Source organism: Marinicrinis sediminis (assembly GCF_042685085.1).
Taxonomy (GTDB): domain Bacteria; phylum Bacillota; class Bacilli; order Paenibacillales; family KCTC-33676; genus Marinicrinis; species Marinicrinis sediminis.
This window is the reverse complement of the sequence record NZ_JBHUMM010000010.1, coordinates 229842-287512: the sequence shown is the minus strand read 5'-3', so window position 1 is coordinate 287512 and position 57671 is coordinate 229842. Positions and strand designations below refer to the sequence as shown.

The window sequence follows — 57671 nt, the reverse complement described above, 5'->3', positions numbered from 1 at the left end:
GAGGTGAAGAGCGGCCTGGTTGCAATCTCTGACTCTACCTTCTGTATCCAGGATGACCATTACGTCGGGATGCAGAAGATACAAGCTTTCGTTCGCACGATACTGCTCAATCCATCGGGTTAGCGTGTTGGGTGTGTCTGTCATATCCTCGACTTCCCTTCCATTTATTGATGCTATTATATCAGAGAATTGAGCACCATCCTATTAAAAAGTGATCCCCGTCACGCCCATCTGCCCGCCCCATTTTATTCCACCTGATCCAGCTTGTTACGGCCTGCAAGGCTTGTCTTGTCCGTATATTCATTATAAAACACCTCCCTTTCTAATCCTTTCAGAAAGGGAGGTGTTTGTGGAACCGATAAAACTCGCAAGTGAATGAAGTCTGGCCAATCCTGACTTGCGATAGGTTCATTATCCGTCAACCGAATTCATCAGCTATGGCGCAGAGGTTTCATTCAGCTTGATGTACGGCTGATTGTCTGGATGTTCCGAGCTGTTGATCTGGACGCCAATATTTCTCGTATTCGGGTCCATAATCCGGAAGGTAACTTGCTGATCGGTCATCATCTGGTTCTGTACGAAAGTTGTCACATCTATGGCATGCCAGCCCGATGAATGGACATGGACGGTTCCTTCTATCGTGGAACCTGCACCGAGGCGGTTATGCCAGTTCATCGTTTCATCCCAGTTGTCCGTGTCATAGCTGTATACCGTCAAATTTAATGAGCTGGAAGGCGCTGCATTCACATGAAAATAAAGTTTGGCGGACTGGACCGATTCTGTAAACGCAGACAGATCAAACTTCATATAGGTGAGCCGATCTCCGCCACCAATTGCATTAGGAATATCCACGACCTCCAGCAGCTGTGCCTGTCCAAACGAGGTACTCGGGGCATTCTGATCTACATGCGTATCTGCAACCGCCACAAATTCATGGCTCGCTGCGAATAAACGCGTCACGGTCAGCTTGTACCTGTCTCGTTCCCCTTTCTTGCCATAAACATCGACATGGATGATGTTCTCACCTTCAGCCAGTAGAATGGGAGCAGAGGGGCTGCCGCTTGCCGTGGGCTGTCCGTTTACTTCTACCACCTGATCATTTGCAGATGAGGTTGGTGTCACCTGCACGGAAGCGGTCTGCTGATCCACCGTGACTTGATACCCCATCGTATTCTTATCGAAGGACGGGCTGAGTGTTCCACTGCTGATTTCAAGATGTTGAAGACCAGCAGTCGCATACAACGCAGCCTTATGCGGCTCGTCATAAGCTTGCGCCCAGTAATAGCCTGCGGCAGGGACACTTCTCGGTTCAAAGCCAACCTGGTAACCGGTTGGGATGGTTTCAGACACGAAGGACACCTGCCCGGCTGAATCCGTCATCCCGTTGTGATAAGTGCCGCCTGCATAGTTGAATCTGCCGCCTACCTCAGCACCCGAAACTGGCTGTCCGGAAAGCACATCCACTACCTGCATCTGAACGGTTGCCGTACCGTTCCCATCCGATACGGTCATCCCTTGCAGCATCAGAGGTTGCAAGGTCGTCCCGGCTGTTGTAGCCGAGGTCTCCAATGTAGGCGGTCCGATATTGCCCTGCAAATCGACAGCAGCAACTTTATAATAATAGGTCGTATCAGGCAACAGTCCCGGGTCCGTAAAGGCATGCGTGCGAGCCAATCCGGCGACGTGGGGGGCATCCGGCGTGAAGCCACTCTGTGTACTGCGATATACGATATACCGATCCACTTCCATATTGTCCTGCGCCACGCCGAAGGTCACCCGGATCTGTTCATGATCTAGCGCCGTAGCTGTCGGATTCATATCCAGTGCTCCTGGCGATTGTGAATCTGCGGGAGGTTCCCAGTATACACCGCCCGTGCCCCAATAACTCGGAAGCGCGCGCAACGAATCATAGTGGTGCATCGCCACACCACCGAAGGATGATTGGCTGTCAAATGCCGTATAGACCTTGTCCAGTTCACTTTCCATATAGGTTCGTCCTTCTTCACTAAACGTAATCACTTCAGGATCCCCGCTATTGGCAATATCCTTTGTTTCCACACCAACCACAACGGACAGCGGCTTTCCGAGAGAAATTGCATAATTCATCTCTCCCTGTGCGCCGGCAATGATACCCGCGGAGCCATCAGCCTGATCACGATAATCCATGATGGCAATGTAGTCACTGATATCCTGAATATGCTCTGACAGCCATTTCGTACTGCCGTTCCAGGTGATGTTCGCCGCATAAGGCGAGGTGTCATACCATTTTGGAATGGCAGGTCCAAACGGCAAATGGATACCCGCCACCTGAATCCGATCGATCATCTTCTGCAACCCATCCAGATACTGGAGTTGCAAAGCAGGATACTGCGATTTAAAATCTTGGGAAATGTAAGGCTCAATGTCTACATTCACCCCGTCGAACTTCTCATTCACGCCTGCCGCAAGATGATAATTGATGATTCCCTCTATCTCCTCGATGGCTTCGTCATGATACTGTGCATAGGCCCCCATATAAGGAGGTGAGGTTCCGCCGGCAATGGTCGCATGAACTTCATACCCTTGTTGATGCGCCCAGGAAATGAAATCTTCGAGCTTCCCCGGATCGTCCTCCAGGATATTCATCCCGTTGAACGGACCAACTGCCAGATAAAGCGTGGTGATGGGATCAGATCCAAACGTCGTCGTATCGCTGGCGAATGCATCGAGCACGGTTCTTGCATTCGGATTCAGCAGCAGTTTGTACGTTTCTGGCTCCCATATCCACATCGCCCGGTCCTGGGAAGGCATGGAGAACGGTTCATTCGTTCCCGTTCCAATCTTGGCATATGTCGTCAGGCTGATACCTGTATTCCCCAGTGTATCCGTTGCTCTCGCCTGGATGCTGAAAGTCTGATCCTGAAGACCTGTCGTATCCCATTGCACAACGTAATGGTTCCCGTTGAAGACAGCGGTCTGCCAGCTTCCGTTGCCGATTCGCACCTGCACTTCGCTCAGTGAATTCGGAGAAGCAACCGAAACTTCTACATCCACAACTCCTTGCACGGTCTGTCCGTCACCCGGACTAGCAATCGTGACGTCAGGTTGACTGGCACCTGGATTCTGGACATGAACGTCAATTGCTGGACTCCACACCCCGTAACGAGTCCGGATATTCAGTCCCCTGGCGACCAGTTGAATCGGTCCGCTATACATCGTGGTATCCAGTTCATACTGCCACGTTCCACTGTGATCCGCATCAGGGTCTGTCATCATGACACTGGCCTGGGTACGCCCGTCGATGAGCAGATTGATGTCATACGTATCGACATACGTACCCGAGATCACAACCGTACCCGCAGACAGCACCGCGTCGTCCGCAGGCGAATCGAGGGTGATCATGGCATTGGTGCTCGCCACCACCTCTCCCTGGTTCGGTTGCCATCCGACAGCAAGCATCAGGCTTGTCAACAAACAGAGCCAGACAGATACGTATCTCTTCCTTCTTCTCATCATTTGACCATTCTCCTCTCATTCTCATCCATCGTAATCGCCTTTTGCCTCTTCTGTGTCACTCCACTCCTAACCACCGAATCTGGTTGTGCACCCATTTCGTCTGTTTTTTTGAAATCGCTTACAAATTAGCCGGAAACAAAAGATACGGCTGTGACCTAAATGGGCTATTGACCGTATCTTTTCCTTGGTGACATCCAGGCTGGCAAAATCAACATCCTCTCCAACTGTTGTCAGGGCGATGGTGAATCTTTCCAGTTTACTTTCATCTGATCAGATGGACAGACGGTCTGACTGATAGACGATCTGACCGGATTTCATCGTCTGCACAATATGAATCCCCGTCTCCTCCCGGACAAACCAGACCGCATCAGCCGCGGCACCGGCTGCGAGACCATGCATGCCGGGCAGCTTCATGACCCGGGCTGGATGAAGAGAAGCCATATCCCACGCTTCATCCAGGGTGGTCAAGCCTTTGCTAGTGACATGTTCAATTCCCCATTTCAGCATCTGGGCAGAACCGGCTAGCAAATCTGGATTTTCTGCCAGATGCAGCCGTCCACACGCTGTCAGCACCACCTCCCCACCCACATGGGTCTGATAACGGCCAGGTGCGAGACCACATAGCGACACCGCATCACTGACCAGAATCGCGCGCTCTTTCTTCACTTTCATAATCACCTTCAGCAGAGAATCAGGCAGATGGAAGCCATCGGCAATGCAACAGGTCCACAGCGCATCCTGAGCCAGCTGTTCCCATAAATAGTTGGGATGGCGAGGCAGCATGAGATGTGCCCCGTTGCCTAAATGCGTGGACATGACCGCCCCGCATTGTACGGCCTGCTGGATCTGCTCAGGGGTTGCAGCGGTATGTCCAATGGATACCTGGATGCCATGGACGGTACAAGTTCGAATGAATGCCGCTGCTTCCTCCCATTCCGGAGACAAGGTTATAAGCCTGATTCGCCCTTTGGCTGCGGTTTGCCACCTGTTCATCAACTTCCACGAAGGCGGCTGAATATAGGAACGGTCGTGGGCGCCCCTCGGCCCATCCTCCGGTGAAATAAAAGGCCCCTCCAGATGAATGCCCACTATGCTCGCCTCCACTAGCGCATCCTGCTCACACGCTGAAGCAATAGCCGACACAGCCTGCTCAATGGCATCGGCATGATGGGTAATGACGGTCGGCATATAGGCGGTCACCCCTTCGCTCCACAAGGCACGGGTCATACGGACGACAGTAGACACCTGCAAAGGGAGCGTATTGAAGTCGTCCCCCTGGTAGCCGTTGATTTGCAAATCCACCAATCCAGGCGCCACAAAGGGCAGATTTGGTTGCGCTGGTTCACCTGTGACCGCGACGTTCTGCCATCTCGCCCCGTCTACTTGCAACTGAATGGACTGACCCGTACGGTAGTGCAATCCGTTGAATCCGCTATACATCCGCTATCCCACTGTAGGCCGCCTGATCAGCATACAAGGTGCAGTTGGGGTGACGGCGCAAGATCGTAGCCGGACAGGCTGTAGAGATGGCTCTGGTCAGCATACGGCGAACAGCGGCATGCTTGCGCTCCCCGGGAACGATACAAAACAGCCTGCCACCGGACATCATGGTCGGAACGGTAAGGGTTAGGGCATAGCGGGGCACCTCATCCAGCTTGTCAAAACAGCCATCATTCACTTGCTGTTGACGGCAGGCTTCATCCAGCTCTACTTTCTTCATGATCATCGGGTCTTTGAAATCTGCTACAGGCGGATCATTGAAGGCAATATGACCATTTTCCCCAATGCCCAGACAAATCAGATCAATGGGCGCAGCGTTAATCAAGCGGCTGTAACGGGCACATTCCTCATCCGGATCGTTGCAGCCATCGATGACATGAACCTCTCCGGGCCGAACATCCTCCCAAATCTGCTCCTGCAAGAACTGGCTGAAGGACGAGGATGCGGTTGCAGGCAATCCGACGTATTCATCCATATGAAAGACCGTAACCCGGCTCCAGTCTATGTGAGGCTCCCTCTTCAGGGCTTGCAGGAAAGCAAGCTGGGAAGGAGCAGCGGCAAACACAACCCGTACCCGTTCCTGTTCGCGGAGCAGTTGACGCAGTACATCCGCTGCTTCCCGTGCTGCTGACAACCCCATCTCCTCCCGGGTCGGATAAACCTGAATCCGCAAGTGATCTGCCGCTGTCTGCACAATCGGCTTGTCTGAAGCCAGTCTGATTTCCTGTCCCGTTCTGGATGATTGATAGGTACGCAGAATAATCTCCAGCGAATGTCTGCCATCCTCACCTGTTACGATCGGAGGCCGCTGCTCCAGCACAGCGCGGGCCATATCCTGGATCTGCATGCGATGGCCGTCCGGTATGACGCGAAATGCCGCAAATTTCGGGCATTCAACTTCTTCCCCTTCAATGTGAAGACTGATAATATCATCTTCTTCGATGACGAGTGTGCCTTTTTCACCATGAATCTCCAGCCGTTGTCCCTTTCCCTGATAGGCAGTGGTGGTGATCTCCAGCATGCCCAGTGCTCCGCTCTCATATTGCAGGGAAGAGAGCACCGTATCCTCCACTTCGATATCCCTCAGCACTGCCCGCGCCTTGCCCGTAACCGTCGTCACATTGCCCGCGAGCCACTGCAACAGGTCTACGGTATGAATCCCCTGGTTCATCATGGCTCCGCCGCCGTCCATTTCCCAAGTTCCTCTCCAGCCGGCACTGTCGTAGTACACCTGGTCCCGATACAATTTGACGTAGGCTGAACAGAGACTCAGCTTGCCCAAACGGCCGGATTGAATCACTTCTCTGGCAAACTGGGCCTGCGGAGACATTCGCCTCGGAAAAACCGTAGACAGCCAGACTCCTGCTCGTTTACAGCTTTCAATCATACGCTCCACATCGGGCAGATGAATCGCCATGGGCTTTTCCACCAGCACATGCTTGCCCGCCCGGGCCGACTGTATGGTCTGTTCCGGGTGTTGACCGCTCGGGGTACAAATACAGACGACATCGATATCCTCTGCAGCCAGCAGATCCTCCATCGTGTGATAGACTTTGCCCCCGTACTCCTCGGCAAAGCGGATCGCCTTCTCTGGCTGCTTGTCATATAATGCCGTCAGTTCAGCCTCGGCGGTCTCCTGGATGCCCTTTGCATGAATATCTGCAATAATCCCACAGCCGATGATCGCAAATCGAACGATCGATGGTTTCCCCTTCATAGGTTTCCACTCCCTCTGTTTCCTCTATTTCCTCTGTTTTTATATCCTGTCTGGCCATTTATGATCTGGCTGATACACCTGTCGAATGGATCACAATCGCACCCTCATCCGCCTCGACCGTTGCTTTGGACGCCAGGTAAATATCCGCTGCTGTAATCGTATGTGAACACACACGACCGTCCAGACGCGCCAGATAATCCTTTGTCAGGGTAGAGGGTTCTGCCTCAATCTCAACCTGATGCCATGACTTTGTATGGGTCATCTCGAACATCGCTTCCTGTCCCAGGGTGGTGGACGCCTCCACGGGAGCCCCCAGGGGAGCCCTCAGGGGATCACCAGAAAGGCGCAGCTCAGCCGTCCCTTCTGTGCCTGTGACAAAGATGCGTCCGTCACCGTACGTCCAGCAGCTTTCGGGTGTATGCCAGTCCGCATACAGTTGGGCGGTGCCGCCTCCTTGCATCTTGATTTGCAAGCCTGCTGCATCATAGAAATCAGGATACTCAGGCAGAATGCGCTTGGATCTAAATGCCTGCATCTCGCAAATCTCATCTGCCAGCAGCCATCGCAGCAAATCGATGTCATGCACAAATAAATCGTTGATAATGCCGCCAGACTGCTCTTTCGAGAAATGCCAGTCCGGACGGTCTTCCGGTCTCAGCATGTGTGGCTTTCGCATCGAAATATGAACGATCGTTCCGTACCTGCCTTCCGCTATGCGTCGTTTCAATGTTGAAACAGATGGGCGGTAGCGCTCCGTAAGCAGCATCCCGATCTCTAGCTGATTGCGGCTAATGAGCGCAGACAACCGCTTCAGACCGTCCCGATTCGTGACAGCCGGCTTGTCAATCATGATCGGTTTTCCGAATTGCTCACACCACTCCATGATGTCAATCTTCTCATTGTTAATGGCGGCACAGCCAATCAGATCGATCGACTCCTGCTCCAATTCCTCCAGTGAAGCGACGATGGGAAGATCGTATTTCCTGGCTATCTGCTCAGCGAGACGATGGTTTTCTCTTTCATATATGCCCTTGCACACATGACCCAGCGCCAGCATTTCTTCAATAAAAATAGAAATATGCGCATGCTGGCAGCCGATGATCGCAAAGGTGCGTTTATTCATCCTGCAAACCTCCTGACGAATGGTGACGTGCTGATAAGACGAGATTGTACGGACTACTTGATACATATAGACTGTTCAGGTGGACGTGGCGGCCAGCAGCTTCCTCACGACCTGAAGATCATGACGAAGGCGTTCTTCCGGCGGCTCTGCTGAAAAGCACTCCAGTGTAATCCAACCGTCGTATCCAATCTTCTGAAGCGCATGGAAAATCGGTTGATGATTGACCTCACCGTCTCCAAGCAGACATTGTCTAAACGCTTCCTCTCCGTGTTTGGTGCGATTTGTAAAGGTAGATGGACCTCCTACTTCGTCAATCCGCCGCTCATCCTTGACATGCACATGGAACAGATGCTCCTGCAACGCATAGATGGAATCGGCCCCGTAATCCGAATCGGAAACGTACATGTTTCCGGCATCATGAATCAGGCCGATGCGCGGATGATCCACGAGCTGAATCAGCTTTAAGGCACTCTCCACATCCTCGATCAGACTTTGATTATGAATTTCCAGCGCAATCTTCTTGTCGAGCTTGTCAGCTTCTTCCGCACAGCGTCGAAGCCAATGCGCTGCTTTCTCGTAATGATAGGGGGCGGCTAAAAAAGCATTGGGACCTCCCTGAAAGACGCGAATGAGGTTTGTTCCCAGTATGTCGGCTCTTTCCATCATTCGCTTGCATTCGTCGAAAGCGCGCTCACAATCGTCATCACTCGACGTCGAAAACCAGCCCATATACCCTGCCAACGCCGAAATACCAAGCTGATGCTCGTCGGCCAGCCTTCTGATCTCCTTCACTCGCTGCAGGGACGTGTCTGCTGATAAATGTGGCTCCCTGCAGGCAATTTCGATCCCGTCCAGACCCATACGACGGGTGATGTCCATGGCCTCATGCATACTATAATCCATCAGTAAGCCGCTAAATGCCGCAATTTTCATCGTTGTATTCACTCCCTTTCTTTCTTATCCTTTCGCTCGTTGGATTCACAGGAACCCTACAGAACATTCGCCGTGACGATGTGCCGATATTGGTTGCACCGCACATAACGGGCATCCGCGTTCGATGCAGAGGGATATCGGAGTCGTTTCTCATCCAGCTCTGGCAGGCTGTCCACCTTGCCCTGCAACCATGCATTGACGCGTTTCCCTGTTGTCTCCAGACGGGCACGCAGGCCGCCATACCGAAGATCCAGCACTTCCCAGCCAAATGGCTTATTGCAGTGCATCCACTCCGTATAGTGATGCTCTCTCAATTGATCCAGCAGGTCGATGAGCAGGGGCAAGGTCTCATTCGCCAATCGATTCAGCTGTTCACGTTCCAGCTTCATGTACGCCGTTCGCAGTCTCACACCGAATTCACTTTTTACACTCAGTACCCGGCATATCGATTCCGGGACCTTCAACAGAAAGGACCAATCTCCGGCCCTGGTGCCTGCTGCATGAAGACGGTCTGCCAGTCCGGCATAATATGTGTCCAGTCCCGATTCCTCTACATGCTTGTCGAACAGGCCCAGCAGCGGGTCTTGCCATAACGCATACTTGGACGGATTCTCCGGCTCCAGCCAGCCTCCATGATCCGGGTCTGGCACATGCACGCCTGGCGGCACATCCAGCGTACCGAGCTCCATGAACGATTGCATCTCTGCACCTGTACACCATTGAAATCTCGCTTCCAATCGGTCCCTCGCTACCTGATTCGCATAACCATGCTCGGCATACAGCTGCAAGCCCAGCAAACCTTGCAGCAGGTTCGTCTCGGCCCCGTCATCCCCCCACAACGTAACAAACGCTTCGCGGATTCCCTGCTGCTTACATGCCTGCATCGCCGCTTCCGTTGTGCGAAAGGTCTTCGGATAATGGACGCCGATACCATTAAAGGTCCAAATGCCGCCCGCAAAAATCGGCTCACTGCCTAATTGGGCATGCTGCTGCAAATAATGGATATAGCACGCCGGATTCTCATGATAGTAGTCCCAATATACGAGTCTCACTTTGCTTGGTACATTCGCAGCATTCGCGGAGGTCATCGCTACCGACCGGTCATAATAGTCGCCAGTGGGCGAGGCCATGCGAAAATACATATCGCTCCACATCATGGGCTCCATTCCGTATGATTCCGTCAAGTCCAGCACGCGCTGCAGGTGTCGTGTCATCAGCTCAGAGCTGGGAGCGAATCCATGCTGATCCAAATACCGGCCGCGTCCGATCCAGTGCGCTTCATCCATGCCGATATGAATGCGTCGGCTGCTGAACATCTCGGCGCATGCAGCCAGTCGCTTCTCGATCCACGCATACGTCTGCTCTGCTCCAACCATTAAGATATCTGCTGTATCCTTCACCTCTTGCGCGGTATCCCATCTCAAATACGTCGCCAGATGAGCCAGTGTCTGTATACACGGGATCAGCTCAATGCCGAGCGACTGTGCGAAACGGTCCAGCTCCCGAATCTCTTCTCTGCTGTAGCGACCACGCATATAGCCAAAATACGGGTCCTCCTGGATCTCATACGTATCCTCGGTATAGAGCATTAGCGTATTCAATCCCATGGCAGCCATCGTCACCAGTACGGTTTGCACCCTGTCCGTTCGAATCACAGCGTTGCGCGAACAATCCAGCATCACGCCGATCCTGTCCAAATAAATCGTCTCGTGAAGTTGAAAAGAATCTCGGGAACGCGCTTGCTCCACGAACAGGCCCAACGCCCGGTAGAAATGGACAGGCTGCTGATACTGAATGAAACCTGTTCCGCTTTGCAGGGATACGACAATCTTTGCCTGTTCGGATTGCTGCACCCTGATGTGCCAGAATGACGCCATGTCACACACGGCACCCGTTTCAATGTTCAAACCGTAATAATGGGCAAAAGGCCTGATTCCCTCAGAGACTGCTTCGAGATCTCCTTTCAGATGAATGTCCATTCACTGTTGCCTCCATCGTTCTGTCATTTCACGGCTTCTTACTTGATGCCGGATGAGGAGTGATTTTGAACAAAATATTTCTCAGCGAACATAAATACGATCATGATCGGCACCAGACTCATCAAGGCCGCTGCAACCATATACTGCTCATTGCCGAACCATTGTCCGCCCAGCGACAGGATACCGATTGGCAGGGTAAATTTATCTTCCGAGGTCAAATAAATAACCGGGGCCAAGATTTCGTTCCACTTGGTCATAAAGGTAAAGATAGCCAGTGTGGCTAGCGTTGGCTTTGCCATGGGCATATAAATTCTCAAATAAATCTGGAACGGATTGCAGCCTTCCATCTTGGCAGACTCTTCATACTCACCCGGTATGCTCAGAAATGCCTGACGCATCAGGAAGATACCGAACGGCTGAGCGAGCCATTCCATCACCCAAAGCGGTGTTAGCGTATCCAGCATATGCAGTTTGTCGAAGATAATAAAGTGCGGGATGATAATGACGATGGGCGGAATCATCATCGTGCCGAGCACCATGACAAATAGTGCATGTTTAAACGGAAAGCGCAGTCTGGCAAAAGCAAACCCCACCATGGATGACGAGAGCAGAGCACCTACCACAGAGAGAATCGTCACGGTAAAACTGTTCATGGTGAAAATACTGAAGTTCCCCAGCTTGAACACTTCGGAATAATTGCTCCACTGAAACACGTCTGGTATCCACACGGGAGGTACAGCCGTGTATTCCTTGTATGTTTTGAGTGAATTCATCAAGGCCGATACGAAGGGCACGATCATGATCAGGGAACTGATGATAATCGTGACGTATCCGAGTATTTTAAATATGATTTTCGATTTCATGGCGGTCTCCTTTCCAACTGTCCCGGCGTCTAGACGAATCGAGTCTTACTCATAATGCACCCATCTTTTCTGAATGGTCAGTTGTATGAGCGTGAGGGTGAACAAAATCATGAACAGCACCCAGGCAATTGCGGATGCATAGCCCATATGCATGAAGGAGAAACCTTCCCGATACAGATACAGCATCAGCACGAGACTCGCATTGTCAGGACCTCCAGCTGCCGTCACACCGGCCGTTCCACCCGTAAGCACATAAATCTGCTCAAAGGCCTGGAAGGTCGTAATCGTACTCAGCACCAGAACGAGAAAGGTCGTCGGAGAGATCAATGGAAGGGTAATCGATCGAAATTTGCGAAGGACGCCCGCGCCATCAATCTCTGCGGCCTCATACAAATCACTTGGGACATTTTGCAGGCCAGCCAGGTAAATAATCATGATGTAACCGATCCCTTTCCATACGGCAATCAGTACCAGTAAAGGGATCACGAGATTTTCGTCATTCAGCCACAGCTGGGGACTGAAGCCCAGCTTGTTCAGCAGTGAATTCGCCATGCCAAATCGCGGATTGAAAATGGCATCTGCGACAAACAAGATTACCGTCCACGATGAAATCACCGGGATAAAATGCGCCATTCGAATGAGCTTCAGCGCCTTGAGCTTTTGATTGAGCGCTACCGCCAGGATAAGCGCGAGAAACGCCTGTGTCGGTACAAACAAGATCGCGAAATAGATCGTATTCCAGAGTGACTTCCAGAAGAGAGGCTCCGAGAACATCGTCTGATAATTATCCAGTCCCGTCCATTCGGGGGGATTGAGCATATCGTACTTCGTAAAACTGAAATAGAGAGAGGCGATCAAGGGTCCGACCAAAAACACAATAAAGTGGATCAAGTAAGGGGAGACCAGCAACAGCCCCCATCTCCCCTCACTGTTGAGCCATTTTTGTTTTCGGATCGGCATGTTCCCTCTCGTCGCACGTTTATGTGGAACGGAGTGATTCATAGACAATCCCGCCTTTACCGGTTGCTTGATAGATGTTGTCGTCAGTTCTTGTAGAAGTTATCCAGCACTTTTTGTACTTCCTGATCGGCATTTTCCAGCATTTCATCGATGCTTACATCATTCAAAAAAGCCCGATTGGCGTTCTCATTGAATTTGGAGACCCATTCTTCCCAGACCGCATTCGCATCGAGCGTGCCGGCAAACTCGAAGCTGTCCAGAAACGCCTGGCGATTGGCCGGCTTTTCACTTGCACCCAGGAAAACCTCGGAGTTGGCAACAGATTTCTTCACAGGTACCGCTTCACCCAGCGTAGCCCATTCTCGTTGAACCTCATCCTCGGTCGCCCAGTATTTGATCCACTCCCAAGCCGCCTCTGCCTGGGCTCCGTCAACCTTGTTGTTGATAACCCAGGAATTCGCAATAACCGGTGCGAATCGCTTGCCATCCGGTCCTTTTGGCAGCACCGTCACGTCATAATCCAGCCCCGCTTCATTCGCGGCAAGTACACGGGCATAGATGCCAATACGCATGGCAGCCGAACCACTCGGGAATACGGCCATCGAACTTTGGAAGCCTTTCAGATCCAAGGGATCGGTTAATACGCCCCGGTTCATGCCATCCACAATCCATTCCATCGCCTGCTTGTTCTCTGGGGAGTTGACGACTGATTTCATGCCACTCTCATCGAGTACACCGCCCCCGTAAGACTTCAGGACCGAGAACCATCCCTCTGTAATACTGAAGAAGGTCAAGCCAAACTGCTGCACGTTCTTCGCATCAAATCCTGATGCATCCGCTGTGTTCCCGCTCGAATCCAGTGTAAGCTTCGCCGCGGTTTCCTTCAGGTCTTCCCAGGTCATATTCTCATCGGGATAAGCAACGCCAGCCTGGTCGAACAGCTCCTTGTTATAGAAGAGCACGCCGATCTGAATCCCTTGCGGGATTGCCCAGTAGCGGCCATCCGCGTCTTTATTAAAATCAAGGCCATAATATTCATCCTTGTTCAAGTCTTTCTCAATCCAGTCCGTCAAGTCCTTGACTGCCCCGCGCTGGGCATACTTCATCACGAAAACGCCGTCAGACAGCCAAACATCAGGTGCATTGTTGGCAGCGATCTGCGTATCCAGCTTCTGAAAGAACTGGCCATACGGCGCGCTCTGTGTTTCGACCGTAATATGAGGATGCTTTTCCATGAATTTATCAATGAGTTCCTTCATCTTCTCGTCAGATTTGCCTCCGGAATAAAACCCAAGCTTAATCGTGACGTCCTCCTGCGGCTTTTCCGTCTCTGTGCCATTCTCGCCAGAGGTTGTTTCGTTGTTGCTTGCTTGCTGGTTTCCATTGTTGGCCTGGTTCGTGCAGCCTGTAACCACTAGCGTAAAACTGAGCAATACCCATGTTAAAAACGTGAGCCACTTTCTTGATCTCATGTGTTGCTTCCCCCTTCAAGTCATATGTATAAGCGCTTATGAGTCTATTGTAAAGGTTTTCATTTTGATTGGAATGTGGTTTTCCTCCCTGGTTGTGTTTTTTTGATTTGAATCGTTCCAGGCATAGGATTTCGAATGGAATCATCATTTACAATTCCGGTTTTTTCTATAATAATAGGGACTACACAGGATAACCTTTCATACGAAAAGGAGAAAAAGGCATGCATCGTTTGAAAGCGCTTACGATTCAGAGACAGCTGTTCACGATCATCATTTTATTTGTGTTTATTCCCAGTCTGCTCGTCGGATGGTTCTGGTACCAGGCATCTACCGAAACCATCAAGCAAAATGCCATTGACTCCAATATGAAGCTCGTGGATCAGACTAGCAAGGCGCTCGATATGTATATGGAAAATGTCGAGGTATCCACGTATCCGTTCATCGACAATTTGAATATACAGCGTTTTATCAGGCCTTCTTCCCTGTCTCCCTATGCCCTGTTTATGCTGACCGAGCGTATCGAGGATGACCTGTTTGACCAGATGATTGAGGGCAGACCAGATATCGCCGGTATTTCACTCGTCACGGAAACCGGTCGGCAGGTGACGGATTACCACCGTATGAAGGAAATGCTTCAGATGGAGGATATTCATGCTCGCAATATTGCGTTGATGGAACGGGTAGACGAGTTGGAGAACTTCCATATTATCGGAGTGAACCGCCTGGGCGCTACCCCTGTCCTGACGGTGATCCGTAAGCTGCACAGTGCTTCCACCTACTGGATTGAAGGAATGCTGGTCGTCGATATTCATCTCAAGCATATGGCCCATATTACAGAAAACATTTCACTCGGCGGGTTTCATGTGCGTATCGTCGACGAGAAGGGGGAAGTCATCTATGATCCCGCGCCCGATCAGCTGGGACGAAAGCTCTCGAAGGAACAGATGACGTATTTCCAGCCACTGCATGACAGCAGCAATCCGCTTGACGTGCAGACGCGGGAAGAGAATATTGTTATATTCCATCGCTCCGAGATGACGAACTGGATATTGGCAGCCCAAATTCCGCTGCAGACGATTATGGCCGATATGATTGACCTGCGCAATCTGACTATGCTGGTTGGGACGATTATCATTATTCTCGGCATGGTGGCAATCGGAGGATTTTCCCTTTCCATTACCCGTGCCCTGACCTACCTCCAGAAGCTGATGAAACGGGTGGAATCCGGTGACTTCTCCGTCCGGTCCTCGAAAATCCGCTTCAAAAATAAAGAAATTGGCCGTTTGTTCGAGAGCTTCTATGTCATGGTGACAGAGCTGAAGCGACTGGTTCAGGAAGTGCATTTGTCTCGGTTCAAGGAACAGGAGATGAAGATTAAGCAGAAGGAATCGGCCCTGCAAGCGATGCAATCTCATATCAATCCGCACTTTTTGTACAATACGCTGGAAATCATTAATTCACATGCCATCCTGGAAAACAATATGGCCATCAGTAAGATGACCACTTCACTGGCGCATATGTTCCGCTACAACATCGGCAACGCCAAACAGATCGTTCAGTTGACGGAAGAAATGGCGCATATTCGCTCCTATATGGAAATTCAAAAAGCAAGATATCGAAAGCTGGAGGTGGACATAGACGTCGATCTTGAAGAGGCAGAGCAGGTGTCCACCATTCGCCTCACGTTGCAGCCTTTGCTGGAGAACGCATTCTTGCACGGCTATCAGCAGCACAAGAAAAAACCGACCTATATGGGACTTAGCGGCAAAGCGTACGCTGACTATTATGAAATTCGCATGGTGGACCATGGTGGCGGGATGGAGGAGGAGATCATGCAAAAATACAATTTGGCCTTCTCCCATAAAAGCGATGATCTCTCTGCCATTAGTAAAACCTTCACCAGCATTGGACTCATTAACGTGCATGAACGAATCCGACTTGCATTCGGCTATCCATACGGCCTTCATCTGGAACGTTCGGATTCGAATGGAACCGTCATCCTGATCCGACTCCCGTACGCTGACAACGGATTACGCTATAAAGGCCATCAGGACTGAACAAGCAAACAAAGGGGGCACGACCATGTATCGTGTATTGATTGTCGACGATGAGCAGATGATTCATTTCAGCTTAAAAAAACTGATCGAGCAGTCTGATCTCGGCTTCGAACTGGTCGGTGAGGCAGAGGATGGCCGTGAGGCACTGGAACTGATTCAGCAAACGGCACCGGATCTGGTCATCACCGACATTTACATGCCTGAGCTGGACGGTCTTGAACTGATCGAGCAAGCAAAATCCGCTCATCCCAAAGTGACCTTTATGATTTTATCCGGCTATAATGACTTCAGCTTTGCGCAGAAGGCGATTCGATTCGGCGTTTCTGACTTTCTGTTGAAGCCGATTGATCCGCAAGCCTTTCTGGATACACTTAAACGTATTCACCACAAGCTCACACAGGACAAGGAACGGTTCTCTACCTTGAACGAATGGCTGACCGCTTACCACCAGATGCAAAAACAGCTGTTCGAAGAGATGTGGTCACTGAAAGGGGCACAGGCATCCGCCACCCTGGAAGCCATATTGCACCACTTGCAACAGCGGCAAACAGAGGAAGTACCCCTCACCCATTTAACCCATGACCTGTTGCTCTGGCTGGAAAACGAGCTGCGCAAGAAAGGCATTTCATTGGAGGAGCAGGCAGGCAGTCCCCCTTCATCCCATCCCATTGCATCGACACTGACGCGGACACGCATACAGGTACAGCAATGGATGCAGATTCTGAAGGAATGGCGCAACCTGGGATCACGCATGAATATGAAAAGGGCACTGGATTACATGAAGACGCATTACATGCGGGAGGACCTCTCATTAAATGAAGTGGCCGGCTATATTGGCATTTCCCCAGCCTACTTCAGCCGTTCCTTCCGGGAAGAATGGCAGGTCACGTTTATCAAGTACTTAATTAACCTCCGTATGGAAAAGGCGAGAGAATTGCTGGAGATTACCGACCTCAGTACCTGCCAGGTGGCACTTGAGGTGGGTTTCTCGGACTACCCGCACTTCAGCAAAACATTCAAAAAACTGACGGGTGTCACCCCATCCGAATACCGCAAGCAGCGGACGCTTGCTCACGGATAGACACGTATCGCTCCACCAATCAGCCTGATCGGGACGTGTATTTTTTATCTCGCGTTCACATACCATTGTCTTTGTTGAATATATTGATAAAACAAAGCTTTTCGATCCTGCTTGTGGAGCTAGACATTCCGGGAGGTGGCTCACATGGAGAAGCCCTTGTTTATTGTGTCAGAGGAGGACTGGTCCCTTCACCGCAAGGGATATCAGGATCAGTCCAGACATCAAAAAAAAGTCAAGGAAGCCATCAAACAAAATCTGTCGGATTTGATCGCCAATGAGAATATCATTCTGTCCAAGGGAAAACAGATCGTCAAGATTCCGATTCGCAGTCTGGATGAATATCGTTTTCGATACAATTACAATAAAGGCAAGCATGTTGGTCAGGGAGATGGAGAGAGCGAGGTCGGAGATGTATTGGGAAGGGACCCTGAATCCGCGCAAAAGAGCGGCAAGGGACCTGGAGCCGGAGACCAGCCCGGCGAGGATTATTATGAAGCAGAGGTACCGTTGGAGGAAGTGGAATCAATGCTGTTTGAAGAACTGGAACTGCCTCATCTTCAACAGAAGGAGAAGCAAAACATCACCACCGACCAGCCCGTCTTCCACGACATACGCAAGAAAGGCATCTTCTCTAATCTGGACAAGAAGAAAACCATCTTGGAAAACCTGAAGCGAAACGCTCGCAGCGGCAAGCCTGTCATTGAAAATATTACACCGGACGATCTGCGGTTTAAAACCTGGCAAATTGTAGAGAAACCGCAATCCAACGCAGTCATCATCGCGATGATGGATACATCTGGCTCGATGGGGCAATTCGAAAAATACATCGCACGCAGTTTTTTCTTCTGGATGACCCGGTTTCTGAGACACAAATACGAGTCGGTCGAGATCGCCTATATCGCCCATCATACCGAGGCAAAGGAAGTGAGTGAAGAACATTTCTTCACGAAAGGTGAAAGCGGCGGAACCATTTGCTCCTCCGCTTATATCAAGGCGCTGCAACTGATTGAAGAACGCTATCCTGCGAAGTTTTACAACATCTATCCGATTCATTTCTCAGACGGAGACAACCTGACCTCTGACAATGAAAAATGCGTGAAATATATTCATGAACTTCTCCATCATACCAACCTGTTTGGCTATGGAGAGGTCAACCAATACAACCGCAGCAGCACGCTGATGTCCGCCTATCGCAACCTGAACCACCCGAAGTTCCAGCACTGTATTATTCGTGAAAAAGGCGAGGTACTGAAAGCGCTGCGCGCCTTTTTCCATCATCCCGAATCCGCTGGACAGCATGCGTAAGGAATGGAACAAATAAAAATGGCCTTGAGGATGGGCGTCTCTTCCCATTTCTCAAGGCCATTTTTATATAAAACCATTTCATTACCTATCATGTTCATTGATCAAAGTCATGCAGCTAAAGGTTTGGCCTTCGTCCCATGATCAGGGAAATCAGGAACAGAATCAGGAATACGAAGAACAACACTTTTGCGATTCCTGCAGCTGCACTTACGATACCAGCGAATCCGAAGATCGCGGCTACAATCGCGATGATGAAGAAAATCAGTGCCCATTTTAACATGGTTATTCCCTCCTTTTCATATCTACTCTTTTTCATATCTTCTCTTGTTCTCTCTTTTTTGCTCTCTCATTTTCGCTCTTTTCATTTGTGTTAACGCTCTGTTAGCACATTTCAAGCTACCTATTCTGCTTGCCTATTTTGGTTTTGCTCGCGCTTCTTTTTTGGTTACATTCAGATTACGTTTAAATCTTTGCAACGACACGTTGTTTCTCGCTTTATCTGGTTTTACCTGTAAGAGCGGGATGGCGTTCAGCTTCGCTATACCCTCGGCCTACGTCCCAGAATGAGCATAATGACGAAGATGACCAGAAAGACAACGAACAAGATTTTAGCGATGCCTGCTGCTGCACCTGCAATTCCGCCGAAACCTAATACTGCGGCAACCAGTGCGATGATAAAGAACATCAATGCCCATCTCAACATAAGAATGTCTCCTTTCTCTTAGCGAAGTGTAGAATTTTTTTGGACTTGCTGAAGCTTCATGTCTCCTAATTACCCCCGCTTTTCGAGGTCGAAACACTTTGATCCCATCCATGTATTTCTTTTCATTTCTTTTCGTTTGCCTGCCCCCGTCATTTCTCTGAAACCCTGCCGATATCGCCACCTATAGATACAGCCCGTTGCCCCTTCAGCTTTCTGTGCAGCGCTATGCACACCGTTATCATCCCAATGTTCACCAGTCCCTGTGCTCGATTTCCCGTAATTCGGATAGGTGCAAATGCGACAGCCAACAGTCAGCGTATTAAGCTGAGAACAAAAAAAAGGAAGGATGCCTTTCTCCTTCCTTCTTTCCGATTTATCCAATTGTCACCAGACTGGCATACACAACCAGCCGATGCGAATGGTTGCCCGTTTCACGGCTGAATTGTCCGGTACAGGTAATCAAATTGAGCATGCTCTGGTCGGCTTCTCCGAAGATGTCCTGAATGGGTGCCTGATCATACGGATAGCTTTCCAGCTTGTTCACCTCATAATGAAGAGACTGTCCCTGTGCGTCCACAACTGTAATCCGGTCCCCTTTCTCCAGTTGATCGAGATCATAAAAGACAGCGGGACCATTCGACCAATCGACGTGTCCGGCCAAAACCGCACTCCCCTGTTCGCCCGGCTGGTAGCCTAATGAATACCATCCAACCTGCTCTGGAGCATCAGGCACACCCATCTGTCCATTCGGCTCCAGACCTACGGAGGTGATCTCCGCATTCAGGTCGATAGCCGGAATGCTTAAGCGGGCGGGCTGTATTCCCTTGCCGTCAAGATTGACCTTTTCGATAACCGAATTCGAATCAGCTGAAACATGGGAAGACGTGCTGGAATTTGCGTTGGTATTTGATTCCGGCTCTTGCTCCTTCAAGACAGAAGGCGATTCCACCTCGGAAGATGTTCGGGTGACGGATTGGAGACTCGATTCGGATACGGGTGCGGACGAGGTATGTCCAGCTGATGATTCGGTCTGATCCATTCTTTCTGCCAGGTACGCAACTGCGCCGATGATCAATACGATCAACAGCGCAGCCGCGATGCCTTGCAGGCTTTGTTTGCGATAGCTCTTTCCTGGATCAGAACCTTCCCGGAAATCTCGATTATGCCTCATGCTTTTGAGCACGTAGCCGGTATACGTACAAGCTTGCGCCTGCTACAGCAAGCAGGGAAATCAATACCTTCCACAAGCCGATTGACGCAGATTGTTCGCTGGCAACCGCATCAGCTGTTCCGCCCATACCGGTTTGCGGCATGGCTGTTGGCATGATCACACCTTCACTGGAAGCATTGCGCACCCCGTAGTTGGATTGCTCCATCACCCTTGGCTGCTCCGTTTCAGTCCATGTATTTCCACTGTTGTTGTTATTGCTGGTATTGCCAGTATTCGAAGATGGTGGCGTTTGCTCATCATCCTGCTCGACGACCGTGTCCGTTTTCGCCTCAAGCTCTACATCAATACCATCTTGAACACCCTTGATAACCGCTGTCATTTCTTTCTTGTCTGCTGTATTCTTCAGATCGATTTTCTTTTCCAGCAGCACCTGGTCTTTGCCATTCGCATCGATGGTAAAGATCACGATGTCATGCTCGCCTTCTTCCAGCTCAAGCTCTTCAGAAAGCTCGCCATACGCCAATCCCTTCACCCACAGCTTGCCATCAATCTTGATCATGACAGTCGGTGCACCCTTCACATCATGCATCAGGCGAAGCCATGCTTTCGCAACTGCTTCCTTCTCCTGCTCTTCCTTGTCATCCAAATCCGCGTCTACTTCCGCATCCGCTTTTAGCCCTTTCTTCCACTCTAGATCGAGCCCGCTCATTAACTTCTTGATGGTAGCGGTTACCTCTTCATGGTCGACACAGTCAAAAGATTTCTTCAGCAATACTTCGCCTTTCATTTTTCCATCCGCTGCGACGATCTTGATCTCATGGGTTCCTGCTTCCACATCCAGCGTCTTGGAAATATCTCCGTATTTCAGACCATCCACAAGCAGCTTGCCATTCAGATAGATCTTTACTGCTGGCGCTCCTTCTACATGATGCACCAGACGCAGCTTGGCAGCTTTGTCCCATTTGCCGTTATGCTCTTTGTCTTTATCTTTGTCTTCTTGTTCCTTGTCGTCGTCATTCTCTTTTCCTTCTTCATCCTCATCTTCATCATCATCGGATTCCATCGCAGAGATGACTTCAGATTTCAGATCGAGCTTCAGCTCGCTTCCAATCGCCATAACGACGGCTTCAACGTTCTGTTTGTTGCTTATATAGATCATCTTTTTCATCAAGACGGTCCCTTTGTTCTCCTTGTCAGCACCGATCACTTCAAGAAGACGTTCGCCTTTTTCCAATTCCAGTTCAACGGAAGTCTCTTCATAAGACAGCTTGTCCACCACGACTTTTCCGTCGATTTTAATCATGACAGCGCCTGCATCCGCGCCTTTATGCTTGAACCAGACTTTTACTTTTCCATGATTATCTTTTTCTTCGTCTTCACCCTTGTCATCGTCTTCGCGGCCTTCTTCGTCGTCATCGCCCGCATTCACCTTGGTGTCACTGCTGCTGTTCAGCACCACACCTTCCGTGCCTGCCTCAACGTTCACCTTGACCTCAACGGACTGGTTGGACGATTCTGCATAGACCCCCATACTCATGCTAAATACCAGTACCATGGCGAGCAATACTGCCGCCCACTTTTTACCCTGAAACGCTGCCATTCCATCTTCTCCTCTCAATAGGTTCTCTGTATGATCACTTCCTTTCGTAAATAACCCGCTGTTTCGGGCTTGAAACAGGTAAATTAATCAAACAAGCACGCCAGCAAATGTACAGCTGGCGTGCTTGAAAACCATTATTCAAATCAATGGAGTGAAATTATACAGCAGATGCGGCGAGAGAAACCTGAATGGTTTCGTTGCCTTTTACCGTAACTTCCTTGCCGCTCACGATCAGATCGGTTTCAACATCGGTCTCGTTCTTGATGTTGATGCTGTCCGGAGTGACTTGGACGTTCAGACGGGCACCACGGAACACAATCTTGAAGCTGAAGGACTGCCAGTGCCCTGGAATGAATGGATTGAGAGAGAGTGTGCCATCTTCAATCTTCTTGCCTCCGAATCCTTCCACCACCGACATCCACGTACCAGCCATGGAGGTGATGTGCAGACCGTCTTCCGTATCGTTATTGTAGTTGTCGAGATCCAGACGAGCCGTTCTCAGATACATTTCATAAGCTTTTTCCTTGTATCCAAGCTCACAGGCCAAAATGGAATGGACACATGGAGACAAGGAGGATTCATGTACCGTCAATGGCTCATAGAAATCGAAATTGCGCTTCTTCGTTTCCAAATCGTACTGGTCATTGAGGAAGTACAATCCTTGCAGAACATCCGCCTGCTTAATATAGCAGGAACGAAGAATCCGATCCCAGGACCAGTTCTGATTGAGCGGCAGGTGTTTTTCATCCAGCTCGCTTACCGGAATCAGCTCTTTGTCCAGGAAGCCGTCTTGTTGCAGGAACACGCCTTTTTCTTCGTCTGCCGGGTAATACATGTTCTCGATGATTTCCTGCCATTTAGCTGTTTCGGCATCGCTGAGGTTCAGTTTCGCCATCAACGCATCCAGACGGGCACCTTCGTTTTCCTTGAGATACGCGATGACATCCAGCGTATACTCCATCGTCCAGGCTGCGATCCGGTTGGTGTACCAGTTGTTGTTGACATTGTTCTCATACTCATTCGGGCCGGTTACACCGAGCATCACATATTGGTTCTGGTGCTTGGAGAAATGCACGCGCTGCGCCCAGAAACGGGAAATGCCTGCCAGCACTTCAAGGCCGTACTCACCCAGGTATGAATAATCCCCGGTATAACGCGTGTAATTATAGATAGCGTAAGCGATCGCGCCGTTACGATGGATTTCTTCGAACGTGATTTCCCACTCATTGTGGCACTCTTCCCCGTTCATCGTCACCATTGGATACAGAGCCGCACCGTCCGTGAATCCAAGCTTCTCCGCATTTTCGATCGCTTTTTCCAGATGCTTGTAACGATAGACGAGCAGGTTTCTGGAGATGGACTCGTCCGCTGTACTGAGATAGAACGGCAAGCAGTAAGCTTCTGTATCCCAGTAGGTGCTTCCGCCGTATTTCTCACCCGTGAATCCTTTTGGACCAATGTTCAGTCTGCTGTCTTCACCTGTGTACGTCTGATTCATATGGAAAATGTTGAAGCGAATCCCTTGCTGGGCTTCGACATCGCCTTCAATGACAATATCGCTGTCTTTCCATTTTGCCGCCCATGCTTCTTTTTGCTGATCCAGGAGACTGTCAAAACCAGCTGCTACTGCTTTCGTCAGCACTTCTGCCCCAACAGAAGCCAATTCGTCAACCGCATGATCTCTCGAAGTTACATTGGATACGTACTTGTAGAGCACAGCTTCCTGATCTGCTTTTGCCTGTACCTGGAAGGAATGACCGACGAACTTCTCTTTCTCGGTCAACTCCGGCTGTACATCCGCTTTGGTTCCAGCTACTTCTACGGCATAGGTCATCGTGGAAGTCAGATAGAAGTCCAGCTTCTTCGTTTTGATCGTCAGTACCGCCTGATCTGCACGGTTAGACTTGCTTACTTCATCCCAGAACTTCTCATCGTAGTTGCTGTCCTTGTTTTTCACATCGCCATCGAGGTAAGGGCTGAACGTAATGTCAGCATCAAAGCCTACTGGCGTCACCGCATACTTGATGGCCCCGATTTCCTTCATGCTCATGCTGACAAAACGGGTGGATGCCACTTTCACCTTCTTGCCGCCAGGCAATTCAGCGGTGAAGCTGCGGCGCAGAACGCCTTCCTTCATGTTCAGTTCACGAACAAAATCTGTCACGGTGCAAGTCGCAAGGTCCAGGGTCTCCCCGTTCACTTTCACGTCGATCCCAATCCAGTTGGTTGAGTTGAGCACCTTGGCAAAGTATTCAGGGTATCCGTTTTTCCACCAGCCCACTCGGGTTTTATCTGGATAGTACACGCCTGCCATGTAGCTTCCCTGCAGGCTCTGACCGGTGTAGTGCTCTTCAAAATTCGCACGCTGACCCATATGACCGTTCCCAATGCTGAAAATACTTTCGGAAATCTCGTGGTTCTCAGCAACGAATCCCTCTTCAATGATGGACCACGGATCTACTTTCAGATATTTTTTCATTCCAAAGACTCCTTCGCAGACTTTTTCGGTTGTTTCTATTGCCGAACTCATTTTCTGTCTGTTCCACTTCAGTATGTGTACATTGTATCAAATTCCATACCGGAATGAAACCGGTTTCTCTACCTGTTTTGTCCTTTTTGCTCTGTCAGAATTAGGCACACCATGCGCAAACGTTTGCACCATTGTGCAAACAAAAGCTGTCATTCATTAGAATTTCAGGCGGTCTATAGACATTTCATCAAAGGATGCAATGACGAAATCAGCTTGGCCAAGCTGTTCTGCTGATCCGACGCCGACACAATACATCTCTGCACGTTTGGCCGCTTCTACCCCTGCTTCCGCATCTTCGAACACGACACATTCTGACGGTGCAACGCCCAATTCCTTTGCCCCAAGCAAGAATACTTCCGGGTCTGGTTTAGCCTGAGAGGTTTTAGTTCCATCCACGATCGCATCAAAATACGAAACCATGTCGATATTGCGCAGGATGATCATCGCATTTTTGCTCGCTGATCCCAATGCAATCTTGATGTTGTTGTCTCTGAGTGCCTGTAGAAATGCCTTCACGCCTGGCAGCACTTCCGAGCTATCCATTTTGTTGATGTATTCCAGGTACCAGCCGTTTTTGCGATCCATTCCTGCCTGTTTCTCCTGCTCATCCAGGGTGATGCCCCCGATTTCCAGCAAAATTTCCAGCGAGCGGACTCGGCTTACTCCTTTTAAACGTTCATTGTCCTGTTCTGTAAAGTCAAAACCCAGTTCATTGGCCAGTCGCTTCCACGCTAAATAATGATATTTGGCGGTATCCACAATGACACCATCCAGGTCAAACAGGCAAGCTTTTACTTCTGCCACAGGTTTCCCTCCTTCTTTGTACATGTTATTCCTATTATAGTACGCTTACATGAAATAAACAATTCATAATGCAAACGTTTTATAAATTTTCATGAATACTTCGCTTTTACTGTGACAACTATACGATCAACCAAAATCAGTCTCTTCTTTTTCACAATCCATTTATTTCTTTCCTCGTTGCTGTTCTTTTCAATCTATTGCATGTGTGCAGGTGCATATGTACTGGCAAGATCAATGCATTCAAGATTTCAGGCTGATCTATAAAAAGATCAACGTAAAAAAAGGCAACGTTAAACAGAGATGAAGTCTGTTCAGCGTTACCTTATCAAACAGATCTACCTATAGAAACAGGCATTAAATGTTCGACATTCACTTGGTTGGATTGACGGTTTGAATGATCTGGTTATTTAAATCGATTAACTCTTTTATTATGTCTGTATGAACATTTCCTTCTCGGTCAACAAGCTGAGATTGAGCAAAATCCAGTTTCTTGTAATCCTCACTTAGTTGTTCGATGATTTGCCAATCCGATTTATCTAGTTCCTTATTTTCAATGCTAAGCAAATAACTATTCACTGCATAGCCATTTCCTTGCCTTGGATACGTTTCTTCTCCCAGTAAAGAGGACAGCTGAGTGTTCATAGAACCATACAAAGTTAGCAGTTGCCGTAAATAAAAGGATTCAATGTTCTGCTCCTCAACACTTTTTATAAAGGCTTCTTCAATTCTTGATGTCGTGTGCCAAACCATGTCATTCGCTACTTTATGTGGATAAACCTCATATTCATTTTTGTTTAGATATGGATTGAGAATATAATAGAAGACAGGTATCAAGATCAAAACAGTTAGGACTACAATGAATTTATTCTTCATGCTTTAGCCTCTCCATTAAAACGTTCATTTTTCACAACTCCACTGCATGTTTAAAATGTGCATGTAATAGGTTGATGTTGCCGGTGTCACCCACCATCCCAGTATTGAAGCCTCTCTATATCCTTGCTATACCGCTTATGCGTTAACAAATAGTTAACAAATGTTTATTGTCAAGATCTACTTGTTCATGAAAGTAGAATTATACGTCTTAACCCCTGTATGTACACTCTTTACTATTAGCGGTATTAGTATGAGTGATATGAGGGAAATCTGATTTATTCCAAGATGCCTTTTTCAAATTAAGGATATCACATCAAATAAAATGGTTCTATTGGTAAATACTTCTTTCGTTTGAGTATTCAAGTGCTATTAATTTGAAAAACAGCCATGTCATCTCTCCGTTCATGATCTTCCCTCTCCTGAATATACATACAGTATGCTTGAATCGATGCGTGTTCAGCGGTGCAGATATGGATAGGGAGGCGAAGGATGTTGAGCAGCGAAGAACGCAAGCAGTTGGAGAAATCCATTGAAGAGATTACGGAGATCGCAGCAAAATGCGGACTGGATTTTTACCCGATGCGCTATGAAATTTGTCCGGCGGACATTATTTATACGTTTGGTGCCTACGGCATGCCTACCCGCTTCAGTCACTGGAGCTTTGGGAAGGCTTTTCACAAAATGAAGACCCAATATGACCTGGGATTAAGCAAAATTTACGAACTGGTCATTAATTCCAATCCCTGCTATGCCTTTCTGCTGGAAGGCAATTCTCTGGTTCAGAACAAGCTGATTGTCGCACATGTGCTGGCTCACTGTGATTTTTTCAAAAACAATGCCCGTTTTCAGCAAACGAACCGCGATATGGTAGAGTCGATGTCCGCTGCAGCCGAGCGGATTCGCCAATATGAAATCGAATATGGCGTAGACAGGGTGGAAGCTTTTCTGGACGCGGTGCTCAGCATTCAGGAGCATATCGATCCGAGCCTGATTCATCCAAGGCGCAAGCAAGTGCGCAAACGTCAGACGGAGAGCGCAGCGGACTCTCGACCACAGCCCGGGCCTTATGATGATCTATGGTCCCTCGATCACCAACAACAGCAGGAAGAGACCGAACAACCTTTGTTCGATATTGAAAAGTTCCCCAAACAACCTGAAAAGGATCTGTTGCTGTTCATTGAGGAGCATTCCAACGTATTAAAGGAATGGCAGCGGGATATTTTGACCATTATGCGCAATGAAATGCTGTATTTCTGGCCGCAAATCGAAACCAAAATCATGAATGAAGGCTGGGCTTCCTACTGGCACATCCGCATCATGAGAGAGCTCGATCTGACCTCTGACGAAACGATTGAATTCGCCAAGCTCAATGCCGGGGTCGTGCAGTCTCATCAGCATAACCTCAATCCCTACTACCTGGGGCTAAAAATATTCGAGGATATTGAGAAACGGTTCGGGAGAGAAAAAATGTTCGAGGTGCGCGAAACGGACGCGGATATCTCTTTTCTGCGTAACTATTTGACGAAGGAATTAATCGAGGAACTGGATCTGTATGTGTTTGAAAAACAGGGACCGGAGTGGAAAATTACCGACAAGACCTGGGAGAATGTGCGCGAGCAGCTTGTATTCTCCAAAGTCAATGGCGGCTTCCCCTACTTACAGGTCACTGACGGCAATTATCAGCAGCAGGGGGAACTGTTCATCCAGCATGCCTATGAAGGGATTGAGCTGGATTTGCGCTACATTGAGCGCACGCTCCCCTTTGTATACCGCCTGTGGGGCAAGTCGGTTCATATCAAAACTGTCGTCGAGAAGAAGCCGGTTCAGTTCACCTATGACGGGGCCAAATGCCACCGAAAATTTATCAGTTGAGTTGTTGCATGATACAGCAGGCCATGTAATGGGAGGGATGGCGTCAGAGGCCGTCCCTCTTCTTATGAAGCCACCTTCATACGAATATCTTCCCATCTCGTGCGATAAAAGCGCACCGTGACCAGGATGCCGAACAATACCAGATACGTATACAGCGAAAGCCAGGCCCCTGTGCTGCCCCAATCCAAAACAAAGATGGAGAGGTAGGTAAGCGGCACAAACACCAGAAAGCCAAGCAGAAATGACGTCAGGGTCAGAAACGTCGTATCCCCGATTCCTCGCAGTCCCCCGGCATAGGTATTGAGCAGTCCGTCAAACAGTTGCAGGAAAGCGGACATCATAATCAGCTTGCCAGCGAGTTCGTAGACTTCTTTCTCCCCCGTATACCAGTTGGCGATGGAGGAAGCAAATCCATATTCGATGATCCCGAGGACTAGCAGAAACAAGCAGCATAACAAAGCCGTATGCGTACCGGAGAGCCTCGCTTCCCGGGCATTTCGCTTGCCAACATTCTGACCGACAAGGATCGTCGCGGTCGCGCCAAAGCCGAAGGCAGGCATGAAGCCGAACGACATGACACTAAGGGCAATCTCATTGGCAGCGAGCGCATTTTCCCCTAGCCGGGAAATAAATATGGTGAATATCAGCATCGAAATGCTGAGTGAAAATTCCTGAATCCCCAGCTTCCCACTCTCTGTCAGCAGCAGTTTACCTTCTCCTCTGTTCCAGCTTCTGCTTCTTCGGGTCTCATATTTCCGATGATAATAAACGAAATACATAAACAGTGCCCCGACGAGACCCACCCATTCGCCGACCACGTAAGCCCAGCCCGCTCCCCGCAGTCCCATCTCGGCAAAGCCAAAATGCCCGTAGGTCAGTGCATACGTCAGAAACAACACGATGGCATTCGTTGCAATGGAGAGTACCATGGGAGTCTTCGTATCCCCCAGTCCGCGAAAAATACCGTGAAAGACGAAACTGAGAATCGCAAAGCCCATCGCTAAAAAACGCAAAGACAAATATTCCGTCCCGACGCGAATGCCCTTGGACTCCTCACCGCCAATCAAGGTCAGCAGCAGTTCGGAACTGGTCATCCCCAAGATAGCGATCAAAATGGCTACCAGCAACGTCACCTTCAGCGCCATACTCGCCCGCTGAATGCCCTTGTCCATCTCCCCGGCGCCATAGTTCTGTGCCACCAAATAATTGACACTGTGTCCGATTCCGGAAAAAATCGCAAACGCATTGTACATCAGGATATTGACGACCCCCACGATCGCGATGGCGGTCGCACCCAATCCTCCGATCATAACCAGATTGATGGCTCCTGTCGCGGTCATGGATGCAAAAGCAAAAATCGAGGGGATGGCCAGCGATAATATCGCGCCCCATCTTCTAAACAGGCCCAATCTCATGCACCTCTCACTTCTCTGTCTGATTCATGCTGTTCAATTTTACTGAACTCATTTTCTCCTGTTCGCGTCTAAAAATCAATGGTCTATGTTAAGATGAGAGGAGAAAGGAGCCAGACCATGCAAAAACAAAAACCAACCTATCTGATTAGCAGCTTGCTGATCTTGTCTGTCGTCCTTGCCGGATGCCAGTCTTCCACTGAAAATTCCGTGCCGGACAAGCTGAAAGGGCAGACGCAGACCCAGTCGGCATCCGACAATGGTGAGACTAACGAGGCAAGGGATGACGATGACGTAAACCATAAATCTGAAGAAAACGATTCAGGGAACGAGGCAGACGCAGATGCCGGAAAGTCCGATCCTGACCCCCAGTCGGACGATAAGTTCGTGCTGGAGCCCTCGGAATTGACGCTATCTCCGGGAGATCAAGTCAAACTGGAGGCGCTGTGGCTGCAAAAGGACGGAAAACGATCCACCGCTCGCGACAAGCCGGTTTCCTATACAACCAGTTCGCCCGAATGGGTCAAGATCATGGAAGACGGACAGCTCCATCTCAGTGAAGAAACTCCTGTCGGAGCGAAGATTACGGTCAGCGCGGAGCTAAAGTCAGATGGAAGACGCGCCGATTCGGTCATCACCGTGACCTATGCATTGGATAAGAAGCTGTCCAATGAACAGCATGATGCCATTCCGGTCGTTTCCAATCCTTCTGACATGGCCGTTGTGGTAAACAAGCAGCGCAGCTTGCCTAAGGATTACAAGGCAGATGATCTGGTAGAACCTGATGTGCCCTTTTATGTGACGGGTGCCAGTGAGAAGAAACTGATGCGCAAGGAAGCTGCTGAGGCGCTCGAATCCCTGTTTGCCGCTGCTGAGCAAGATGGCATCGAGCTGGCAGCCGTCTCCGGTTATCGATCCTATCACATACAAAAATCGATATTTGAATGGAATGTCGCCAATCAGGGCGAAGAAGAAGCGCGCCGTTACAGTGCCTATCCGGGAACCAGTGAACATCAGACAGGCCTTGCGATGGATGTATCGAGCAAAAGTGCCGGCTATGCGCTAGAGGCTTCATTTGGCGACACGGAAGAAGGAAAATGGGTGGCTGCCCATGCCGCCGAGCATGGCTTTATCATTCGCTATCCGCTAGGGAAAGAAGCGATCACCGGCTATGCGTATGAGCCGTGGCATTTGCGTTATGTAGGTAAAACATTGGCCAAAACCATCATGGAAGAGGGCACGACTCTGGAGGAATTTTTCCAGGAGGCTACGCCGGTTTCCCAGCCCTAGCCCATTCTTCCTTTCCATACAATCTACCCTTTCATCCTGACCGGTGATTGTTTCTGTTTCACCACCCCGTAGATTGTTCTGCTCAACCCTGCCGTACTTGTACCAAAAGCTTTCGCCTGCTCAGGCGGAAGCTTTTTTCATTTCATAAAATCTCATCTCTTGGAAAATACTGAAGAGGAATTCGATGCTGCAAAGGGGGATGCCAGATGAAAATATTTTTGAATCGCAACCGTTCATCAAACGAAAAGCAGACACAGGCATCCCGTACACAGACGAAGCATGCAGGAGCTTCTGCTCCCTCAGGCCATACGTATCCTGAATTTCTGCATTCTTCACTGGCAGAAAATATCGCGGTTCTGAAACAGCAGTTAGGCAAAAGTGATGACCTGGTGGTGCGCTATCTCTCGGTATACACAGAGAAAGACGAGGAAATTCCGGCTGCCTTGGCGTATGTAGATGGCTTGACCGATCAGATGATGATTGAGCACTCCGTGATGTTCCCGCTTCAGGAGCTCGTCAAGCAGGATCATCCGATCCCCCTGCAAGCCCCTATGTCGTACATTCAAAATCATGTACTGCTAAGCACCAATGTCAAACAGGTGGACACGTTCAAATCGCTGTTTTACAGTCTGTTTTCGGGCAACGTAATCCTGTTCCTGCACGATCAGCCGCTCGCGCTCTCGACATGTGTGACGGCCGGAGACAACCGCACCGTAGAAGAACCGTCCTCCGAGACGGTCATTCGCGGCCCCAAGGATTCCTTCACGGAAACCCTGCGCACGAACACGTCCCTCATCCGCAGACGCATCAAGGATGAGCGGCTTCACAGTGAGACTTTTATTCTCGGCAGGGTCACTCATACCGAAGTATCGATCATGTACATACACGGCATCGCCAGCGAGCAGATCATCGCAGAGGTGCGAAGCCGGATCGAGAAGATCGATATCGACGGCATTCTGGAGAGCATGTATGTAGAGGAATTTATCGAGGAAAAGACCATGACGCCGTTTCCAACCGTTTTCCATACCGAGCGGCCCGATGTGGTCTCCGCGAACTTGCTGGAAGGGCGGATTGCCATCTTCGTTCAGGGCACACCGTTCGTCCTGATCGTCCCTACCTTGTTCATTCAATTTTTCCATGCGGCGGAAGACTATTATCAGCGCGCCGATATGGCCATTCTGATCCGGCTGCTGCGCTATTTCGCATTCTTTATCTCATTGCTGGCACCGTCCCTTTACATTGCCATTACCACCTTCCACCAGGAAATGCTGCCTACCCCGCTGCTAATCAGTCTCGCCTCCCAGCGGGAGGGCATCCCGTTTCCTGCATTCATTGAAGCCATCATGATGGAAGTCACCTTTGAAATCATACGGGAAGCGGGTGTACGTATGCCCAGAGCGGTCGGACAGACCGTCTCCATCGTCGGGGCCCTGGTCATCGGACAGGCGGCGGTGGAAGCCGGCGTCGTTTCGGCGGTCATGGTCATCGTCGTCGCGATTACGGCCATTGCCAGCTTTGTATCCCCTAATTACAACCTGGCGATCGCCGTTCGCATCCTGCGATTTGCCTTTATTTTCCTTGCCGCCTCCTTTGGCTTGTACGGGATCACACTTGGGCTGATCGGCATGATCATTCATCTGTGCTCGCTCAAGTCGTTCACCATTCCATATATGGCACCGATGGCGCCGTTTAACCTGGAAGAACAGAAGGATGGCATGCTTCGCTTACCATGGCCCAAGCTCAACAAGCGGCCCACCAGTCTGAGAGTACACAATGAAAATCGTCAGCCACCGCCCCCTTCCCGTGCAAACGCGAGAAAAAAAAGGGCCATTTTCAATATATTGCGAGGTAAAAAGAGTTGATGCCAACATGAAGCGATCATTAATCTGCCTGATGGTCACGGTCCTGCTTGTATCCGCCCTTACAGGATGCTGGAATCGGCGAGAACTAAATGAAGTGGCCATTGCCATGGGCATGTCGATCGATGCAGCGCCCCATAATCAGTATCGGGTAGCCGTTCAGGTTGTGGTTCCATCCCAAGTCTCCTCCAAAACCCGAACCGGGGAGATGGCGCAGGTAACGACCTATGAAGCGACTCACAACTCAGTGCTGGAATGCATCCGGCAAATGTCCACCGTGTCACCGAGAAAAATCTACTTCTCTCATCTGCGCATTCTCATTATCGGCGAAAAACTGGCTAAACAAGGCGTTGCGGGAGCGCTGGAACTGCTGTCGAGGGATCAGGAGTTCCGCAATGACTTTTATGTCGCGCTGGGAAAAGGCCATCCTGCGGAGAACTTCCTGAAGGTGCTCACTCCGCTTGTGCACATTCCAGCCGAGAAGCTGTTTGATTCACTCGACAATTCATCGAAAGTATGGGCACCAACCGTCGGTGTACCGTTAAGTGATTTCTTGTATCAGATCATTGACAAAGGCAGACAACCCGTGCTGACGACGCTGGAAATTAAGGGGAATGGCGATATAGACATGACATCTGAAAATGTGAAAAACATCGATACACCTACTGTACTCGAATATACCGGGCTTTCCATTTTCAACAAGGAAAAGCTGATTGGCTATATGGATCAGGTTGAAAGCAAGGGGTACAACTATATTACCGGCAATGTACGTAATGCGGTAGGGTCTGTACCTTGTGAAGACGAGGGACATTGGGTGATCGAAGTACTACGGGCAAAAACAAACATCGAGTCTATGCTGCAACACGGCAAGCCTGCCTTCTCTGTGTATATTGCGGTAGAAGCGAACGTAGCGGAACTGAAATGCAAGCTCGATCTGAGCGACCCCGAAGTGATCAGCAAAATGGAAGGCATGGTCGAGGAACACGCCCGTAAAACCTTACTGGAAAGCATTCGCAAAGCGAAAGAACTAAAAGCGGACGTATTCGGTTTCGGTCAGGTTCTGCACCGTCAGCATCCTAAGGTATGGAAACCTATAGCATCAGAATGGGATCAGCATTTTACAGAGGTAGACATTGCAGTCAACTTTGATGTTACGCTGCGCAGAACGGGGACGGTCAATCGATCCTTCATGTCTGAAATGTAGGAGGCAAAGTGATGTTCATTGTCCTCATGTTTCTCACCTTGCTTCTGATCACCTGGCTGGTAGAGCAGCATCGTCTGAGCAGGCTTGGCTGGAAAAAGGAGCGGACTCTCTTCTCTGTAATGCTTATCTGGTCAGGCCTGCTTGGAGTCCTGTATGTGAAGCACCATGCGCTCTACAATATCATGGATCCGATTCATCAACTGTTGTCCCCCATCAGCGAATGGCTGTACACTATTTTGTCCGAATAGGAGGAAGGGTCGTGACGAATCAGCAAAATACCATTCGCATCTCCTATTCCCAATTTATTATTTTGCTGTTTACTTTCATCGTGGGGGCTTCTTCCCTGATTAACGCCTCCATTGTAGCAGAGTATGCAAGGCAGGATGGCTGGATCTCCTCACTCATCGCTCAAGTCATTGGCGTGGCAACGGTGTGGCTGTATGTGAAGCTGATCCGGCAGCATCCCGGCAAACACTATCCCCATATGCTCGATCAGGTCTTCGGTTTCTGGCTCGGTCGAGCGATTGCGTTACTGTATATCTTTTATTTATTCGCCATTACCGCCTACTTGCTTCGCATGATCGGTGACTTTGTGACCATTTTCGTTATGCCCGAAACCCCGATGGAGCCGATTATCATCCTGTTTCTCATGTTTGTCCTGTATTGCCTCCTGCACGGGATCAACGTCATTGCACGTTGTGCCGAAATTCTGTTTCCCTGGATCATCACCTTAATGGGCATACTGCTCATCTTTTCCATGCCTATCCTCGATTTGAACAACCTGCAGCCTATGCTGGAGGAGGGATGGAGAGGGGTAGCCAAGGGTCTGTACCCGATTGTCGGCATTCCTTATCTCGATCTGGTCATTTTTCTCTACTTCATTCACCATGTGGAGGCCACATATAAGATTCCTCGTGCTATGCTGTGGACGACCGCAATCGGCGGCAGCCTCATTACCCTGATTACGTCGATCATTTTGTCCGTCATCGGGGCCAATTACACCGGCCGGCAGCTGTTTGCCGGATTCATGCTCGCCCGGCGTATTCACATTGGAGAATTTCTGCAACGGGTAGAGGTGATCGTAGGAGGTTTCTGGATCTTGTCCATGTTTATTAAAATCTGTATTTGCTATTACGCCCTGCTGATCGCCCTGAAGCATGTGACCGGAAGCCGGGAATATACGTTTTTTCTCGTCCCATCGGGGATCATTCTCGTCTTGCTCAGCCTCACGATCGCACCAAATACTGTTTACTTCAAGGATATGCTGACCCACTCGTGGACGCCGCTCGTCCTTCTGTACGGAATTGTGTTTCCCCTCCTCACGCTCGGGGTGGGCTATTTCCGCAAATCAAGCAAAAAAAGGAGGGATTGGCGATGTACAAGCCGTTCATAACCACCCCTCAACTGTTTACCTCGATTGTTTTGTTCGAGCTGGGCAGCAGCATTGTGGTAGGACTGGGCATGCAGGCCAAGCAGGATGCCTGGCTGGCGCTGCTCATTGGACTGGTTCCAGGACTACTTATTTTTGCCGTGTATGCGTACCTGCATGGGGTCTTTCCCCGTTATTCTCTCGTCGGCATTCTGTTTCAGTTGTTCGGTTCCTGGATTGGCTCTTGCCTTTCCATCGTATACATCCTCTACTTTATTTATATTGCATCCCGTGTACTCCGCGACTTCATTTCACTGATCGTGATCGTCACCCTGGATCTGACACCGATCTACATGATCTCGCTGCTCATGCTGGCTATTATATTCTATGCCTGCCAGAGCGGACTGGCCCCCCTGTTGCGGACCGGGATCATTCTCACATTCATTGTGATTGTTTTCTGGCTAATTACGTTTATCCTCTTGCTCCTATCGGATGTCGCGGATTTCAACCGTCTGCTTCCGGTGCTGGAAGAGGGCTGGAAGCCGGTTTTGCAGACGGCCTTTCCCCTGACCGCCACCTTTCCCTTTGGCGAAATGGTCGTCTTCATGATGTTTTTGGGTCAGGTAAAGCAGCCGCGTTCGGTTCTGAGGATTGGTGTCCTAGCTTTGCTGTTTAGCGCCCTTTTGCTCATCATCACGACCATTCTTGATATTGTCGTGCTCGGAACGGAGCAAGCCACGCATAAGGCTTTTCCCTTCTACACGACGGTTACGAAAATTAATATTCGAGAGATTATCCAACGAATGGATGCCCTGGCCGTCTCTATTTTGATTATCGGGATGTTCTACAAAATCTCTCTTTTTTTTTATGCGGCCTTGCAAGCCACCGAAGAGATAGCCGCCCAGCTGCGCAAGGCTCACAACAGCCACAAAGTTGCCTGTGACGACGATTCTTCCCAGACTCCTGCTGTATCGTTTCCGGCTCCATCCCATATCCGGCTGCCGCTCAGCTTGTTGTATGCCGTCATTCTGTTCCTGACCTCCTACTGGGTGGCCAACAATTTTATTCAGCACATTCACATCGGTCTGAAGTGGGTGCCCTTCTACCTGCACCTGCCCTTGCAGTACATACTGCCAGGCCTGATGGCGCTGATGGCCCTCTGGAAATCCAAAAAGACACAACCCTCTCTCTCCACCTGACCGGAAGAGCACACAAAAAGGCCCTCTCTGCCTTTACAGGGAGGGCCTCCCCCTGTAACTGAACCCATGATGGATTCTAGGCAGGAGGGCAGACAGACAACGAACCAGACTGATTACATCATCCATACACGCACGATGGGATAATGGAGCGCCTGACCTGTTGCCTGGTCTGTTGCCTGGAGATTGACCTAGCGGTTCAGCAAGCTGCCCACATAGCGTAACAGCTCATTGGCACTACCGGTCGTGTAGCCATGCTCCTCTACCAGTCGGTCAATGACTTCATTGATTTTCTTCAGTTGCTTTTCATTTGGCGTTTTCGTGGAAGTCGTGATCTTCACAATGTCTTTCAGATCGGCGAACAGCTTCTTCTCAATCGCTTCCCGCAGCCGTTCATGGCTGCTGTAATCGAAACTTTTCCCTTTCCGGGAGTAGGTGGACATGCGGATGAGAATTTCCTCCCGGAACGCCTTTTTCGCATTTTCTGAAATGCCAATCTGTTCTTCAATGGAACGCATGAGGCGCTCATCAGGGTCCAGTTCATCCCCTGTAACCGGATCGGTAATCTTGCCCCAGTTGCAGTACGCTTCAATATTGTCCAGATAGTTCTCAAAGAGGGTTTTGGCCGACTCGTCAAAGGAATAGACAAACGCTTTCTGCACTTCCTTCTTCGCCAGCTCATCGAACTCCTTGCGGGCAAGCGAGATGAAATTGAGATAACGTTCCCGCTCTTCCTTCGTAATGGACGGATGCTGATCCAGGCCCTCTTTCAGTGAACGCAGCACATCAAGCGCGTTGATATGATCCAAATTGTGCTTGATGAGCGCACTGGAAATGCGATTGACGACATAACGGGGATCGATACCCGTCATTCCCTCCTCCAAAAACTCATTTTGCATTTCCTTCAGATCCGTATCCTTGAACCCTTCCACCGACTCGCCATCATACAGTCGCATCTTCTTGATCAAATCCATCCCTTGCTTCTTGCTCTCCTTGAGGCGGGTGAGAATCGAGAACATCGCAGCCGTGCGCAACGTATGGGGGGCAATGTGAACGTGCCGCATATCACTTTGCTGAATCAGCTTCTCATAAATTTTCTCTTCTTCGGAAACCTTGAGGTTGTAAGGCACCGAAACGACAATCATCCGGGACTGCAGCGCCTCATTTTTCTTGTTGCCTATGAACGACTTGTATTCCGATTCATTCGTATGGGCAACGATGAGTTCATCTGCACTGATCAGGGCAAACCGTCCCGCCTTAAAATTCCCTTCCTGTGTCAGGGACAGCAGGTTCCACAGAAATTTTTCATCGCATTTGAGCATCTCCTGAAATTCCATCATCCCGCGGTTCGCCTTGTTCAGCTCCCCATCGAAGCGGTAGGCCCTGGGATCGGATTCTGATCCGTACTCGGTAATAGTCGAAAAATCAATGCTACCCGTGAGCTCAGATATATCCTGGGATTTCGGATCAGAAGGACTGAACGTACCGATGCCAATCCGTTTTTCCTCCGAGAAAAATACCCGCTCCACCGGAACCTCCTCCATCCGGCCGTTATATTCCTGCTCCAGCCGCATGAGACAGGATGGACAGAGACTGCCCTCGATGCGTACCTGCAGCTCCTGCTCCACTTCCTTGCGCAGCTCCTGCGGAATCAGATGCAGCGGCTCTTCATGCATCGGACAACCCTTTATCGCATACACGGCGCCCTCTTCCGTTCGCGTATACTGCTCCATGCCCTGCTTCAGCATCGTCACCAGCGTCGATTTCCCCCCACTGACCGGACCCATCAGCAGCAATATCCGTTTCCGAACCTCCAGTCTCTTGGCAGCCGAATGAAAATATTCCTCCACCAGCTTTTCCATCGAACGATCCAGCCCGAAGATCTCCTGTTCGAAAAACAAATATTTTTTTCTACCATTTTCCTCCGTTACGCCGTGAGAGGCAATCATGTCATACACTCTCGTATGCGCCGTCTTCGCCAGATAAGGCTTCTCCTTCACCATTTGAAGATATTGTGCAAAAGTACCTTCCCAGGCCAGCTCCTGTTCCTTCGCCCGAAATGCTGAAATTCGCTTGAAAATATCCATAGCAGCCTCCTTCCAGTTGTTTTACCATGACTAAATCTGCTCATCTCTGCAGAAGGATCTGTAACCCTAAGATGCAATGTAATAATATCTATGCGAACGGGTCTGGGAAGTTTCCGACTAATTCACCTTTTGATATAATGATGAGCAATATCCCACGGAGGTAAATAACCATGAGTCGCGAGACTGTGTTGTACCCGCCACTGAAACATTTTCTGGAGCATCTCGGCTATGAAGTCAAATCAGAAATTCAGGATTGTGACATCGTCGCCGTCAAAGCCGACCACCAGCACCCGACGATCCTGGAATGCAAAATGCAGTTCAATCTAAGCGTCGTTCTGCAAGCCGTCGAGCGTCTGTCTATCAGCCCGTCCGTCTACATCTGTGTGCCTGCCCATTTGCCCGTCTTTCGATCGTCCCGCAAGGAACGAGCTGTCATTCGTCTCTGCCGTATGCTGGGGATTGGCTTGATCCGGGTCGATCTGTCAACGAGTCATCCCGGATTTGTTGAAACCGTCTGCGAACCCGAACCTTATGAGCCTAGACGCAATGCCCGCAAGTCCGCGCGACTGATGACTGAATTTGCAGCACGTATCGGCGATTTCAACGAAGGAGGCAGCTCTCAGAAAAAGCTGATGACCGCCTATCGACAAAAATCATTGCTCGTCGCGCACACCCTCCTCTCTCTGGAGCACGCTACTCCTGTACAAATCAAAAAAGCCTGCGCGATTGACAACACGCAGGCGATCTTGAGCCGAAATGTATATGAATGGTTTACCAGGGTGGAGAAGGGCATATACGGGTTGAGCGATAAAGGTAGACAAGCGCTAATCGATTATGCGGACATGCTGGAGTTTCTCTTGCACCATCAACCGGATCAAACCCCATGATGCCGTCGAACGCGTACATAACCGCAGTTTGTGAAGGTGGCTCATTCAGACTTGGAAGGAGGCCGTTTGCCCATCAGCCAGCGATGCATCCAGATTGCGGCCTGAGCCCCTTCACCCATGGCAATAACGAGCTGCTCAGAATGATAGCCCACATCCCCTGCTGCCCACAATCCGGGTATAGAGGTCATTTTCGTTCTCGATTCGGTATACAGGTGCAGGTTGTCCATGGATTTCGCTCCAACCTGTCTGGCTAGCCTCGTGTTGACCTGATTGCCTCCCATTGCCAGAAAAGCCTTGCTGATCCGGATCACCTCACCATTACCCAACCGTAATGCCTGCATATGACCCTCCTCATGGCTGATATCTGTCACAGGCGAATGATATACCCGTACGGGCGCAGAGCACAGCCATGCTTGCTGAGCCGAAGTCAAAGGTTGCGTAAAAGGTTCCTGCACGATCCAGACCAGCTCATCTGTATAGGAAACCAGCTCTTGCAGCATATGAATAGCGGCCTGCCCAGTGCCGATGACGGCAGCTGGCTGTTCAAATACCTCGTAGCCATCACAATCGGGACAAATATATACAGAGAGACCCAGACAATCTGGCAAACCGGTTATGGACGGAAGTCGATCTTCTACACCGGCAGACAGCAGCACGACTCTCGCTGTATAAGTGCGTCCTTGATCCGTTTGCAGCCTGAATCCGGGTTCTTCCTGAGTCCCGGTCATGGACAAATCCGTTACCCTCTCGGCTCTGATCTCTACACTGGACCCCTGAAGCTGCTGACGCCCCGCCTCTCGCAGTGACTGACCAGATACCCCGTCAGGATAGCCGAGTATATTGCGATACTGCTTGCAGCGATGTGAGCGGGCATATCCCTTGTCAAAGCATATCGTGACATGTCGATATCGACTGAGCTGAATCGAGGCCTGCAACCCGGCTATTCCTCCGCCAATCACAATCGCTTCCGCCTTCGAACATGCTGTCTCCCTTCCCCTTGTCATGGCCATTGCTCCTTTCAAATGCTTGACCTAATATGTCCGATTCGGGGTGGCGATATGCACCAAAAAAGCCAGTGCGCAAGCAGACGCACTGGTTTTTTTCGATTCTTTCTATCCCGCTTTTCTTTATCTATGGATTTTCTTATCTACGGTTTTTCTATATCTACGGTTTTTCTATATCTACGGTTTTTTTATCTACTGCTTTTCTTTCTTGAGCTGTGTGGCATTTATGTGAAGATTACAGCAGCTTGATACCGCTGATGAGAATCAACGTAGCTACGATGGCTCGAAGCGGCCTCGTTGGCACTTTGGCAGACAACGTACTGCCCAGTATGACACCAGGGATGGAACCGGCCAGCAAATTGAACGCCAGACCAAAATCCACATTGCCAAGACCAGCATGCAGCAAGCCTGCGACCGTCACCAGCAGAAAGGCATGTGCGATGTCCGTGCCCACGACCTCCGACCCCTTCATCGCAAAAAAGTAAATGAGTGCAATCGCGAACAAAGAGCCTGAACCAACGGAAGTCAGTCCCACGACCGCCCCCAGCAAAAAGCCAATGGAGATGGTCATCCATTTTTTCTCTTGCAGCGTTTTGATCTGCCAGCGATTCTGCTTCCTATTGCGATCAAAAAACTGTTTGTAGATCGTGGCAATGGCCACCACGATGAGCATAATACCCAGCGCATGCTTGATGACCGCTTCCTGATTCTGAAACACTTGCTCAAACAGCGTCAGCATTCCGATCGCTACAACGGCGCCGGGGATACTGCCATACGCAAGATAAAGCACCACATCCATCTTAATGGTTTTTTGACGATAATGCTGTATCGTTCCAAACAGTTTGGTTACCGAATTGTAAAACAGATCCGTCCCTACGGCCACCGTTGGGCTAATCCCAATCAACAGCAGAATTGGCGTTAGCAGCGCAGCTCCGCCTACCCCCGTCAATCCCACCAAAAATCCGACCATCAGTCCCATCAGCGCAATCCACATATCCATCGTTTATCCCACCCTTGTACAAGACCCTTGCTAGCATACGCAAACGGAATCGTTGTATATTTTAATTCCGAGTATACGAATAGGAATTTATGGTTTAATTATATGCATGATGAAGAGGACTGTAAATAGGGTTTGCACTTGTTTCCAAAAAAACTTAAAGCACGCAGATCTGCTGATGCATTCAGATTCATCCTATGCGTCTGTTGCGGAATCGGTGCAGGCTGTGATCTCATCACGTGGCTTTCTCTCAAAATAGCAGGAAGGACATGGGAAATCCGATCCTTGTATGACCAACCATACGACTGTATTACAAAATAAAAAGGCTCCGACCGAAGTCGAAGCCTGATTTGTCTCAATGAATCATATGACTCATTTTACTTATTGAGCAGCCATTTCTTCCCACTTGCTCATGAAGTTCTCAAGCAATTGGTCTCTTGTCACTTCACCTGCAATGTATGCCTGCATCATTTCACCCATTGGCTTGGAAGTTGCTTCACCGCCTGGGTATTTGAACCAGTTCCAGCTGATCGTTTTACCAGCGTTTGCATACGTGATGATGTCGGAAGCCAATTGTCCAAGAATCGCTTCGTCTGCTTCAATGGATTTGAAAGCAGGGATGAACTTGAATTCTTCAACAATGGTTTTCTTACCCGCATCGGAAGTAACCATCCAGTTCAGGAAGTCTTTCGCTACATCTTTCACCGGGGATTCTTTCCATACTACCCAGTTGTTCGGAACGCCTACTGGCAATTTATCCATGGCATCTGCATCGTTGTTGATCGGCATTGGCAAGAAGCCAACGTTCAGGTCTGGATTGGTTTCAAGCAATTGAACCTGAGTCCAGTTCCCTTGCTGCATCATCGCTGCTTCACCAAGTGCAAACTCAGTTACTTGCGTGTTGTAGTCTGTTTGAATCGGGTTTTGCTGGGAGTACTTGATCGTCGTATCAACAAGATCCATCCATTGTTGGAAAGACTCTGTATCTTTGAAAGTTGTGGAACCTGCATTCAGATCTTCAACCAACTTGTCTGCATCTGTGTAAGCAAAACCAATGTTTGTGAAATGGTTTCCAAGTACCCACCACTCGCCATAACCGTTCATGAATGGCGTGATGCCAGCATCTTGAAGCTGTTGTGCTACTGCATTCAGCTCGTCAATTGTTTTTGGAAGCTCGGTAATGCCTGCTTCTTCAAACAGGTCTTTATTGTAGATATATCCGTATCCTTCAAGGTTCAGCGCTTGACCATAAAGCTTGCCGTCTTTTGTCATTGGAGGCTTCGCAGCATCTACCAAATCATTTACCCAAGGCTCATTGGACAGGTCTTCCAAATGCTCCAGCCACAGGTCAAGATCCGCAAATCCACCGTTGTTGAAGATGTCAGGCTTGTCTCCGGAGTTGAACTTCGCACGAAGTGCAGCACCATAGTCCGCACCGCCACCTACGGTTTCAATCTCGATTTTCACGCCTGGGTTTTCTTCTTCATATTGTCTGGCAAGAGCAGCCAGCTGGTCTGCAATCTCAACTTTAAATTGCATAATTTTCAAAGTTTTTTCTTCACCGGCATCGCCACCACTATTTGCATTGGTTGCGTTTTCATTTCCTGCATTTCCATTCGTAGCATTGTTTGTTGCGTTATTGTTGTTGCCGTTACCGCAGCCAGCTACGATCGCGAGTACCAGGATGAGCGCCAGGCTAACTAGAGTTGCTTTTTTAAACATTTGAAAACCTCCCCTTTTTAAATGAACATCTATTTTGTGTCTTGCACCCTCATTATAAGAAACAAGGGTGCAAGTGTAACACCGAAGATATTGTACTAACAGGTGCACTAATTTGACACCGCCAAATTTTTCAACATTTCCAGCAAACAACCAAAGTTAGGTCGTTTATTGTCCCGTATCGGGATTTTCATGTCATATCTGCCACAGCATTAGCCTTTGACAGAACCGGCGGTAATCCCTTCAATAATGTGCTTTTGCAGCGCCAGGAAGAAAATAATGATCGGAGCCGCACCCATAATAAGAGCGGGCAGTGCCAAATCCCATTTCTTCATGTACTGTCCGAAGAAAGAGTACGTGGACAGTGGAATCGTGCGAAGGTCTGGCGAATTGATCCACAACAACGGAAGCAGGAAGTCATTCCAGATCCACAGACTGTTCAGCAAGATGATCGTAACGGTCATCGGCTTGAGCAGCGGGAATACAATCTTCCAGAATACACCGTAGGTGGAGCAGCCATCGACGACAGCCGCCTCTTCAATTTCCAGTGGAACAGACTTCATGAAACCATGATACAGGAAAATGGAGAGCGGTACCCCGAAACCAAAGTAACAAATAATCAGTCCCCACATGGTCCCAATCATCGCTTCGCCGCCAATGGTAATCATGCCACCAAGCTTGACGAGTGGAATCATGACGGCCTGGAACGGAATTACCATCGCGGTGACAAACAGAACGAACAACACTTTATTTAGCTTGCTCGGGTTACGCACCATGCGATAGGCTGCCATGGAGCTGAACAAAATAATCCCGATAATACTCAGTACGGTAATGAGCAATGAATTCGTAAAGGCTTTGGGATACTGCATGATCTCCCAGGCCTGTGAATAGTTACTCCAGATAAATTCCTTTGGCAGGTTGGCCGTGTTTGCCACGATGTCACGGAAGCTCTTCACGGAGTTGACAACCAGGAAGTAGAACGGGAACAGGAACAGGATGGCGAGTACGAATCCGATGACTTCAAGAGATAGCAGTCTGAAGGAATAACCTTTGCTGTTCATCAGGCTTCAACCTCCTTCTTCTTCGTATACATAACCTGGATGGTTGTCACAAGGGCAACAATCAGGAAGAATATGAAGGATTTTGCCGTCGCATAACCGAGTCTGCTGTTACGGAAGGCTTCTTCATAGATATTGATGGAAATAACTTCAGTAGATTTGAACGGCCCGCCTTTTGTAAGAGCGATGATAATATCAAAGCTTTTGAAGGACATGGAAATCGTCAGGAACAGACAAACAGTTATCGCCGGCATGACCATCGGAATGATGATATTGCGAAGACGCTGCCATGCACTGGCTCCGTCAATCTCTGCTGCCTCGGACAAGTCCTTGGGAATGTTGACCAGGGCTGCGATGTAAATAACCATCATGTAACCGGCCAGCTGCCACACGCTGACGATGATAATCGCCAGGAAGGACGTCTCGGCATCACCGAGCCACGGAAGATTGAAGAAGCCGATTCCCGTGGATTTGCCCAGCGTGGAGAAGGTCTTGGTAAAAATAAAGTACCAGATATAACCGAGTAACAAGCCACCGATGACCTGAGGCATGAAGAAGATCGTCCGGAATACATTTCTTAATTTCAGTGCCTGTGTCAGCAGCAGGGCCAGACCGAATGCGATAATGTTGATCGCAATAACGGAAATAACCGCCAGCTTGGTCGTGATCCAGAAGGAATTTCTGAATCCGTCATCTTCAAAAAGCACTCTCTGGAAGTTGTCAAAACCGATGATTTCGGCATTCGAACTGATTCCATTCCAGCTGGTAAAAGAGTAATAAATACTCATGAAGAATGGAATGAGTACGATAAGGGCGAAAAAGAAAAACGCAGGTCCTACAAATACGAGCTGATTGAGCCAATCTATCCATTTTCTTGGCTTCATGTGGTGATCCCCCTTACCTAAAGGTATGTTCTTAAATGTGGCTCACGCTTGAATCAAGTTCAGGCTTGAGCACTAATCTGCTATAGCTTTATTATATGTGGAGAATAATTCGTTCATAAAGGAAGGAATATAACGCATCAGGTGGAATATATTGACCAGTCCCCTTTTTTGAATTTTGGCGCCATCGATCGGATCGGCTGCCGGGGATTTGGCTGAAACGTTGAACCGTCACTATGCCAGTGGTCAGACATGGAAAGGGAGGCTGCCCATGAATTTTCTCAGAAACAGTATTCGAAATAAATTGATTGTCCTTTTGCTTGCTGCCACCATTTTGCCGATGGTGACTTCGATGATCTTCACGTATGTGTATACGAAGGAATCGATCAAGGATGACTCCATTCGGGAGAACACCGTGCTGATCAACCAGACCCGCAGCAATATCGAGAATCATCTCAACAGTGTGAATCTCGCCTCCTTGTCTGTTTATAATAATTTGTCAGCAGACCGTGGATTATACCGAATTCTTGAAACAGGTACCGCTTATTGGGGAGCGGAGAATGATCTTCACATCCATCTGACCAATGTTTCCAACAGTGTCAAGGAAACGCATCAGGTGTATCTGTACGCAAGCAAGGCCGACCGTTCGTATCTGGTCATCAATAACCTGTCCAAAAAAGATACGGGCAATAAGCTTCCTCCGCACATTTCACTGACCGAACCGACGGTTGAGGCCACTCATCTGAGTCATACGTACCAATTCCCCGTATTTCCATACAATGAAACGCACTGGGTGTATACGCTGCACAGACCGATCTTCCGCACCCCAACCAAGCAGGTGCTCGGCGTGCTTTCTATGGATATCAAGCTCGATCGCATTGACGAGCTGGCCAAGGATCTGTACGTTCCCGGTGAGGAAGAACTATACATTCTCGACGAGAATCAGACCGTCATTTATGCCCATAACAAGCAGATGCAAGGGAAGCAAATGGTAGCGGGCTGGACCGATCGCCTTAGCGCCATGTCCGAACCATTCGGTCATTTTGAATGGGAGGAGGGGATGAACGTCTACAGCCAGATTGAGAATGAATTTGCTGACTGGACGATCGTCAAGCGTATCCCTTTCAACATGCTCTACCAGGATGCACGGGAACTGACCAAGATCAATTCGTACATTATCAGCATCTTTCTGATTGTGGTCGTGCTGGGCACGCTCGTTATTTCCATCCGCTTCACCGCACCAATCAAGAAACTGATCAAGTCCATCAACCAGATTCAGAGCGGCAAATTACAGGCGGACATCGACACTTCGTCCAAAGATGAGATCGGCACCCTGGCACGCCGCATGAAGACGATGATGCAGACGATCAATAACCTGATTCTGCGCGAATACCGGCTGGAACTCGCCAACAAGACCAATCAGCTCAAAGCGTTGCAGGCGCAAATCAATCCGCATTTTCTGAACAATGCGTTGCAATCAATCGGTACCCTCGCCTTGCAGCGCCAGGCTCCTGACATTTACAAGCTTGTCTCGTCACTGGGACGGATGATGCATTATAATATGAATACGAATGAAAGCATCGTTCCCCTCGAAAAAGAGCTGGAATATGTAAAAGCGTATCTGGGCTTGCAGCAGCATCGGTTTGCCGAGAACCTGTCTATCACCTATGAGATCGAACCGTCAACACGCGCCATACGGGTTCCGAAGATGATCCTGCAACCCATCGTAGAGAACATTTTCAAGCACGCCTTCACCCAGCAGACGATGAAAGACGCCCATATTGACATTACTAGCCGCGTAGAAGCCGACAAGCTTTATCTGGAAGTCGCGGACAATGGAAGCGGGATGCCTGAAGAGAAACGAAGGAGGATGCAGGAGCAACTCGATGAGCTGGATGAACAGGATATGAGCGGTGGCAGCATCGGCCTGTGGAATGTCCTGTTCCGTCTCCGTCTTGTCTTTGAGGAAGAGACCCGTATGATACTGGAGCCGCGACTGCAGGGCCTTACAGTCATTTTGGAAATCCCACTTAAAAAAGGAGTGCCATATCTGTATGACCGAGATCGAAATGAAACCTAGTGTGTTGATTGTAGATGATGAGTCTCATGTCAGGGAAGCCATTCGCCTGTTGATAGACTGGAAGGAATATGCCATAGAGACCATTCTGGAAGCCTCGGACGGACATGAAGCCATCCAGCTGATCGAAGCCCACAAGCCGGAGATCATTTTCACGGATATGATGATGTCCGGCATGAATGGCGTTCAGTTGCTGAAGTGGATTCATCAGCAGCATCCACAAGCCAAAGTGGTCGTGATCAGTGGTCATGATGATTTCGAGTTTGTTCGCAATACGGTAAAATACGGCGGCATGGACTACTTGCTCAAGCCGATCGATCGCGATGAATTGCGGGACACGCTGGACAAAGCGGTTGCCAGTTGGCAAGAGGATGAACAGTTGCGCCAGCAAAAACAGCAGCAGAACATTCAAATGAACCAGTTCAAGCCTGTTTACTGGGACAAGCTGTTCTCCAATCTCATCGAACAACCTTCTTACTGGAATTCCATCTCCGCCGATGTGCGCAAGGAATTTCACCTGGACAATCCGATTCGGCAAGGAAAAATCGTCATCTTGTCCCTCGAAACGGTTACCCAAAAAATCAAGCAGAAATTTCAGCGGCAGATGGATCTGCTGTACTTCACGCTGACGAATATTTGCAACGAGATCTTGAAGGATGCGAAAATGGGCTATGCCTTCCGCTTCTGGAACCGGGAAAAAGAAATCATTTTATTTATTTGGGAACATTTTGACGCGATGGAACAAAAATTGCATCAGATCAACGAAGGAATGTATCGTACGCTCGGAGGCAGATTCCACTTCGGCATCGGAGCGACCGCCCCCTTCCCTGACCGGATCGACGAATCGTACAATGAAGCCAAAAATGCGATCAAGCAGCGCAATTTGCTGGAGAGCAACAAATGGTTCCATCAGCCACAGACGCCACAGGCAGACAAGATCATGAGCAGCCTGCATTTCTCTGACGTCGAGGAAGATATCCGTCTGGCAATTCAAAGTGCCAATCCCAAGCAAATTCGCCATGCCGTCTCAATCTGGATGAACAAGGTGAAGCAGCTTCAGCACATTTCTGTCGTTCAGATCGAGCTGTGGTCGCACGAATTCCAGGTGTTTCAGAAGCAATGGCTGAAGGATGTGGATGCCGATGTTCAGCAAAGCGGCTCCAGCGATTCCCAGCCAAACGGGGAAAAGGAAAACCCGCTCTTCATCTCGCTGAATGATGCCGGGAAAATCGCCTTTGATTCCTGGGAAGAGGAACTGAATCTGTACTTTCTCAAAATCGCCCAGCAGCTCACGAAAGCCCAGCAAAAAAACGATCACAAGGTCATCTATGATATTGCTGAGTTCATCCAGCAAAACTATCATCGCGACGTCTCCCTGCAATTTATTGCCGATCGCTTTTATCTGAGCCGTGAGTACATTTCCCGTAAATTCAAGCAGGAAATGAATGAAAATATCAGCGATTATATCGGAAAAATCCGTATCGACAAAGCCAAGCTGCTGCTGCATAATCCCCATCTCAAAATTTCTCAGATCTCCGAGATGGTCGGCTATCAGGATGAAAAATATTTCAGCAAAGTATTCAAAAAACTGGCTGGTATTTCACCCAATGAATACCGAAAAACAAGCACATAAATTCATGATACAATCCAATCATGCACAATCAACAACCAAATCAAGCATGATCATACTGGAACCCATTCAGTGAGGTGACTAATTCGTCATGTCTTCAGAAATGACATCCGTACCCGCTCCACCTCCAGCCTCTCGCAAAGAGATACAAAAGAAGCGTTCCTGGATCATCGGTATTCTTTTTGTCTTCCTTTGGCTGATGCTGGTCGCAGGCGGTGTATGGGGAGGAAAATGGTATATCGGACAAATGAAGCAACAAGTACTCGAAGAGCTGTCTGCCCAGAACAAGACCCAAATCGAACAGGTCGAGGACGGGTTTAATACGAGAATGGACACTCTTCAAACGGAGATCGATCAAGACATGCAGGCATTAGAAGAGCAAATCCAGACCTTTAATGAACTGCTCACCTTCGCCAATGAAAATGCGACGGATACAACAGACAACAGCACACAGCTCTACAGTCAGCTCAGCGAGATCAAGAAACAACTGGAACAGCTTAAAAAGAACCTGGATGTGCTGAAATGAGGACGATCTGGCATACGTCTCAGAGCATGCATCGTTTCATGTTGCTGGCGATCGCGCCTTTCATCGGGATCTTCCTGGCTCTGTGGATGATGAATGAAGAATGGCAGCTCTCCCCGGCTTCAGCGGACGAGTCTGGAGGCAGTCCGGTGGCAGGGCAGGCTGAGACAGTCCATCAGGAGCGCACAGATGAACTGCTCAAGGATCTGGAGCAGTCCGAGCAACTGGCTTTGAATATTCAAAGTGCCATTCAAACCTCGATACAGCAATATGAGACCATGACCCGGCTGGCAGGAGAAGCCTATCAATCGGCGTCTGTTCAAAGCAAGCGTCCGCTTGCCATTTATGATCGAAGAGTGACGGCAAAGCTTGGCAAACGAATAGGATCGATTTCCTCCGACAAGCTGCATATGGAGCTGTATCCGATCCAGGAAAAAACGTACAAAGGCTATGCCGTCAAAATCGAATTGAAATCGAGAGAAGCCATGAAAATGGTGCTGGGCAAGGATCGTATGGGGTCCAGTGAAAATACGCTCCAAGCCGTCAAGCGCTACCGGGCCGCTGCGGGCATTAACGCCGGCGGATTTGCCGATGATCATCGGTCAGGCAAACGTTATCCACTGGCGACCACCATTGTCGACGGTCAATATATGGGCGGTTTCTATCCGACCTTCAAGGATCTGTTCTTTGTGGGGATAAACGAAAACCTGCGTTTAATTGGAGGCAAATTCTCCAGACAAGACCAGCTCGATCAGTTGAAGCCGATGTTTGGCGCCTCCTTCGTACCGATTCTGATGCTCGACGGTCACAAGCAGTCGATTCCGAAGAAATGGCTCACCTCGCCCAAACGGGCAGCCAGAACCATTATTGGGGATTTCAAGCATGGTCAACTGCTATTCCTGATCATTGAAGGCACGGATGACTTCGGACGAACAGGCGCTACGCTGCCTGAACTGCAAGGCCTGTTATCGCGTCTTGAAGTGATGGATGCCTACAATCTGGATGGAGGCGGATCTACTACGCTCGTATGGAATAACCGGGTCATGAACCGGATTCCCGATGGCCAATTGCGTCCGCTTGCCACTCATTTCCTGTTTTTCAGATGACCCGTTCTAGGTTTTCTTTCATGCAAAAAGCGCGATCCCATTCCGTGGAGACCGGAAAAAAGGATCGCGCTTTTCAGCTTTTCCAGACGACCTTGTGTAATTGGCTGCGGGTAGCTAGGATTCCGTTTCAATCGAGGTAATCTTCACACAGCAAAATGCAATCGGATCGCCATTTGCCCTGGTGAAAAACAGAAAATTCTCGTCGTTTCCCGTAAACGTCAGCGGTTCACTTGGTTCAACATCACCGGCTTCCGTATTCACGCGAAAGCTTCCTCCCACGTTCAGGATTTCCTGCCAGGCCGCACATGAACATCCTGCATCTCTGCCTCCCATTTCCATCACCTCTCCTTTGCGCGATGAATCGCTCACCCTACATGTTATGTCTGTCTGAATGAGGGGGAACGGGAATTTGTCCCCTTGGTTCTCATCAATCGGGCTGTCATAATGCGGATATAAAGAGTCGAGAGGACAACCATCCAATAAAAACATCTTCTCCCAGCATAGGATATAGAAAATTGACAAGCGGTAAGGTGATCGCATGAAACGAGCCATCCGATTGGGTATTCTCGTTCATTCCTTTGACGAGCTGGATCGTTATCTTCCTTATTTCACCAGTTCTGACCACGCACAGGCACAGATTTATCTCTTCCGTTACCGGGATATTTGCTGGAAGCGCGAGCGAATCACGGCCATACACTTTGCAGATCAATGGCGACGGACAGTGCGTCCTTTTCCTGATGTGGTCTTCAATCGAACGTATTCCAGTCAGATGAAGCGTGTTCACAGGCTGGAACGAAAAATGGGACGAAACCGGGTCTTTAATCATATTACGAAACTGGACAAGTGGAGCCTGTATCACGTGATGAATACGATGTCTGCCTCCATGCCAAGCACCAGCCTTCCCAAAACTGTTCTCTACCATCCGGACACGCTCATTTCAATGATCCAATCCCATCCGAATCTGATGATCAAAGCCACGCGCAGCTCTCTCGGACGCAACATCTGGTGGGTCTCACGCTCCGACCATGTCTATACGGTTTTTCAGGATATGAATACACCGCTGCATACTGCGCAGACCTCTGAAGAACTGCGCACGCTTCTCCATATGATCTTGCCTCCGACACACCGATATCTCATTCAGCAAAAACTGGAGCTGCTTCAGATTGACGGCCGTTGCGTTGATTTTCGGATCATGATACAAAAGAACAGATATGGAAGCTGGGAAGCAACCGGCTCCCTTGCACGCATTGCATATAAGGCCTATTTTGTAACAAATATGACCAAGCAGGTGACCGATATCCCAACCATCCTGGAAAGGGCCGGTTTTTCCTCCGATCAGATCACTTGCTATATGCGAAACATCCATCGCCTCTGTCTTCATCACGCAGCGTCCATTGACTTGTCTGGACTCCATTTCGGGGAACTGGGCTTTGACGTCGCTCTCGACACATCGGGCCGTATCTGGGTGCTAGAGGTGAACGGAAAGCCTTCCAAAAAATGTTTTCTTCAACTAAACGATCATGCGATCATTAAGCGGCTGTATACCCAGCCAATTGCCTATGCCACCTATCTGGCCTCCCGGTCCCGCGCGCATTCATGATAATTGTCACAGCCTCTCCATTTTCTTCTTGCCCACGAATCGGTTATAATAAGGTATAATCAACTTCACAATGGAAATGGTATACACAGGGGAGGTTTCAACATGGGTCTTGCATTTTGGATCATTATGCTGGTGATGGTACTTTTTCTCGCTGCAATTATGACATCTTCTTACAACGAAGATCAAACAAAAGGTCTGTAAAAAGTCAAGCAGGCAAGATATACAAGCAAGTTAAACACAAGAAGACGGAACTCTGAGTCACAGGAGTCCGTCTTCTTTGTATTTGTATGGATGAAAGTATTCAGGATTTATGCCTCCGAATGACTGACTGCATCCACTTCATTGACCGGCTTGCCATTCAGTACAAGGCTCATTTTCAGACCACCATGAAGTGAATTAGAGACTGAACAATACTTTTCTTCCGCCATTTTCATCGCTCTCCAAACCCGGTCCGCAGGTGCTTTTCCCTCTGCAATGACGACAAAGTCATATCCGGTGAAATTTTTGGGCCAATCCTCTGCCTGATGACCTGTAATCTCGATTTTCAAGCTGTCCACGGGCTGTTGCATTTTATCCAGAATGGCCGTGATATTGATTCCCATGCATCCGGACAAACCAAGCAGCAACAACTCCATCGGAGAATGACCAGAACCTTCGCCGCCATGATCAATACCCGCGTCCATTCTCAGTTCATATTCCGTCGGCCCTTTGGCGGTAAAAGCCATTTTCCCCTGCCACTGTGCTTCAATTTTCATGCGTATCGCTCCCTTGCTGGTCTTTGTTCTCCTATATTGTTTCGAGCTGTGATGATCCTATCCAAGGAGTTTTCTTCCGCCGTCACCTTATATCGTTCTAACGAAACAGGCGCCATATCTTTCTGGTGCTACAGGCCCTTCAAATCGTGTTATTGCAGCAAAATGAGGTGAGAAGTCCATCGCATTACCGCTTCGGATACAGACGATAATCGACCTGAGCCGGAACCTTTATCACAATCAGTCTGACAGGTTTTGTTGATGCCGCCTGAAACACCAGTTCCATCTCTCCATCTGCCTCATAAACGAGAAAATCACCTGCTTGCATTTGTGCATTGGAAGGATTCCGATGCGTATCACGCTCCTCACTCATTTGTGTGTAAACCTGAGCTTCTCCCTCCAGTAGCAAGCCTGCGACCGCCTTTCCCTTGCTCAGCGGATAACGCCATATCGCTTGTTCACCCAGTTCCACATCCTTCATCACAGCGGGTACTTCAAGCTGTGCGGGACTGTTGTCTCCCAGCACTTCCTTCACCGTCACCCCTTCGTGCTGTAGCCTTGGAAAATCGTCATGTTCAAACTGCCGATAAGTAGGCGGATGGTGAACGGTCTTCTCCAGATTCGGTTCAAACCAGATCTGAAACCCTTCCATTTCCGGCCCGATCATTCTTTCCTCATGCTCCACTCCTGAACCCGTCTGCATAAGCTGCACCCCGCCAGCCTGTACCGTACTGCGTGTACCGAGTGAATCTTGATGGGCTGCTTTGCCCTTGATGACATAGGTCATAATTTCGAAGCCGTGATGAGGATGCATCGGGATATGGCCTTCTGACTCTGCTCGAAACCACGCCCAGTAAAACAAGGGACCTACCCGCTTCACCACAGACCCCTCTCCAGGAAAACCGATGGGTTTTTGTTCAACGATCGCCCCTCCATCAAACTGACCGACACCCTGCAAATGTTTGGGATATATACGAATGCTCATGTTGTCTCGCTCCCCTCTCCAATTATCTTGAATTCAAGATATTAATTTGTTCGTATCATACCGGAAAACACGAGCACTGTCAAACTACATATCTTGAGGATTTCACGACATCACGATTTCGCGATTCCACGAATTCACGATTTCATGATTTCACCATTTCGCGAGTCCATGATTCAATTTCCCGAATTCATTAGATCATGACTTCACTACTTTTCGATTGCACGACTTCACGATTTCATGATGACTTCATGATGTTATAATTCGTCACTTTCTAAATTTCTAACTTCTGATTCCGCTTTTCTCTTTTCGTTTTTTGCTTTTCACTTTTTTATTTTTCGATTTTCATTTTTTTGCTTTTCGCTCTCACTTTTTTTGCGTTTCGCTCTCACTTTTTTTGCTATCTCAAATGATATTTTCGAATTTGTGCAAGAACCTTGCTTTCTCTTGTATATCCATGAACCCTATTTTCTCTTGCGCTGCAACATGCAAAATACCGCTTGGCCAAAGCCAAGCGGTATTGATGTGAGGAAAAACTTGTTGCTTACGCGTGCTTGTAGATGTTTTCCATTTCTTTGATGCAGGATTTGCAAATAAAACGATCCTTGTACTCCATTACACCTTCTACATTCGTGCAGAAAGAGCATCTAGGACGGTATTTTTCAAGGATGATATGATCTCCTTGTACAAGAATTTCTACTGGGTCGCCTTCGTTCATGCCATAACGTTTGCGGAGCGATTTCGGTAATACAATTCGCCCTAATTGATCCATTTTTCTTACTACGCCTACTGGTTTCATTTTGGTCACCTCATATTATAATGTCTAATTGTGTTAGTAGTCGAAACCCATTCACTCATTATACTACAAAATTCTACAAAAAGATTGTTACAATTTTTTATACTTGTGTTTTTCCCTGATAGAAGGAAAATTTGGGATCGATGATACAAGTATGAAACGATTAATTTGATGGATATTGGGTGTTTGCCAATATGTGTAGTATAAACGATGTGCAAGGAAGTTTGCAAGTGTCATTTTTTGTCGAAAAGATATGTATTTTTGTCCTCCCTCTGAACACCTCCTACATAAAATTTCGAACATCGGTTATTTTTTATGTCTTTGTCCTGATCATACGATGGTGGTCTTCCACGACACCAGCCTTATTTCAGTTGTGGAAATCCGATCTGTCTCAAAGCTTCATAGACCATAATTGCCGCGGAATTTGATAGATTGAGTGAACGGACAGCATCAGTCATCGGCATCCGTATACACGTATCCATATGAGCATGAATCAGGTCTTCCGGCAATCCCTTCGTTTCTTTGCCAAAAACGAAAAAATCTCCGTCTCTGAATGCAAACTCAGCATAATGTTGCCGTGCCTTGGTCGTGGCAAAGAAAAATCGTCCTTCCGGGTGTGTGTCCATGACTTCCTGAAAGTGATCATAATATTGAATATGAACAGCATGCCAATAATCCAGGCCTGCCCGTTTCAATGTTTTGTCATCGGTGTCAAAGCCCAAAGGCCTTACCAGATGGAGATGTGTCCCCGTAGCGGCACATGTTCGGGCAATATTCCCCGTATTAGCCGGTATTTCCGGTTCCACCAGTACAATATGTAGTGGCACGTTCCTTCACCTCATTAGTTCATTCTGTTTCGTTAACGATCATTTTCCATAAGTCGTCATTAATTTTTACACAGTTTTTACGCGTTCTTAATATTCGATTGATGGAACGCTGTCATAATAACATTATCAATAGAGAGAATCAAAGGAGACTTCAACTATGAAAAAAAAGATTTTAGTTGTCGATGACGAGCCTTCCATCTCTATGCTGATCGAATTCAATTTAAAGCTTGCTGGATACGATGTGCAATGTGTATTTGATGGTGAAGCTGTATTTGATGCCATAAAGACATTCCGACCCGATCTGATCGTACTCGATCTGATGCTCCCGAAAATGGATGGCATTCAAGTATGCAAGCTCTTGCGTGAACAAAACAACCTCGTTCCGATCGTCATGCTGACCGCGATGGCTGATTTATCCGACCGCATTGCCGGGCTGGATCATGGGGCCGATGATTATATGACCAAGCCTTTTAGTCCCCAGGAGCTGATCTCCCGTATTCGCGCTTTGTTTCGACGTATTCAAACCATCCCTTCCACCGAAGAGAGCGATCAGATTGTGATCGGCGATTTGAATATCGACCCGCGGGAAAGAGAAGTGTCATTGAATGGAGACATGATTGATCTGACACCCAAGGAATTCGAACTGCTGCTGTTTTTATGCAAGTATCGCGGCAAAGTGCTGAGCCGTCAGCAACTGCTTCATGGTGTATGGGACTATCATTTCCTGGGAGATACCCGAATTGTCGATGTACACATCAGCCATTTGCGAGACAAGATCGAACAAAATGCACGCAATCCTCAATATATTTTAACGGTTCGCAGTGTCGGATACAAGCTTGTGGGACCTGCGATGCAGGAATCGCTCGCCTAGCAACCGGCCAACCACTCAGGCGCATGCATCTGATCCTGGTCAAACCGGGCATCTGGTGCAGACAAATCCAGTTTGCTCTCATACACAAAGAAATGGTGGTACAGGTTTACAGACCTGATACCACCATTTCTTATTTTTATGCGTCCGGTCCACTCAGGACCAGAACCTTCACGTTTGATATGCGTTGCTTAGCCGTGTTTCTTCTGGAAGTCCAGCATGAATTGTTGAAGAGCCTTGCAGCTCTCATAAGGAACGGCGTTGTACGTCGAAGCCCGCAATCCCCCCACACTGCGATGTCCTTTCAATCCGACAAAGCCAGCTTCCTGGGATTCCTGAATAAATTGTTTTTCCAATGCTTCGTTCTCCATAGTGAACGTCAGGTTCATGATGGAACGATCAGCTGGTGCGGCAACGCCACGGTAGAAGCCCTGGCTTTGGTCAATCACATCATAGATCAGCTTCGTTTTTTCTTGATTGAACTGTTCCATCTCTGCCAGTCCGCCTTTTTCCTTTACCCATTTCAGCACGAGATTGACCATGTAGATGGAGTAAACCGGCGGCGTATTGTATAAGGAATTGTTATCGATATGTGTGTCGTATCTGAACATCGATGGCAAGTTGGCAGGAGACTCCTGGACAAGATCCTCTCTTGCAATCACAATCGTCACACCGGATGGACCCAGATTTTTTTGAGCGCCTGCATAGATCAGACCGAACTTTGAGACATCCAGCGGACGGCACAGAATATCACTGGACATGTCTGCAATCAATGGCACCTTGCCGGTTTGCGGAAACTGCTGATACTGAATGCCGCCAATGGTTTCGTTCGAAGTGATATGGAGATAAGCGGCCTGTTCCGGAAGTTCCAGAGCGGAAAGATCCGGGATTTCCTTGAAGTCCTGCTCCTTGGAGCTGGCTGCGATATGCACGTCGCTGAACAGCTTTGCTTCCTTGATCGCCTTGTTTGCCCAGCTTCCTGTATGCACATAGCTGCTGACTTGTCCTTCACCCACCAGATTCATCGGAATCATAGTGAACTGACTGCTGGCCCCGCCTTGCAAAAACATGATTTTATAGTTGTCGGGAATGTGAAGCAGCTCTTTCAGCAAAGCTTGCGTCTCATTATGTACCTGTTCATATTGCTTGCTGCGGTGAGATACCTCCATAATGGACATGCCGATTCCCTGAAAATCCACGAATTGCTCTTGTGCTTGTTGCAAGACTTCCAGCGGAAGTGCCGCAGGCCCTGCATTGAAATTATACGCGCGTTTATTCATCTCTCCACTCACCTTCTCTTTTCATTTAACGTAATGATAGCAGGTATCCCTATGCCATTCAAGAAACATTTCACACCGGAATCAGAACGTTTTTTGAATTTTCATGCAAGTCTGTTCAATAAAATTCCCTCCTGCATAAACACACAGGAGGGAAAAGATTCAGACCTTCAATCCGCGCTTCGCTTATCCGTTAATCAAACGAAGCAATTGGGACATCACTTGTGCACTC

Annotated in this window: 49 protein-coding genes (2 of these 49 cut by a window edge); 17 read left to right on the top strand and 32 right to left on the bottom strand. The window is 48.9% G+C overall.

Going from position 1 to position 57671, the window contains the following annotated elements:
- The 11 genes from ACFSUC_RS07235 to ACFSUC_RS07185 form a co-directional block, all read right to left on the bottom strand.
- Window positions 1-144, bottom strand: the beginning of a protein-coding gene (locus ACFSUC_RS07235) for a PAS domain S-box protein (RefSeq protein WP_379928857.1). It extends 2976 nt beyond the left edge of the window; only the first 144 of its 3120 coding nucleotides appear in the window; the start codon lies at window positions 142-144; its stop codon lies beyond the left edge, outside the window.
- 37 nt (window positions 145-181) lie between these two features.
- The gene (locus ACFSUC_RS07230; RefSeq protein ID WP_379928856.1) at window positions 182-304 is read right to left on the bottom strand and encodes a hypothetical protein; all 123 of its coding nucleotides are present in this window, start codon (window positions 302-304) and stop codon (window positions 182-184) included.
- Window positions 305-435: 131 nt separating this feature from the next.
- Entirely contained in the window at window positions 436-3495 is a 3060-nt protein-coding gene (locus tag ACFSUC_RS07225) for a CBM96 family carbohydrate-binding protein (RefSeq protein ID WP_379928855.1), read from the bottom strand.
- Window positions 3496-3765: 270 nt separating this feature from the next.
- Entirely contained in the window at window positions 3766-4935 is a 1170-nt protein-coding gene (locus ACFSUC_RS07220) for an N-acetylglucosamine-6-phosphate deacetylase (RefSeq protein ID WP_379928854.1), read from the bottom strand.
- The gene (locus tag ACFSUC_RS07215) at window positions 4928-6712 is read right to left on the bottom strand and encodes a Gfo/Idh/MocA family protein (protein WP_379928853.1); all 1785 of its coding nucleotides are present in this window, start codon (window positions 6710-6712) and stop codon (window positions 4928-4930) included. Before ACFSUC_RS07215 ends, ACFSUC_RS07220 begins: the two co-directional genes overlap by 8 nt.
- A gap of 58 nt (window positions 6713-6770) precedes the next feature.
- Window positions 6771-7835, bottom strand: a complete 1065-nt coding sequence (locus ACFSUC_RS07210) for a Gfo/Idh/MocA family protein (RefSeq protein ID WP_379928852.1) — start codon at window positions 7833-7835, stop codon at window positions 6771-6773.
- Window positions 7836-7910: 75 nt separating this feature from the next.
- On the bottom strand, window positions 7911-8768 hold the full coding sequence (locus ACFSUC_RS07205; RefSeq protein WP_379928851.1) for a sugar phosphate isomerase/epimerase family protein: 858 nt from the start codon (window positions 8766-8768) through the stop codon (window positions 7911-7913).
- Window positions 8769-8824: 56 nt separating this feature from the next.
- Window positions 8825-10747 carry a beta-N-acetylhexosaminidase gene (locus ACFSUC_RS07200; RefSeq protein ID WP_379928850.1) on the bottom strand — a complete coding sequence of 641 codons (1923 nt, stop codon included), beginning with the start codon at window positions 10745-10747 and terminating at the stop codon, window positions 8825-8827.
- A 38-nt stretch (window positions 10748-10785) separates the two neighbouring features.
- Complete coding sequence (locus ACFSUC_RS07195) at window positions 10786-11610, bottom strand: carbohydrate ABC transporter permease (RefSeq protein ID WP_379928849.1); 825 nt, start codon at window positions 11608-11610, stop codon at window positions 10786-10788.
- A gap of 45 nt (window positions 11611-11655) precedes the next feature.
- Window positions 11656-12612, bottom strand: coding sequence for a carbohydrate ABC transporter permease (locus tag ACFSUC_RS07190; RefSeq protein WP_379928847.1), 957 nt, complete (start codon window positions 12610-12612; stop codon window positions 11656-11658).
- Between the two features lie 41 nt (window positions 12613-12653).
- Window positions 12654-14042 carry an ABC transporter substrate-binding protein gene (locus tag ACFSUC_RS07185; RefSeq protein ID WP_379928846.1) on the bottom strand — a complete coding sequence of 463 codons (1389 nt, stop codon included), beginning with the start codon at window positions 14040-14042 and terminating at the stop codon, window positions 12654-12656.
- 221 nt (window positions 14043-14263) lie between these two features.
- Between ACFSUC_RS07185 and ACFSUC_RS07180 the strand changes: the two genes are divergently transcribed.
- From ACFSUC_RS07180 to yhbH, 3 genes are all read left to right on the top strand, one after another.
- Window positions 14264-16099, top strand: a complete 1836-nt coding sequence (locus ACFSUC_RS07180) for a cache domain-containing sensor histidine kinase (RefSeq protein ID WP_379928845.1) — start codon at window positions 14264-14266, stop codon at window positions 16097-16099.
- 25 nt (window positions 16100-16124) lie between these two features.
- On the top strand, window positions 16125-17180 hold the full coding sequence (locus ACFSUC_RS07175) for a response regulator (RefSeq protein WP_379928844.1): 1056 nt from the start codon (window positions 16125-16127) through the stop codon (window positions 17178-17180).
- Window positions 17181-17324: 144 nt separating this feature from the next.
- A complete protein-coding gene (gene yhbH / locus ACFSUC_RS07170; protein ID WP_379928843.1) occupies window positions 17325-18485 on the top strand; it encodes a sporulation protein YhbH in 1161 nt (386 codons plus the stop codon).
- A 115-nt stretch (window positions 18486-18600) separates the two neighbouring features.
- Here the strand turns inward: yhbH and ACFSUC_RS07165 are convergent, their stop codons facing one another.
- The 7 genes from ACFSUC_RS07165 to ACFSUC_RS07135 form a co-directional block, all read right to left on the bottom strand.
- Window positions 18601-18765: a DUF1328 domain-containing protein gene (locus ACFSUC_RS07165; RefSeq protein WP_379928842.1), complete on the bottom strand. Its 165-nt coding sequence runs from the start codon at window positions 18763-18765 to the stop codon at window positions 18601-18603.
- A 258-nt stretch (window positions 18766-19023) separates the two neighbouring features.
- Window positions 19024-19188, bottom strand: coding sequence for a DUF1328 domain-containing protein (locus tag ACFSUC_RS07160; protein WP_379928841.1), 165 nt, complete (start codon window positions 19186-19188; stop codon window positions 19024-19026).
- 373 nt (window positions 19189-19561) lie between these two features.
- The gene (locus ACFSUC_RS07155; RefSeq protein WP_379928840.1) at window positions 19562-20359 is read right to left on the bottom strand and encodes a class F sortase; all 798 of its coding nucleotides are present in this window, start codon (window positions 20357-20359) and stop codon (window positions 19562-19564) included.
- The gene (locus tag ACFSUC_RS07150; RefSeq protein WP_379928839.1) at window positions 20349-21959 is read right to left on the bottom strand and encodes a DUF4397 domain-containing protein; all 1611 of its coding nucleotides are present in this window, start codon (window positions 21957-21959) and stop codon (window positions 20349-20351) included. The genes ACFSUC_RS07155 and ACFSUC_RS07150 overlap by 11 nt, the downstream gene beginning before the upstream one ends.
- A gap of 157 nt (window positions 21960-22116) precedes the next feature.
- Window positions 22117-24438, bottom strand: coding sequence for a glycoside hydrolase family 65 protein (locus ACFSUC_RS07145; protein ID WP_379928838.1), 2322 nt, complete (start codon window positions 24436-24438; stop codon window positions 22117-22119).
- A gap of 207 nt (window positions 24439-24645) precedes the next feature.
- Entirely contained in the window at window positions 24646-25293 is a 648-nt protein-coding gene (pgmB, locus tag ACFSUC_RS07140) for a beta-phosphoglucomutase (protein ID WP_379928837.1), read from the bottom strand.
- 369 nt (window positions 25294-25662) lie between these two features.
- On the bottom strand, window positions 25663-26166 hold the full coding sequence (locus ACFSUC_RS07135; RefSeq protein ID WP_379928836.1) for a hypothetical protein: 504 nt from the start codon (window positions 26164-26166) through the stop codon (window positions 25663-25665).
- A 489-nt stretch (window positions 26167-26655) separates the two neighbouring features.
- Between ACFSUC_RS07135 and ACFSUC_RS07130 the strand changes: the two genes are divergently transcribed.
- Window positions 26656-28038, top strand: a complete 1383-nt coding sequence (locus tag ACFSUC_RS07130) for a SpoVR family protein (RefSeq protein ID WP_379928835.1) — start codon at window positions 26656-26658, stop codon at window positions 28036-28038.
- A gap of 62 nt (window positions 28039-28100) precedes the next feature.
- Here the strand turns inward: ACFSUC_RS07130 and ACFSUC_RS07125 are convergent, their stop codons facing one another.
- Window positions 28101-29453 carry an MATE family efflux transporter gene (locus ACFSUC_RS07125; protein WP_379928834.1) on the bottom strand — a complete coding sequence of 451 codons (1353 nt, stop codon included), beginning with the start codon at window positions 29451-29453 and terminating at the stop codon, window positions 28101-28103.
- Window positions 29454-29570: 117 nt separating this feature from the next.
- Here ACFSUC_RS07125 and ACFSUC_RS07120 point away from each other — a divergent pair, with 117 nt between their 5' ends.
- The 6 genes from ACFSUC_RS07120 (at window position 29571) to ACFSUC_RS07095 (ending at window position 36371) form a co-directional block, all read left to right on the top strand.
- The gene (locus tag ACFSUC_RS07120; protein ID WP_379928833.1) at window positions 29571-30740 is read left to right on the top strand and encodes a M15 family metallopeptidase; all 1170 of its coding nucleotides are present in this window, start codon (window positions 29571-29573) and stop codon (window positions 30738-30740) included.
- Window positions 30741-30946: 206 nt separating this feature from the next.
- Window positions 30947-32602, top strand: a complete 1656-nt coding sequence (locus ACFSUC_RS07115; RefSeq protein WP_379928832.1) for a spore germination protein — start codon at window positions 30947-30949, stop codon at window positions 32600-32602.
- Between the two features lie 7 nt (window positions 32603-32609).
- Window positions 32610-33803, top strand: a complete 1194-nt coding sequence (locus ACFSUC_RS07110; protein ID WP_379928831.1) for a Ger(x)C family spore germination protein — start codon at window positions 32610-32612, stop codon at window positions 33801-33803.
- An 11-nt stretch (window positions 33804-33814) separates the two neighbouring features.
- On the top strand, window positions 33815-34051 hold the full coding sequence (locus ACFSUC_RS07105; protein ID WP_379928830.1) for a hypothetical protein: 237 nt from the start codon (window positions 33815-33817) through the stop codon (window positions 34049-34051).
- An 11-nt stretch (window positions 34052-34062) separates the two neighbouring features.
- Window positions 34063-35196, top strand: coding sequence for a GerAB/ArcD/ProY family transporter (locus ACFSUC_RS07100; protein WP_379928829.1), 1134 nt, complete (start codon window positions 34063-34065; stop codon window positions 35194-35196).
- Window positions 35178-36371 (top strand): GerAB/ArcD/ProY family transporter, encoded by a 1194-nt coding sequence (locus ACFSUC_RS07095; protein WP_379928828.1) that lies wholly within the window; start codon window positions 35178-35180, stop codon window positions 36369-36371. Before ACFSUC_RS07100 ends, ACFSUC_RS07095 begins: the two co-directional genes overlap by 19 nt.
- A gap of 188 nt (window positions 36372-36559) precedes the next feature.
- On the opposite strand, the gene ACFSUC_RS07090 is transcribed toward ACFSUC_RS07095, so the two are convergent.
- Window positions 36560-38455 (bottom strand): PrkA family serine protein kinase, encoded by a 1896-nt coding sequence (locus ACFSUC_RS07090; protein WP_379928827.1) that lies wholly within the window; start codon window positions 38453-38455, stop codon window positions 36560-36562.
- 170 nt (window positions 38456-38625) lie between these two features.
- Between ACFSUC_RS07090 and ACFSUC_RS07085 the strand changes: the two genes are divergently transcribed.
- On the top strand, window positions 38626-39342 hold the full coding sequence (locus ACFSUC_RS07085) for a DUF2161 family putative PD-(D/E)XK-type phosphodiesterase (RefSeq protein ID WP_379928825.1): 717 nt from the start codon (window positions 38626-38628) through the stop codon (window positions 39340-39342).
- Window positions 39343-39383: 41 nt separating this feature from the next.
- On the opposite strand, the gene ACFSUC_RS07080 is transcribed toward ACFSUC_RS07085, so the two are convergent.
- The 5 genes from ACFSUC_RS07080 to ACFSUC_RS07060 all read right to left on the bottom strand — a co-directional run bounded on the left by ACFSUC_RS07080 (window position 39384) and on the right by ACFSUC_RS07060 (window position 45004).
- On the bottom strand, window positions 39384-40346 hold the full coding sequence (locus ACFSUC_RS07080) for an NAD(P)/FAD-dependent oxidoreductase (RefSeq protein WP_379928824.1): 963 nt from the start codon (window positions 40344-40346) through the stop codon (window positions 39384-39386).
- 235 nt (window positions 40347-40581) lie between these two features.
- Entirely contained in the window at window positions 40582-41346 is a 765-nt protein-coding gene (locus ACFSUC_RS07075; protein WP_379928823.1) for a sulfite exporter TauE/SafE family protein, read from the bottom strand.
- Window positions 41347-41724: 378 nt separating this feature from the next.
- Complete coding sequence (locus tag ACFSUC_RS07070) at window positions 41725-43065, bottom strand: ABC transporter substrate-binding protein (protein ID WP_379928822.1); 1341 nt, start codon at window positions 43063-43065, stop codon at window positions 41725-41727.
- Between the two features lie 209 nt (window positions 43066-43274).
- Window positions 43275-44123: a carbohydrate ABC transporter permease gene (locus ACFSUC_RS07065; RefSeq protein ID WP_379928821.1), complete on the bottom strand. Its 849-nt coding sequence runs from the start codon at window positions 44121-44123 to the stop codon at window positions 43275-43277.
- A complete protein-coding gene (locus tag ACFSUC_RS07060) occupies window positions 44123-45004 on the bottom strand; it encodes a carbohydrate ABC transporter permease (RefSeq protein WP_379928820.1) in 882 nt (293 codons plus the stop codon). Before ACFSUC_RS07060 ends, ACFSUC_RS07065 begins: the two co-directional genes overlap by 1 nt.
- Window positions 45005-45272: 268 nt before the next feature.
- Here ACFSUC_RS07060 and ACFSUC_RS07055 point away from each other — a divergent pair, with 268 nt between their 5' ends.
- The 4 genes from ACFSUC_RS07055 to ACFSUC_RS07040 all read left to right on the top strand — a co-directional run bounded on the left by ACFSUC_RS07055 (window position 45273) and on the right by ACFSUC_RS07040 (window position 50337).
- Window positions 45273-47081 carry a cache domain-containing sensor histidine kinase gene (locus ACFSUC_RS07055; protein WP_379928818.1) on the top strand — a complete coding sequence of 603 codons (1809 nt, stop codon included), beginning with the start codon at window positions 45273-45275 and terminating at the stop codon, window positions 47079-47081.
- Complete coding sequence (locus tag ACFSUC_RS07050; protein WP_379928816.1) at window positions 47056-48711, top strand: response regulator transcription factor; 1656 nt, start codon at window positions 47056-47058, stop codon at window positions 48709-48711. Before ACFSUC_RS07055 ends, ACFSUC_RS07050 begins: the two co-directional genes overlap by 26 nt.
- Window positions 48712-48799: 88 nt before the next feature.
- Window positions 48800-49234, top strand: coding sequence for a hypothetical protein (locus ACFSUC_RS07045; protein WP_379928815.1), 435 nt, complete (start codon window positions 48800-48802; stop codon window positions 49232-49234).
- Entirely contained in the window at window positions 49231-50337 is a 1107-nt protein-coding gene (locus tag ACFSUC_RS07040; RefSeq protein WP_379928814.1) for a phosphodiester glycosidase family protein, read from the top strand. Before ACFSUC_RS07045 ends, ACFSUC_RS07040 begins: the two co-directional genes overlap by 4 nt.
- A gap of 114 nt (window positions 50338-50451) precedes the next feature.
- On the opposite strand, the gene ACFSUC_RS07035 is transcribed toward ACFSUC_RS07040, so the two are convergent.
- Complete coding sequence (locus ACFSUC_RS07035) at window positions 50452-50670, bottom strand: hypothetical protein (protein WP_379928813.1); 219 nt, start codon at window positions 50668-50670, stop codon at window positions 50452-50454.
- A 205-nt stretch (window positions 50671-50875) separates the two neighbouring features.
- On the opposite strand from ACFSUC_RS07035, the gene ACFSUC_RS07030 reads away from it, so the two are divergent.
- Window positions 50876-51937 (top strand): YheC/YheD family protein, encoded by a 1062-nt coding sequence (locus ACFSUC_RS07030; protein WP_379928812.1) that lies wholly within the window; start codon window positions 50876-50878, stop codon window positions 51935-51937.
- 308 nt (window positions 51938-52245) lie between these two features.
- Here the strand turns inward: ACFSUC_RS07030 and ACFSUC_RS07025 are convergent, their stop codons facing one another.
- The 4 genes from ACFSUC_RS07025 to trmL all read right to left on the bottom strand — a co-directional run bounded on the left by ACFSUC_RS07025 (window position 52246) and on the right by trmL (window position 55294).
- Window positions 52246-52692, bottom strand: a complete 447-nt coding sequence (locus ACFSUC_RS07025; RefSeq protein ID WP_379928811.1) for an OsmC family protein — start codon at window positions 52690-52692, stop codon at window positions 52246-52248.
- Between the two features lie 184 nt (window positions 52693-52876).
- Window positions 52877-53674, bottom strand: a complete 798-nt coding sequence (locus tag ACFSUC_RS07020) for a pirin family protein (protein WP_379928810.1) — start codon at window positions 53672-53674, stop codon at window positions 52877-52879.
- 541 nt (window positions 53675-54215) lie between these two features.
- The gene (locus ACFSUC_RS07015; protein ID WP_379928809.1) at window positions 54216-54470 is read right to left on the bottom strand and encodes an AbrB/MazE/SpoVT family DNA-binding domain-containing protein; all 255 of its coding nucleotides are present in this window, start codon (window positions 54468-54470) and stop codon (window positions 54216-54218) included.
- A gap of 359 nt (window positions 54471-54829) precedes the next feature.
- The gene (trmL, locus tag ACFSUC_RS07010) at window positions 54830-55294 is read right to left on the bottom strand and encodes a tRNA (uridine(34)/cytosine(34)/5-carboxymethylaminomethyluridine(34)-2'-O)-methyltransferase TrmL (protein WP_379928808.1); all 465 of its coding nucleotides are present in this window, start codon (window positions 55292-55294) and stop codon (window positions 54830-54832) included.
- 157 nt (window positions 55295-55451) lie between these two features.
- Between trmL and ACFSUC_RS07005 the strand changes: the two genes are divergently transcribed.
- Complete coding sequence (locus tag ACFSUC_RS07005) at window positions 55452-56165, top strand: response regulator (protein WP_379928807.1); 714 nt, start codon at window positions 55452-55454, stop codon at window positions 56163-56165.
- Window positions 56166-56353: 188 nt separating this feature from the next.
- Here ACFSUC_RS07005 and serC read toward each other — a convergent pair whose 3' ends face one another.
- Complete coding sequence (serC, locus tag ACFSUC_RS07000; RefSeq protein ID WP_379928806.1) at window positions 56354-57442, bottom strand: 3-phosphoserine/phosphohydroxythreonine transaminase; 1089 nt, start codon at window positions 57440-57442, stop codon at window positions 56354-56356.
- A 183-nt stretch (window positions 57443-57625) separates the two neighbouring features.
- On the bottom strand, window positions 57626-57671 hold the final stretch of the coding sequence (locus ACFSUC_RS06995) for an alpha-amylase family glycosyl hydrolase (protein WP_379928805.1). Its footprint extends 5540 nt past the window's final position; the window shows 46 of its 5586 coding nt (coding positions 5541-5586); the start codon falls outside the window, past its right edge — the gene reads right to left on this strand; its stop codon occupies window positions 57626-57628.

Coding starts and splice junctions, on each gene's coding strand:
- ACFSUC_RS07085 (WP_379928825.1), top strand. CDS start 38,626: ATGAGTCGCGAGACTGTGTTGTACCCGCCACTGAAACATTTTCTGGAG.
- ACFSUC_RS07045 (WP_379928815.1), top strand. CDS start 48,800: ATGTCTTCAGAAATGACATCCGTACCCGCTCCACCTCCAGCCTCTCGC.
- ACFSUC_RS07125 (WP_379928834.1), bottom strand. CDS start 29,453: ATGAGATTGGGCCTGTTTAGAAGATGGGGCGCGATATTATCGCTGGCC.
- ACFSUC_RS07180 (WP_379928845.1), top strand. CDS start 14,264: ATGCATCGTTTGAAAGCGCTTACGATTCAGAGACAGCTGTTCACGATC.
- ACFSUC_RS07080 (WP_379928824.1), bottom strand. CDS start 40,346: ATGACAAGGGGAAGGGAGACAGCATGTTCGAAGGCGGAAGCGATTGTG.
- yhbH (WP_379928843.1), top strand. CDS start 17,325: ATGGAGAAGCCCTTGTTTATTGTGTCAGAGGAGGACTGGTCCCTTCAC.
- ACFSUC_RS07155 (WP_379928840.1), bottom strand. CDS start 20,359: ATGAGGCATAATCGAGATTTCCGGGAAGGTTCTGATCCAGGAAAGAGC.
- ACFSUC_RS07150 (WP_379928839.1), bottom strand. CDS start 21,959: ATGGCAGCGTTTCAGGGTAAAAAGTGGGCGGCAGTATTGCTCGCCATG.
- serC (WP_379928806.1), bottom strand. CDS start 57,442: ATGAATAAACGCGCGTATAATTTCAATGCAGGGCCTGCGGCACTTCCG.
- ACFSUC_RS07015 (WP_379928809.1), bottom strand. CDS start 54,470: ATGAAACCAGTAGGCGTAGTAAGAAAAATGGATCAATTAGGGCGAATT.
- ACFSUC_RS07030 (WP_379928812.1), top strand. CDS start 50,876: ATGAAACGAGCCATCCGATTGGGTATTCTCGTTCATTCCTTTGACGAG.
- ACFSUC_RS07130 (WP_379928835.1), top strand. CDS start 26,656: ATGTTGAGCAGCGAAGAACGCAAGCAGTTGGAGAAATCCATTGAAGAG.
- ACFSUC_RS07195 (WP_379928849.1), bottom strand. CDS start 11,610: ATGAAATCGAAAATCATATTTAAAATACTCGGATACGTCACGATTATC.
- ACFSUC_RS07120 (WP_379928833.1), top strand. CDS start 29,571: ATGCAAAAACAAAAACCAACCTATCTGATTAGCAGCTTGCTGATCTTG.
- ACFSUC_RS07055 (WP_379928818.1), top strand. CDS start 45,273: ATGAATTTTCTCAGAAACAGTATTCGAAATAAATTGATTGTCCTTTTG.
- ACFSUC_RS07230 (WP_379928856.1), bottom strand. CDS start 304: ATGAATATACGGACAAGACAAGCCTTGCAGGCCGTAACAAGCTGGATC.
- ACFSUC_RS07060 (WP_379928820.1), bottom strand. CDS start 45,004: ATGAAGCCAAGAAAATGGATAGATTGGCTCAATCAGCTCGTATTTGTA.
- ACFSUC_RS07050 (WP_379928816.1), top strand. CDS start 47,056: ATGACCGAGATCGAAATGAAACCTAGTGTGTTGATTGTAGATGATGAG.
- ACFSUC_RS07210 (WP_379928852.1), bottom strand. CDS start 7,835: ATGAATAAACGCACCTTTGCGATCATCGGCTGCCAGCATGCGCATATT.
- ACFSUC_RS07220 (WP_379928854.1), bottom strand. CDS start 4,935: ATGTATAGCGGATTCAACGGATTGCACTACCGTACGGGTCAGTCCATT.
- ACFSUC_RS07095 (WP_379928828.1), top strand. CDS start 35,178: ATGTACAAGCCGTTCATAACCACCCCTCAACTGTTTACCTCGATTGTT.
- ACFSUC_RS07225 (WP_379928855.1), bottom strand. CDS start 3,495: ATGATGAGAAGAAGGAAGAGATACGTATCTGTCTGGCTCTGTTTGTTG.
- ACFSUC_RS07115 (WP_379928832.1), top strand. CDS start 30,947: ATGAAAATATTTTTGAATCGCAACCGTTCATCAAACGAAAAGCAGACA.
- ACFSUC_RS07160 (WP_379928841.1), bottom strand. CDS start 19,188: ATGTTGAGATGGGCATTGATGTTCTTTATCATCGCACTGGTTGCCGCA.
- ACFSUC_RS07145 (WP_379928838.1), bottom strand. CDS start 24,438: ATGAAAAAATATCTGAAAGTAGATCCGTGGTCCATCATTGAAGAGGGA.
- ACFSUC_RS07200 (WP_379928850.1), bottom strand. CDS start 10,747: ATGGACATTCATCTGAAAGGAGATCTCGAAGCAGTCTCTGAGGGAATC.
- ACFSUC_RS07110 (WP_379928831.1), top strand. CDS start 32,610: ATGAAGCGATCATTAATCTGCCTGATGGTCACGGTCCTGCTTGTATCC.
- ACFSUC_RS07185 (WP_379928846.1), bottom strand. CDS start 14,042: ATGAGATCAAGAAAGTGGCTCACGTTTTTAACATGGGTATTGCTCAGT.
- ACFSUC_RS07135 (WP_379928836.1), bottom strand. CDS start 26,166: ATGAAGAATAAATTCATTGTAGTCCTAACTGTTTTGATCTTGATACCT.
- ACFSUC_RS07205 (WP_379928851.1), bottom strand. CDS start 8,768: ATGAAAATTGCGGCATTTAGCGGCTTACTGATGGATTATAGTATGCAT.
- ACFSUC_RS07035 (WP_379928813.1), bottom strand. CDS start 50,670: ATGGGAGGCAGAGATGCAGGATGTTCATGTGCGGCCTGGCAGGAAATC.
- ACFSUC_RS07070 (WP_379928822.1), bottom strand. CDS start 43,065: ATGTTTAAAAAAGCAACTCTAGTTAGCCTGGCGCTCATCCTGGTACTC.
- ACFSUC_RS07215 (WP_379928853.1), bottom strand. CDS start 6,712: ATGAAGGGGAAACCATCGATCGTTCGATTTGCGATCATCGGCTGTGGG.
- ACFSUC_RS07020 (WP_379928810.1), bottom strand. CDS start 53,674: ATGAGCATTCGTATATATCCCAAACATTTGCAGGGTGTCGGTCAGTTT.
- ACFSUC_RS07075 (WP_379928823.1), bottom strand. CDS start 41,346: ATGGATATGTGGATTGCGCTGATGGGACTGATGGTCGGATTTTTGGTG.
- ACFSUC_RS07040 (WP_379928814.1), top strand. CDS start 49,231: ATGAGGACGATCTGGCATACGTCTCAGAGCATGCATCGTTTCATGTTG.
- ACFSUC_RS07165 (WP_379928842.1), bottom strand. CDS start 18,765: ATGTTAAAATGGGCACTGATTTTCTTCATCATCGCGATTGTAGCCGCG.
- ACFSUC_RS07090 (WP_379928827.1), bottom strand. CDS start 38,455: ATGGATATTTTCAAGCGAATTTCAGCATTTCGGGCGAAGGAACAGGAG.
- ACFSUC_RS07175 (WP_379928844.1), top strand. CDS start 16,125: ATGTATCGTGTATTGATTGTCGACGATGAGCAGATGATTCATTTCAGC.
- ACFSUC_RS07025 (WP_379928811.1), bottom strand. CDS start 52,692: ATGAAAATTGAAGCACAGTGGCAGGGGAAAATGGCTTTTACCGCCAAA.
- ACFSUC_RS07105 (WP_379928830.1), top strand. CDS start 33,815: ATGTTCATTGTCCTCATGTTTCTCACCTTGCTTCTGATCACCTGGCTG.
- ACFSUC_RS07190 (WP_379928847.1), bottom strand. CDS start 12,612: ATGAATCACTCCGTTCCACATAAACGTGCGACGAGAGGGAACATGCCG.
- ACFSUC_RS07065 (WP_379928821.1), bottom strand. CDS start 44,123: ATGAACAGCAAAGGTTATTCCTTCAGACTGCTATCTCTTGAAGTCATC.
- ACFSUC_RS07005 (WP_379928807.1), top strand. CDS start 55,452: ATGAAAAAAAAGATTTTAGTTGTCGATGACGAGCCTTCCATCTCTATG.